Here is a 56,215-nt window from a genome sequence, read left to right as displayed (position 1 = left end):
GCGGCGGCCAGCGGCGGCGGCGGCCAGCGGCGGCGGCCAGCGGCGGCGGCGGCCAGCGGCGGCGGCGGCCAGCGGCGGCGGCCGCCAGAGGCGATGAACACACCGAAGGCCGCCTCCACCAACGCCGCCTCCTCCACCCGGCGTGGCCTCTACCTGACGCGGCCTCTGCCTGACGCGGTGCGCGTCCGAGTCCCGGCCCGACACGGCACCCGCCTCGCACCGTCCCACCGAAGCACCGCGTCAGCCCGACCGCGGCCCGGCAACGCGTTGCCCGCCCGAGGCCATCCAACGCAGCCGCTGCCCCCGAAAGCCGCCCCACGCAACCCCTTCCGCGCCCAACGCAGTCCTCCAAATGGCGTCCGCCCCCACCGCCGCCACCCCTCGCCTGACGCGCCCGCCCACCCGACGCCCTCCCCGCAACTCACCACGACCCGCTCGACGCGGTGCGTGCCGGGAGCAGCACGCACTGTTAACCCATCGGTCATATTTCCGGGAACGCTCCCAGGTTTCAAAACTGTGACCTGAGCCATGAACGACGAGGTCACCCGGTCGAGCGACGACGAAACCCGCTGGCACTGGCCGAAGTGTGTCTTGACACACGTTCGAAGCCGGGACGACACTCCTCGACGTCTGGGAGCGCTCCCAGAACCCGCCGCCGAGACCAGAGGAGTTCTCCCGTGCGACACCGTTGGATCAGCGTGCTGATCTGTGCCGCCGTGTCCGCCGCCGCCACGACAGCGTGCGGGACAGGTGGGGCCAGTCAGACCGCGGACGGCAAGACCGAGCTGACGATCGCCACGTTCAACGAGTTCGGCTATGAAGAGCTGTTCAAGGAGTACGAGGCGGCTCACCCGGACGTCAAGATCACGCAGCGCAAGACCGGTCAGGGCCAGCCCCACCACCAGAACCTGTTCACCAAGCTGGGCGCGGGTTCCGGCCTCGCGGACATCGAGGGCGTCGAAGAGGGTTACCTCAGCCAGGTGATGTCGAAGGCCTCCCAGTTCAACGATCTCAAGGAGATCGGCCCGAAGGTCGAGGACGGGCGCTGGCTGGACTGGAAGACCCAGGCGATGACCACCAAGGACGGCAAGCTCATCGGCTACGGCACCGACATCGGTCCGCTGGCCATGTGCTACCGCAAGGACCTGTTCCAGCAGGCCGGTCTGCCGTCCGACCCCGAGGGCGTCAAGGCGCTCTTCGCCACGTGGGACAGCTACTTCGCCGCCGGTGACCAGTTCGTCGCCAAGGTTCCGGGCGTCGCGTGGTTCGACAGCGCCGCGCAGGTCTACAACGCCATGCACAACCAGCTCGAGACCGGCTACTACGACAAGTCGGACAAGCTGGTCGTCGACACCAACGCCGACATCAAGTCCAACTGGACCGCGGTGACCGGCGCCGTCGCGAAGGGACAGTCGGCTCGCCTCGGTGCGTTCAGCAACGAGTGGAACACCGGCTTCAAGCTCGGCAAGTTCGCCACCAAGACCTGCCCGTCGTGGATGCTCGGCGTGGTCGAGACGCAGGCCGGCCCCGAGAACAAGGACAAGTGGGCGGTCACCGACGCGTTCCCGAACGGTGGCGGCAACTGGGGTGGCTCGTACCTGAGCGTGCCGAAGCAGAGCAAGAACGCGAAGAAGGCCGCCGAGCTCGCCGCCTGGCTGACCGCGCCGGAGCAGCAGATCAAGGCGTTCAAGGCCAAGGGCACCTTCCCCAGCCAGGTCAAGGCCCTCGAGGCGCCTGAGCTGCTGGAGCAGACCAACGCCTACTTCGGCAACGTCAAGGCCGGCGCGCTGTTCGCCACGCAGGCCAAGAAGATCAAGGCCGCTCAGTACAAGGGCCCGGCCGACGGCCAGATCCAGGAGACGGTCTTCAGCCCGGCACTGCAGTCGGTCGAGCAGGGCAAGAACGCTGACGAGGCGTGGACGACCGCCGTCGAAGGCGCCAAGAAGGCGGCCAAGTAGTGACCGCCACTCTCTCCAAGGTTGACCGCGGGCGAGTTCAGGAGACTCGCCCGCGGCCTCCGCGGCGGTACCGGCTGTCCAACCTGGACACCAAGGTGTCGCCGTACCTGTTCGTCGCACCGTTCTTCGTGCTCTTCGGGGCGATCGGCTTGTTCCCGCTGCTCTACACTGCCTACGTCTCCCTGTTCGACTGGGAGGTCGGTGCCGACGAGCCGCTGTTCATCGGTCTGGAGAACTACCGGACGCTGTTCGAGGACGACCAGTTCTGGAACGCGCTCTTCAACACCTTCAGCATCTTCCTGCTCTCGAGCGCGCCGCAGATCGTCGTCGCGGTGGTGATCGCGGCGCTGCTGAACGCGAACCTGCGGGCCCGCACCGGCTGGCGGATGGGCGTGCTGCTCCCCTACGTGGCGAGCCTCGTGGCGTTGACGATCATCTTCGGCAACCTGTTCGGACCGCAGTACGGCCTGGTGAACGACGTGCTCGGGCTCGTCGGCATCGACCCGATCGACTGGCAGGCCAGCACGTTCGGCAGTCACGTCGCCATCGCGTCGATGGTCAACTGGCGGTGGACCGGCTACAACGCGCTGATCATCCTCGCCGCGATGCAGGCGATCCCCCGTGACGTCTACGAGGCGGCACTGGTGGACGGCGCGAGCGCGCTGCGGCGGTTCTTCAGCATCACGCTCCCGATGCTGAAGCCGACGCTGATCTTCGTGGTCGTCACCTCGACCATCGGCGGCCTGCAGATCTTCACCGAGCCGAAGCTGTTCGAGCCGTCCGGCGGCAGCGGCGGCGGCACCGAGCACCAGTACCAGACCGTCGTGCTCTACCTGTACCAGTCGGCGTTCCAGGGCCTCGACCTGGGCTACGCCTCCGCGATCGCGTGGGTGCTGTTCATGGTCGTCATCGCAGTCGCCGCCCTCAACTTCTTCCTCACCAGGAGGGCCGTGCGATGACGAAACGACCGTCCTTCGCGATCTACGGAATCCTCGCCGCGTTCGTGCTCGGTTCCGCTTTTCCCTTCTACTGGTCGTTCCTGGTCGCGAGCCGCGACAACTCGGTGCTGACAGGCGACTTCACGCTGATCCCCGGCGGCAACTTCTTCTCCAACGCGGCACGCGTGTTCGACACCGTGCCGTTCTGGAAGGCGCTGGGCAACAGCTTCCTCGTGTCCGGCACCGTGACGTTCTCGGTGGTGCTGCTCTCGACACTGGCCGGGTTCGCCTTCGCCAAGCTGCGCTTCCGCGGCAGGGGCGTGCTGTTCCTGTTCGTGGTGGCGACGCTGGCGGTGCCGACCCAGCTCGGGATCATCCCGCTGTACATGGCGATGGCCGAGTTCGGCTGGGCCGGCGAGCTCGAAGCCGTGATCGTGCCGAACCTCGTCACCGCGTTCGGCGTGTTCTGGATGCGGCAGTACCTGCTCGACGCCATTCCCGACGAACTCGTCGAGGCCGCGCGGATGGACGGCTGCAGCCTGTGGCGTGCGTTCTGGCACGTCGCCCTGCCCGCCGCCCGGCCGGCCGCCGCGATGCTGGGCGTGTTCACGTTCATGCAGTCCTGGAACGACTTCCTGTGGCCGTTGGTCGTGCTCAACGCCGACAACCCGACGCTGCAGGTCGCGCTGGAGAAGCTGCAAAGCGGTTACTACGTCGACTACTCGCTCGTCCTCGCCGGAACCACGCTCGCGACGGTTCCGGTGCTCATCGTCTTCCTCGTGCTCGGGCGGCAGATCGTCGCCGGTGTGATGCAGGGCGCCGTCAAGGGGTGAAAATGGAGAACATTGTTTTCCCGCAGGGTTTTCTGTGGGGAGCCGCGACCGCCGCGTTCCAGGTGGAAGGTGCGACCGACGTGGACGGCCGCACAGACTCCATCTGGGACGAGTTCTGCCGTCAGCCCGGCAAGGTGGTGGGCGGCGACTGCGGTGAACCCGCCGCCGACCACTACCGGCGCTTCGAGCAGGACGTCGCCATGATGGCGGACCTGGGACTCAAGGCCTACCGGTTCTCGATCGCCTGGCCGCGCGTGCGGCCGGACGGGGGGAAGGTCAACCAGGCAGGGCTCGACTTCTACCAGAGGTTGATCGACTCGTTGCTGGCGCACGACATCGTGCCGTGGCCGACGCTGTACCACTGGGACCTCCCGCAGAAGCTGGAGGAGACCGGCGGCTGGGCGAACCGCGACACCGCCTTCCGGTTCGCCGACTACGCGGCCGCCACGGTCGAGGCCCTCGGTGACCGGGTCGGCACCTGGACCACGATGAACGAGCCGTGGTGCTCGGCGTTCCTCGGCTACGCGGGCGGGATCCACGCCCCCGGCCGCACCGAGCCGGCCGCCGCGGTCGCCGCCGTGCACCACCTGCTGCTCGCGCACGGGCTCGCGGCCGACACCATCCGCGCCGCCCAGCCGGACGCCAAGGTGGGCATCACGCTCAACATGTACCCGATCATCCCCGTGGACCCCGGCAACCCGGCGGACCTCGACGTCGCGCGCAGGCTCGACGGGCTGCAGCAGCGGATCTTCCTGGACCCGTTGCTGCGCGGCGAGTACCCGGCCGACATCCTCGCGGACCTCGAGCCGTTCGGGTTCAGCGAGCACATCAAGGACGGCGACCTCGGCGTCATCTCGGGGCCGATGGACATGCTGGGCGTGAACTACTACACCGAGCACTACGTCAGCTCCTCGCCCAACGGCGAGGCCGGTCCGTCGCCGTGGGTCGGCGTGCAGCACGCGTCGTTCCCGCCGCGGGACGCCCCCATGACCGACATGGGCTGGGAGGTCAGGCCGGACGGGCTCACCGCGGTGCTGATGCGGGTGCACCAAGACTACCCGCGGCTTCCGCTGTACATCACGGAGAACGGCGCCGCGTTCCGCGACGACTTCTCCGGCAACGGTGCGATCGACGACGTGGACCGCACCGGTTTCATCGCGTCCCACCTGCGCGCCGCCCACGCGGCGATCGAGGCGGGCGTCGACCTGCGCGGCTACTTCTGCTGGTCGCTGCTGGACAACTTCGAGTGGGCCGAGGGGTACGCGAAGCGGTTCGGCATCGTCCACGTCGACTACGACACGCAGATCCGCACGCCGAAGATGAGTGCGAGGTGGTACAGCAGGGTCGCTCGGGACAACGCGCTGGTCGCCGTCTCATGACGGAAGGCAGGACTCGGCGCCCCGGCCCGCGCATCGAGGAGGTCGCGCGCGTGGCCGGGGTGTCGAAGTCCACCGTCTCCAGGGTGATCAACGGCGAGAAGTACGTGAGCGAGCGTTCGCGCCAGGCGGTGCACCGCGCGATCGCGATGCTCGGGTACAGCCCCAACCACGCCGCGCGCACCCTCGCGGGCAGCAAGGCGAACGCGATCGCGCTGGTGATCTCCGAGCAGGGCAGCCGGGTCCTCGCCGACCCGTTCTTCGCCGGAGTGCTGCGCGGGGTGCACGCGGAGCTCGCGGGACGGCACGTCCAGCTCCTGCTGATGATGAACCAGCCGCTCGACGGTGAGGACCAGATCGCGTACCTCACCGGCGGGCACGTCGACGGTGCCCTCGTCGTGAGCCTGCACGGCGAGGACCCGTTGCCGAGGACGTTGCACGAGACGGGGCTGCCCATCGTGGTGGGCGGCCGCCCGCTCGCGGGCGGCTCCGTCCCGTTCGTCGACGCGGACAACTTCAACGGCGCGCTCGGCGCCGTCCGCTTCCTCATCTCCCTGGGCCGCGAGAAGATCGCCACGATCGCCGGGCCTGTCGACATGGCGGTGGGCATGGACCGCCTGAGCGGCTGGCGGTGCGGGCTCGCGGAGCACGGCATGGGCGTGGAGCTCGTGGTGCACAGCGACTTCACGCCCGACAGCGGGGCTCTCGCGATGGAGGAGCTGCTGCGCAGGGCACCCGATCTCGACGCGGTCTTCGTGGCGGCGGACATCATGGCGCTGGGCGCCTTGCGGGTGCTCCAGGCGCGCGGCTACCGCATCCCCGACGACGTGGCGGTGGTGGGGTTCGACGACTCCGTGCTCGCGTCGACGGCCGTCCCGCCGCTCACCACCGTGCGGCAGGACGTGGAGGGGTTCGGCCGGACCCTGACCTGGCGGCTGCTCGCCGAGCTGGCCGGCGAGGAGAAGCTGCCGCAGTCCATGCTGCTGCCCACGTCCCTGGTGCGCCGCTCCAGCGCGTGATCCTGCTTGCCCGCCAACGGTTCGATCGCCCTCCCGTCGAATCGACTCGAACCATTCGACGCGGAAGCAATTCCTCCCGGGCCTGAACCACGGTCAGGACCACGCCGTATTACGACATGCGAGTGGGAGAGAGCGGGGGTTGCGGATGCAGGTGGGCCGATTCTTCGACGAGTCACCGGACGAGGGTCCGGAGCTGCCGGACACGGCGGTGCTGCGCGTGCTGTGGATGACCGCGCAGGGGATGGTGTGGCCGTGGCTGCTGCAGAGCATGTGCCGGCGCGACGCCATCGAGCACGCCCTGCAGAGCGAGCTGATCTGGGCGCCGGTCGGCGACCACCTCGGCTACCACATCACGGACGCGGGGCGCCGGCGCATCATGGACTGGTACCAGGAGAACCGCCCCGGCACCCAGGACGACTCCGCGCACTGGCGCGCCGTCACGATGCGCTGATGTCCTTCGGTCGCGGTGCGGCCGAAGGACATCAGCGTCGTGTGGTCAGACGGTGGCGGCGGCCCGGGCGGCGAGGCCCTCGACCACACCGGACAGCTTCTCGGTGACCTCGGGGTCGTCGACCGGGTGGAGGTCGGCGAAGCGCACCACCGACGCGGGGATCGAGAGGGTCAGGTCCTCGGCGACCGCGCCACCGGCGATCTTGACGGCCTTGCGGGCCTCGTCCTGCGCCCACACGCCGCCGTACTGGCCGAACGCGGTGCCCACGACGGCGACCGGCTTGCCGGACAGGGCACCCGCGCCGTAGGGGCGGGACAGCCAGTCGATGGCGTTCTTCAGCACGGCGGGGATGGTGCCGTTGTACTCCGGCGACACCAGGAGCAGGGCGTCCGCCTCGGCGGCGGCCTCCCGCAGCCGGGTGGCGGAGGCGGGCACGGTGCCCTCGGCGTCGATGTCCTCGTTGTAGAACGGCACGGTGTCCAGGCCCTCGAACAGGCCGACCTCGACGTGCTCGGGCGCGATCTGGACCGCCGCCTCGGCGAGCCTGCGGTTGTGCGATCCCGAACGGAGGCTGCCGACGAGCGTGAGGATGCGGACGGCCATGACGTGACTCCCAGTGGTTCGGTGTGGTCGGGCGACTACCCACGCTAAACGGAACGCGGCCCGTTTATCTTCCGGATACGCTGCCCGAGGTGATCGACAGCACAGCCCTGCCCCTCGCCACCGCGGAGCCGCACCTGCGCGCGGACGCCGTGCGCAACCGGGCGTTGCTGCTGGAGGCCGCCGCCCGGCTGGCGGCACGGCGGGGTGCGGCGGCGATCACGATGGAGGCCGTCGCCGCCGAGGCCGGGGTCGGCAAGGGCACGGTGTCGCGGCGCTTCGGTGACCGCAACGGCCTGATCCAGGCCCTGCTGGACCGCTCGGAGAGCCTGTTCCAGGAGGCGTTCCTCACCGGAGGGCCACCGCTCGGGCCCGAGGCCGACCCGGCCACGAGGCTCAGGGCGTTCGGCCCGGCCCTGCTGCGCCACGAGCACGCCGACCTGGAGCTCTACCTGGCGGCCGAGCCGTCACCGGGCCGCCGGTTCGCGGTCCCCGCCCGGCAGCTGCGCCACCGGCACGTCGCCGTGCTGGTGCGCGCGCTCCTGCCCGGCGCCGACGCCGACCTGCTCGCCCACACCCTGCTGGCGTCGGTGGACGTCGTGCTGACCGACCACCTCGTGCGCGGCCGGGGCATGCCGCTGGCACGGGTGGAGGCCGCGTGGCTCGACCTGGTGGACCGGCTCCTGTCCTGAGCGCTACCGCTCCAGGCGGCTGGGATCCCCGACGTCGCTGCGGCGGACCAGCCAGGCCTCGGTGATGTGCGTGAACATGGCCTCGGCGGCACCGGCGGGGTCGTGTGCGGCGATCCGTTCGAAGACGAGGCGGTGGCCCGCGTTCGAGGCGGCGCACAGGGCGCGGTCGCTGCGGCCCGTGTAGCGAGCGGTGTTGATCACCTGGCTCTCCAGCGCGCGCACCACTCCCCTGGCGATGCGGTTGCCGGAGGCCCGCATGATCCGGTCGTGGAAGAGCCGGTCCTGCTCCCGGTAGGCGTCCGGGTCGCCGACCAGCCGGTCCATCAGTTCGACGAGGTCGCGCAACGCGGCGACGGTGGCCTCGTCGGCGGTGCGGGCGGCGGCCTGGGCCATGTCCGACTCGAGCAGGCGCCGGGTGACCACCAGGTCGTCGAGCACCGCGAGCGTCTCGTCCTCGGCGACGATCGCCCCCAGGACGAGTTCGTCGAGCACGTTCCACGCCGCCTGCGGGGTGACCTGGGTGCCCGCGCCCTGGCGAACCTGCACCAGACCCTTCTCCTGCAGCACTTTGACCGCTTCGCGGATGACGGTCCTGCTCACCGAGAACGCCTCGCACAGCGCGGGCTCGGGAGGCAGCGACGTCCCGGAGGGGTGGTCGCCGCGCACGATCCGGCTCACGAGCTCGGCGGTCACCGCGCTGGCCAGGCTCGCCGGCCTGCGGACCCAGCCCGGGGCGGCGGCGGGCGGTCTCGCGCCTGGTGCGGTCATCGTTCCTCCGGTCGCGTCCGTGCGGCGAGGGTACTGCAGAACGGGCGATTGACGTAATACGTCATACGACTTACGTTCACGGCACCCCGTCGGGAACGACGCAGCCCGGCGCCCTCTCGGGAAGAGAAGTGAGCCAGCGATGAAGCAGCGCACACTCTTGTCCGCCGCCCTGGTCGTGGGGCTGACGCTGACGGCAGGATGCGGCAGCGCGTCCGGACCGGACTCCACGACCGGCGGCTCCGGCGACAAGCTCGTGGTGTGGGACTGGAAGTCCGGTGACGCCAAGGCCGCCGCCTACGTGGAGAAGGCGAAGGCCGACTTCGCGAAGAAGCACCCCGGTGTGGCCGTCGAGTTCGTGGCGCAGCCGTTCGACCAGTACTACACCCTGCTCGGCGCGGCCATCCAGGCCGGCAAGGGTCCCGACGTCGTGCTCTTCAACGGCGGCGGGCAGATCCGCGACCGGGCCGGCGCGCTCGCCCCGCTCGACTCCTACGTCGCCGACGACCGGCAGCGGCTGGCCGGCTGGGACGCGTTCACCAAGGACGGCAAGGTCTACGCCGCGCCGGTGACCCTGCAGGGACATCCCGTCTACTACAACAAAGACCTTTACCAGAAGGCCGGCCTCGACCCGGACTCCCCGCCGAGGACGTGGGACGACTTCGTCAGGAACTGCGGCGTCATCACCCAGAAGACCGGCGCGAAGTGCCTGGCACAGGGCAACAAGGAGGGCTACGGCATCCAGTTCTTCCTGTCCGCCACGGGATCGGCGGTCCTGACGCCGCAGGAGTACGACGACTGGATCGCCGGGAAGCGGGACTGGTCCTTGGCGAACGTCAAGCGGATCTTCGAGCTGTGGAAGCAGACCGCCGACTCCGGGCTGAACACCGACGGCGCCAACTCCACGGCGATGTTCAACGACGCCTTCGCGCTCTTCAACTCCGGCAAGGCGGCCAACGTCATCGGCCTGATGTCGGACGTCGGGCACTGGAAGGACTTCGCCGAGTTCCTCACCCCGGAGAAGCTCGGCGTGATGCGGGCACCGGTGGTCAACCCCGCGGCGAAGCCGAGCCTGCCCTTCGACGGCGGCATCGGCTACGCGGTCGCGAAGTGGACCGAGGACCCGAAGCTGGCGGCGGACCTGGTGCGGTCACTGACCTCCGCCGACGCGCTGAAGGCGTTCTACGCCGACGGCGGCGCCATCGCGTCCGACTCGACGATCGACGTCTCCTCCGGCGGGCCCGCAGTCAAGGCGATCGTCACGGAGGTGAAGGAGGGCAAGCCCGCTCTGCACGTCGCCCTGTCGTCGAAGACCCTCGACCTGATGGGACGTCTTTCCCAGCAGCTGCTCAGCGGATCGGCCACAGTGGACGACGCGGTGGCGCAGCTGGCCGCCTCCGACAAGACCGGCTGACACCGTGGCGGCACCCACCCTCTCCCCAGTGAGCCCGGCTCCGGCGAGGCCCGCGCGGCCGCGCCGGTCCGGCTCGCGGGCCGAGCGCCTCGCTCCCCTGGTGCTCGTGGCGCCGGCCGTCCTGATCATCGTCGGGCTGCGCCTGTGGCCGCTGGTGCTGGGCGTCAACTTCTCCTTCACCGGAGACGGTGACCGCGACGGGGTCATGGTCGGCCTCGACAACTACGTGACCCTGTTCGCCGATCCCCTGTTTCGCACGGCCCTGCGCAACGTCGGGCTGCTCGTCCTGCTGCTCCCGGTGGCGGTGGCGATCCCGGGGCTCCTCGCCACGTTCATCTACCTGCGCGTGCCGGGACACCGCGTCTACCGCGGCGTCTACTTCTTCCCCGCGGTGCTCTCACCGGTGATCGTCGGCGCGATCTTCACCCTGCTGCTGGCGTTCGACGGACCGCTCAACGGGGTGCTCGGCGGCCTGGGGATCGGCCCGGTGGACTGGCTCGGCGATCCCGGCGTGGCGTTCTTCGTCGTCGTCGCGGTGCACGTCTGGGCGACGTTCGGCATGGCGCTGGTCGTCTTCCTGGCCGGGTTCGCCACGCTCGACCAGTCGCTGCTCGACGCCGCACGGGTGGACGGCGCGTCGTTCGCGCAGACCGTCCGGCACGTGATCGTCCCGAGCCTGCGGCGCACGATCCAGTTCGTCGTCGTCACCACCATGATCGGCATGCTGACCTCGATGTTCGGCCTGCTCTACGTGATGACGAGCGGAGGCCCGGAGGGGTCGACGTACCTGCCCGAGTACTACATCTGGATCCAGCAGGGGCGGTTGAACCAGCCCGCGCTCGCCTCCGCCGCCTCGACCGCGCTGTTCGGGATCATGCTCGTGGTGGGGCTGGCCCAGATCGCGATCCTGCGCCGCGCCGCGGGCGAGGAGGACTGATGCCCGGTACCCGGCCGGCCAGGTGGGTCGCCGCCGTCCCGATGGCGGCACTCGCCCTGGCCACGATCTACCCGCTGGTGTTCACCACCAACGTCGCCATGAAGACCCGCCGCGAGTACGTCCTCGACCGGTTCTCCCCGGCGGACTCGTTCAGCCTCGACAACGTCGTCAAGGCGTGGACGAGCGTCGGGATGTCCCGGTACTTCCTGAACTCCGTGGTCGTCGTGGCGTGCTCGGTCGCGCTGCTGCTGCTGATCGGCTCGATGGCCGGCTTCGCACTGGGACGACTGAGGTTCCGCGGTTCGTCCGCGCTCTTCCTGGGGATCCTCGCGGCGCTGTTCGTGCCGTTCCAGGTGATCATGGTGCCGCTGGCGCGGACGATGGCGGACACCGGTCTCATCGACACCTACCCCGGCCTGGTCCTCGCGTACGTGGCGCAGTTCCTGCCGTTCACGATCTTCCTGCTGACGAGCTACTACGCCACCGTGCCGGCGGAGATCGTCGACGCCGCGCGCATCGACGGGAACTCGGTGTACGGGGTCTACTGGCGGATCATGCTCCCGATCGGCGCGCCCGCGCTGTTGTCGGTCGGCGTGCTCAACGCCCTGTTCTGCTGGAACGACGTGCTCATCGCGTTGCTGATGATGCCGTCCGCGGAGCACCGCACTCTCATGGTCGGTGTCACATCGCTGCGCGGGCAGTACTCCGACGACATCCCCACGTTCGCCGCGGGCGTGCTGATCGCCGCGGTTCCCGTCCTCGTCGTCTACCTGTTCCTGCAACGCCAGATCGCCGACGGTGTCACCGCCGGGTCCACGAAGGGCTGACATGCGCATCACTGGCTACCGGACGCTCACCACGGTCCAGGACTGGGGGCGTCCGGTCGGCGACGCCAACGGCGTGGTCCCCGACGGCCTCGTCCGCGTCCCGATCGTCGTCGTGGAGACCGACGCGGGCCTCACCGGCGTCGGACTCGGCCCGCACGTGGAGATCGAGGCCGTCTTCGCCGCCGTCGAGGGCGAGGACCCGCGTGGCGTCACGGCCCTGTACGACCGGATGCTGCGGCGGGTGTTCAAGGCCGGCCACGCCGGTGCGGTGTTCGGCACCATCGGAGCCCTCGACAGCGCGCTCTGGGACATCAAGGCCCAGGCGGCGGGCGAGCCGCTGTGGCGGCTGCTAGGCGGCCGCGACCGCCGCGTGCCCGCCTACGCCTCGGCGCTGGACATCGCGCTGACCGACGACGAGCTCGTCGCGGTGTACCAGGCCTACGCCGACCGGGGGCTGCGCGCGGCGAAGATCAAGGGCGGCCTCGACGTGGACCGCGACCGGCGCCGGCTCGCCCTCGTCCGGGACGTCCTGACCGAGGCGGGCGGCGGTGCGCGGCCGAGCCTCATGCTCGACGTCAACGAGACCTGGACGCGCAAGCAGGCGGTCCGCTACGTCACCGAGCTCGAGAGGACGTTCGACCTCACGTGGGTCGAGGAGCCCGTCCGGCGCTGGGACGTGGAGGGCCACGCGGCGGTGGGCCGCGGGATCCGCGCCTCCGTCGCCACCGGCGAGAACCTCACCGGGCTCGAGCAGCACCGCCCGCTCATGGCGGCGGGCGCCGTCGACGTCGTGCAGACGGCCGGTGTCTGGGGCATCACCCACTTCCTCCGGGTCGCCACCCTCGCGCACGCCCACGACCTGCCCGTGAGCCCCATCGGCACCAGCCCGATCGGCCTGCTGCACGCCGCCACGTCGGTGCCCAACCACCTGGTCAGCGAACTGCAGGACCTGCGGCCCGCGGTGGGCGTCTCACTCGACCTGCACGTCGAGGACGGCGCCTACGTCCTCGGTGACAGCCCAGGACTGGGCGTGCGGCTCGACGAGGAGACCATCGCCGCGTCCAGTCACCTGCTCCCCCACCCGGCGGCCGGTGGCACGCACATCCGGCCCGAGCGGGCCGGTCGGCGCCTGCACGCGGTGGAGGCGGGCGAGGAGAGCGGCAGCCCCGTCCTCAACGCCGGGGTGTAGCGGATCGACGTTCTGTCCACAGTGGAGTCCCGCTGACCGTACCGGCACTTCGAGTCGAATCGACCGTCGAAAGTACGCCGGTGACCGAAAGGGGGCTTGTAGCCGTCGCCGAACTCGGCCTACGGTCGCCCTGGGAGCGCTCCCAGAGCGCCCGTCGACGAGGACGGAGAACCTCACAGCATGAGATCGCAACCCCCACGTCTCCTCGCCGCGACCCTGCTCGCGGTGCTGACGGCGAGCTCACTCCAGGCCGCGGGCGCCGCTGCGGCGGCGGACTACGAACGCGTGCTGAACGGCACGTTCGACAGCGGCGCCGCCGATCCTTGGTGGGCCGGCGCCGGAGTGACCAACCGGGTCACCGGCGGCGAGTTGTGCGCGGCGGTCACCGGCGGCACCACGAACCCGTGGGACGCCCTGATCGGCCAGAACGGAGTTCCGTTCGAGAGCGGCCAGTCCTACACCTTCTCGTTCGACGCCCACGCCACGACGGCGCAGCCGATCACGGCCGCCGCCGGTGAGAGCGTGAGCCCGTACCGCGGGATCGCGAGCCAGCAGTTCACGCTCTCCCCGGCGAAGCAGCGCTTCACCTTCACCTTCACGTCCACATTGGACTTCCCGGACGCGGGCAACGGCCAGGTCGCGTTCCAGCTGGGCGGCCAGCCCGCCGACAACACCATCTGCGTGGACAACGTCTCGGTGATCGGCGGCGTGAAGCCGCCCGGTGGTGTCAACCCCAACCCCACCAGGAAGGTCCAGGTCGACCTGGTCGGGTACGTGCCGGGCCTGCCCAAGCGGGCGACCCTCGTCTCCACGGCGACGACGCCGCAGACGTGGACGCTCAAGAACTCCGCGGGCGCGACGGTGGCCACCGGCCAGAGCACGCCCAAGGGCGCGGACGCCACGTCCGGCGACTCGGTGCACCAGATCGACTTCTCGTCGTTCGACACGGCCGGCACCGGCTACACGCTGTCCGTCGGCGAGGACAGCAGCTTCCCGTTCGACATCTCCGCGGACCCGATCAAGCGGCTGCGCTACGACTCGCTCGCGTTCTTCTACCACCAGCGCAGCGGAACGCCGATCGAGGCGCAGTACGTCGGGGACGAGTACTCGCGTCCCGCCGGGCACGTCAACGTCGCTCCCAACCAGGGTGACGACAACGTGCCGTGCCGCGCCGACCTGGCCTGCGGGTACACGCTCGACGTGCGCGGCGGCTGGTACGACGCGGGTGACCACGGCAAGTACGTGGTCAACGGCGGCATCGCGGCCTGGCAGCTGCTCAACTCCTACGAGCGGGCCACCCGCGTCGGTGACGCGACCGCGTTCCGCGACGGCACGCTCGCCATCCCGGAGAAGAGCAACGGCGTGCCGGACCTCCTCGACGAAGCGCGCTGGGAGGTGGACTTCCTGCTGAAGATGCAGGCACCGGACGGCATGGCGCACCACAAGATCCACGACGCGAACTGGACGGCCCTGCCGACCCGGCCCGAGCTGGACGACCAGCCGCGCCGGCTGTCCGCGACCAGCACCGCCGCGACGCTGAACCTGGCCGCGGTCGCCGCGCAGGCGTCCCGGCTGTGGAAGGGCATCGACGCCACGTACTCGGCGACGCTGCTCGCGGCCGCCCGCAAGGCGTACACGGCGGCCAAGGCGAACCCGGCCAAGATCGCCGACCCGAACGACGGCACCGGCGGTGGCGCCTACAGCGACAGCACCGTGAGCGACGAGTTCTACTGGGCCGCGTCGGAGCTGTACGCGACCACGGGCGACAGCGCCTACCGGACCGACGTCACCGCCTCGCCGCACTACAAGGCGGCAGGCCTGACCAGGGCCGGCTTCTACTGGGGCGGTACGGCGCCGCTGGGTGACATCACGCTCGCCCTGGCGCCCAACGGCCTGCCCGCGGCGGACGTCACGGCGATCAAGTCCGCGTTCGCCACGGTCGCGGACCAGCACCTGACCGCCATGGCGGGCATGGGCTACGCCGCGCCGTACGACAACAGCGTGGACGGGTACGTGTGGGGCTCGAACTCCGCGGTCCTGAACAACGCCCAGGTGCTCGCACTCGCCCACGACTTCACCGGTGCGGCCAAGTACCGCGACGGCGTGTTCGAGGCGCTGCACTACGTCCTCGGCCGCAACCCGCTGAGCACCTCGTACGTGGCGGGCTACGGCGAGCAGGCGATGCGCAACGCGCACCACCGGTTCTGGGCCAACCAGAACGACCCGACCCTGCCGATCGCGCCGCCCGGTTCGCTGTCCGGCGGCCCGAACAGCGCTCTGCAGGACCCGGTGGCGCAGCGCCTGCTCACCGGCTGCCCGCAGCAGAAGTGCTGGGTGGACGACATCGGTGCCTACTCGGTCAACGAGGTGGCGGTGAACTGGAACTCCGCGCTCGCCTGGGTCACGGGCTGGGCGGCGGAGAAGTCCGGGACCACGGCGCCGAAGCCGGACTGCGAGGTCGGCTTCACCGCCGGCCGGTGGACCGACGGCCTGTCGGCGCAGGTGAAGATCACCAACACCGGAACGACCGCGTGGACGTCGTGGAAGCTCGCGTTCGCGTTCCCCGGCACCCAGAAGGTCACCGCCGGGTGGTCGGCCACGTGGACCCAGACCGGGCGCGACGTGACGGCGGCCAGCATGCCGTGGAACGGCCAGGTCGAGCCGGGCAAGTCCGTCCACATCGGGTTCAACGGCTCCGGCACCGGAACCGATCCGACCGCCTTCACCGTCAACGGGAAGGCCTGCAAGATCGCCTGACCGCACCAGGGATGCGCCCGCTGTCACTTCGGTGGCGGCGGGCGCTCGGCGTTTGCGGACGGCCGCACCACCACCGGACCACGCCCGACCCGCGGTCGCAGGCGCGAGGCGCGAGCCGCAGGCGCCCAGGCATCGGTGACCTCTGTGAACATTTGTGGCCTCTGTGAGCGCTAACAGTCACTACCTGCTGTTATCCAGATGAAACTTGACGAGAAAGTTGTTAGCGATAACACTCGCCGCCTACAGCACTGTTGCCTGCCGGTGACATCGAGGAGAAGCAATGAGGCTTGCCAGGATCGCGGCCACCACCGCACTCGCCGTCACCCTCGCCGCCTGTGGTTCGGCGCAGAAGACGGTCGACCAGCAGACCACCTCCAGCGAGGGTGCGCTGGTGGGCGTCACCATGCCGACGCGGTCGTCCGAACGCTGGATCCACGACGGCGACAACATCAAGAAGGCCCTGGAGGGCAAGGGGTACAAGGTCGACCTCCAGTACGCGGAGAACGACATCCCCACCCAGGCCAACCAGATCGAGAACCAGATCACCAAGGGCGCCAAGCTCCTGATCGTCGCCTCGATCGACGGCACGGCGATCACGTCGCAGCTGCAGCAGGCCGCCGACGCCAAGATCCCGGTGATCGCCTACGACCGGCTGATCCGCAAGAGCCCGAACGTCGACTACTACGCGACGTTCGACAACTTCAAGGTCGGTGTGGAGCAGGCGAACTCGCTGCTGGCCGGCCTGAAGACGAAGGGCGAGGGCCCGTTCAACGTCGAGCTGTTCGCCGGGTCGCCGGACGACAACAACGCCACGTTCTTCTTCAACGGCGCCATGTCCGTGCTCCAGCCGCTCATCGACCAGGGCAAGCTCGTCGTGAAGTCGGGTCAGAAGGACTTCAAGACCGTCGCGATCCTGCGCTGGGACCCCGCGACCGCGCAGAAGCGCATGGAGGACCTGCTCACCTCGACCTACGGCGGTGCCAAGGTCGACGGCGTGCTGTCCCCCTACGACGGCATCTCGATCGGCATCCTCTCCGCGCTCAAGAGCGGCGGCTACGGGGCGGCCGGTCAGGCCTACCCGATCGTCACCGGTCAGGACGCCGAGGTCGCCTCGGTGAAGTCGATCATCGCCGGTGAGCAGTACTCCACGATCCACAAGGACACCCGCCTGCTCGCCGACGTCACGGTGAAGATGGCCGACGCGGTGCTCAAGGGCGGCAAGCCCGAGGTGAACAACACCAAGGACTACGACAACGGCAACAAGGTCGTGCCGTCGTTCCTGCTCCAGCCCGTCCCCGTGGACAAGGCGAACTACCAGAAAGAGCTGATCGACTCCGGTTACTACACCGCCGACCAGCTCAGGTAGGTCCCGTGTCCGACGACATCCTGGTGATGCGCGGCATCACCAAGAGGTTCGCGGGAGTCACCGCGCTGCACGAGGTCTCCCTGACCGTGCGGCGCGGTGAGATCCACGCGATCTGCGGTGAGAACGGCGCGGGCAAGTCCACGCTGATGAAGGTGCTGTCCGGGGTGCACCCGCACGGCACGTACGACGGCGACATCCTCTTCGAGGGTGAGCCGTGCGCGTTCGACGGCATTCGCGACAGCGAGCGCCGCGGCATCGTGATCATCCACCAGGAGCTGGCGCTGTGCGGCCAGCTCTCCGTGGCGGAGAACCTGTTCCTGGGCAACGAGAGGTCCCGGCGCGGGTTCATCGACTGGAACCGCACCAACCACGAGGCCCAGGCCCTGCTCGACCGCGTGGGACTGCGGGAGAACCCGACGACCCCGGTGAACGACCTCGGCGTCGGCAAGCAGCAGCTCGTCGAGATCGCCAAGGCGCTGTCCAAGGAGGTCAGCCTCCTGATCCTGGACGAGCCGACGGCCGCGCTGAACGACGACGACTCGCAGCACCTGCTGGACCTGCTCGACGGCCTGCGGAACGAAGGCATCACCTCGGTGATCATCTCCCACAAGCTGGGCGAGGTCATCAAGATCGCCGACACGGTGACGGTGCTGCGCGACGGCAAGACGATCGAGACGTTGCCCGCCGAGGGGCTCAGCGAGGAACGCATCATCTCCGGCATGGTCGGCCGCGACCTGGAACACCGGTTCCCGCCGCGCACGCCCGACATCGGCGAGGAGGTGCTGCGCATCGAGGACTGGACGGTGCACAGCCCCGCCCAGCCGGACCGGGTGGTCGTCGACAACGCCACGCTGTCGTTGCGGCGCGGGGAGATCGTCGGTCTCGCCGGCCTGATGGGCGCGGGCCGCACGGAGCTCGCGATGAGCGTCTTCGGCCGTTCCTACGGCGTCGGCATCTCCGGGCGCGTGGTCAAGGACGGCCAGGAGATCGACACGCGCACCGTGCGCGGCGCGATCCGGCACGGCCTCGCGTACGTGAGCGAGGACCGCAAGAAGTACGGGCTCAACCTGATCGAAGGCGTGCAGCGCAACGTCTCCGCCGCCGCGCTGGACAAGCTCGCGAACCGCGGCTGGGTGAACGAGAACGAGGAGTACACGGTCGCGGAGCGGTTCCGGAGGTCGATGGGCATCAGGACCGCCGCCGTGTCGACGCCGACCGGCACGCTGTCGGGTGGCAACCAGCAGAAGGTCGTGCTGGCGAAGTGGATGTTCACCGACCCGGACGTGCTGATCCTCGACGAACCGACGCGCGGCATCGACGTCGGCGCGAAGTACGAGATCTACTCGATCATCAACGACCTCGCCGCCCAGGGCCGCGCGGTGCTGGTGATCTCCTCGGAGCTGCCGGAGCTCCTCGGCCTGTGCGACCGCGTATATGCCCTGTCGGAAGGCCGCATCACCGGTGAGGTCAGCCGCGAAGAGGCAACGCAGGAACGCTTGATGCAGTACATGACGCGAGGACAGAGCTCATGACCACGAAGATCGCGCCCGCACCCGCCGCCGCCCCGCCCGCGCGGTCGCGGCGGTTCTCGATCAACCTGCGGCAGTCGGGCATCTACGTCGCGTTCGCGCTGATCGTCGTGCTGTTCGCGGTGCTGACCGACGGCGCCCTGCTGCAGCCGCAGAACATCTCGAACATCATCGTGCAGAACTCCTACGTGCTGATCCTCGCGATCGGCATGATCCTGGTGATCATCGGCGGGCACATCGACCTGTCGGTCGGCTCGACGGTGGCGCTGACCGGGGCGATCTGCGCGGTGCTCACCGTCCAATGGGGACTCCCGTGGCCGGTGGCGGTGCTGCTGACCCTGCTCTCGGGCGCGCTGATCGGCGCCGCGCAGGGGTACTGGATCGCGTACTTCGGCATTCCCGCGTTCATCGTCACGCTGGCCGGCATGCTGGTGTTCCGCGCGCTCACGCTGACGACGCTGGGCAACCAGGGCATCGGGCCGTTCCCCGACGAGATCCGGTCGCTGTCGAACGGGTTCACGGGCGGCTACCTCGGCAACATCGGTCTCGGGCCGCTCGGCGGCGCCGACCTGGTGAGCCTGCTCGCCGGTCTCACGTTCGTGGCCGGGTTCGCGTTGTCGCAGTGGCGCAAGCGCGCGGCGCGGCTCGGCTACGACCAGACGGTCGAACCGATGCCGGTGTTCGTCCTCAAGATCGTCGGTGTGGGCGTCGTCGTGATGGCGGTCGTGGTGCAGCTCGCCCGGTTCCGCAACCTGCCGTGGGTGCTGGTGCTGCTCGCGGCGCTCGCGCTCGGCTACTCGCTGATGGCCGGCAACTCCGTGTTCGGACGGCACATCTACTCGATCGGCGGCAACCTGCAGGCCGCCACGCTGTCCGGCGTGAAGGTCAAGGCCGTCACGTTCTGGGTGTTCGTCAACATGGGCGCGCTGGCCGCGCTGGCCGGCGTGATCTTCGCCGGCCGGCTCAACCAGGCGGGACCGACGGCGGGCATGTCGTTCGAGCTGGACGCCATCGCGGCCGCGTTCATCGGTGGCGCCGCGGTCCAGGGCGGTGTCGGCAAGGTCGTCGGCGCCATCACCGGCGGCCTGATCATGGGTGTGATCAACAACGGCATGTCGCTGATCGGCGCGCCCAGTGAACGCGTGATGCTCGTGAAGGGTCTCGTCCTGCTCGCGGCCGTCGCCTACGACGTGTGGACCAAGCGACGCGCCTGAAGTTCCTCCCCTCCCCGGAAGGCGAACAACAACGATGTTGTCCTCCCTGCGCCATTTCGGAGTCGTCGTGGCCGTGACGGCCGCCCTGCTCCCCGTCACGCCGGCCGCCGCCGAACCGCTCGTGCGGACGGCGGCGAACGCCTTGGAAGTCCCGAACATCGACGACGTCCGCGGACACCTGACCCTGCCCACCACGGGAACGAACGGCACGACCATCACGTGGAGGTCGTCCAACGGCGAGGTGATCACGCCGACCGGCGAGGTGAACCGACCACCGGCGGGCGGCAAGCCCACCAAGGTCGTGCTGACGGCGAAGGTGAGCCGCGGGCAGCAGAGCACCACCCGCGCGCTCACCGCCACCGTCGTCCCGTTGCCCGTCGAGGAACCTCTGGCGGGCTACGGCTTCTTCTACTTCACCGGCGAGGGAAGCCCGATCGGTGAGCAGATCTACGCCGCCGCCAGCAACGGGAACAACCCGCTGGACTTCTCCGAGGTCAACGGCGGCCAGCCGGTGCTGAAGTCCAGCCTCGGCGAGCTGGGCGTGCGCGACCCGTTCATCCTGCGCTCCCCCGAGGGCGACAAGTTCTTCCTGCTGGCCACCGACCTGAAGATCAACGGCGGGCGCGGCTGGGACGCGGCGCAGCGCAGCGGCAGCCGGTCGCTCATGGTGTGGGAGTCGACCGACCTGCGGAACTGGTCGCGCCAGCGCAGCGTCGAGGTCTCGCCGCCGACCGCGGGCAACACCTGGGCACCGGAGGCCTTCTGGGACGCCAAGCGCGGCAACTACGTCGTCTACTGGGCGTCGAAGCTCTACGCGGAGAACGATCCCGGCCACACGGGCGACAGCTACAACCGGATGATGTACGCGACCACGCGCGACTTCGTGACGTTCAGCCCGGCGAAGGTGTGGATCGACCCCGGCTACTCGGTCATCGACTCGACGGTCATCGAGCACGAAGGCACCTACTACCGCTACACCAAGGACGAGCGGAACAACTCGTCGTCCTCGCCGTGCAGCAAGTACATCACCGCGGAGAAGTCGGCGGACCTGCTGAACCCGAGGTACGACTTCGTCGCCGAGTGCATCGGCAAGGCCACCCCGACCAGCCCCGGCCTGAGCGCCGGTGAGGGCCCGACCGGGTTCAAGTCCAACACCGAGGACAAGTGGTACCTCTTCATCGACGAGTACGGCGGCCGCGGCTACGTGCCGTTCGAGACGACGGACCTCGCCTCGGGCAAGTGGACGATGTCCACGGGCGCGCGCCTGCCCGCGTCCCCGCGGCACGGCACCGTGCTGCCGGTGACCCAGGCCGAGCTGACCCGGCTCACCGCTCCCCCGGCGCCGGTGAAGGCCGATGCGAAGGGCCTCGTCGCGCACTGGCCGCTCACCGGTTCGGCCGCCGACGCCACCGGTCACGGCTACGACGGCGTGCTCGCGGGCAACGCCGCGTTCTCCGAAGGATCGCTGTCGCTGCGCGGCGGGCACGTCCAGCTGCCGAACAACATGCTGACCGGCGCCCAGGCCGCCACGATCTCCGCCGACGTGCTGGTGGACCCGGCGCAACAGACGCCGTACTTCCTGTACGGCTTCGGCAACACCGCGCCGAACGGCACCGGCGACGGCTACCTGTTCAGCACCGGTGACACCTACCGCGGCGCGATCGCCATCGGCAACTGGACGACCGAGCAGGGCGTGAACTCCGGCCGCGCTCTGCCCCGCGGTGTCTGGAAGAACGTGACGCTCACCGTCGGCGGGGGCGTGGAGGTGCTCTACCTGGACGGTGTCGAGGTGGCACGCAACACCGGCGTCACCGCCAAGCCGTCCGACCTCGGCGGCGGGATCACCGCGGCCAACTACCTCGGCCGGTCGGTCTACGCGGCGGACCGGACGCTGCTCGGCAGGATGAAGGACGTCCGCCTCTACAACCGGGCGCTCTCGGGCACCGAGGTGGCGGCGCTCCCGTTCAACGCCACCCTGATCCGGTCGGTCGCGCACGACTCGCTCAAGGCACCGGCCGTCATCGAACCGGGCAGCGTCGTGCTCCCCGTGCGACCGGGCACCGACCTGCGGCGGGTCCAGCTGGACTTCGGTCTCGCCCCCGGCGCCTCCATCACGCCCAGCGGGCCGGTCGACCTGCGCAAGCCGCGGCAGTTCACCGTCCGGTCGGGCCGCGAGAGTCGGGTGTGGACGGTCGAGGCCCACGAGATGCGCAGCCCCGTGCTGCCGGGCCTCAACGCCGACCCGAACATCGTCGCGTTCGGCGACACGTACTACATCTACGCGACCACGGACGGATTCGACGGCTGGAGCGGCACGAGGTTCTCCGCCTGGTCGTCGAAGAACCTCGTCGACTGGAAGGACGAGGGCGTCATCCTCGACCTCGGTCCGGGCGTGAGCTGGGCGGACCGCAACGCGTGGGCACCGGCGATCGTCGAACGCGACGGCAAGTACTACTTCTACTTCTGCGCCGAGGCCAAGATCGGCGTCGCCGTGAGCGACTCCCCGACCGGCCCGTTCGTCGACTCCGGGCAGCCCCTCGTCGCCCGCAACCCGACCGGCGGCGGCCAGGCCATCGACCCGGCCGTCTTCGTCGACCGCACCGGGCAGGCGTACCTCTACTGGGGCAACGGTGAGGCCTACGTCGTTCCGCTCAACAGTGACATGATCTCCTACGACCCGGCCAAGATCACCCGCCTCACCGGGCTGACGGACTTCCGGGAGGGCCTGTTCATGGTGGAGCGCAGGGGCACGTACTACCTGAGCTGGTCGATCGACGACACCCGCAGCGAGGACTACCGCGTCGCGTACGCGACGGCGCCCAGCCCCACCGGCCCGTTCACGAACCGCGGCCTGATCCTGAGCAAGGACCTGAGGCTCGGGATCAAGGGCACCGGCCACAGCTCGATGCTGCAGGTGCCGGGCACCGACGACTGGTACCTCGTGTACCACCGCTTCGCCATCCCCGGCGGGGACGGCACGCACCGCGAGACCACGATCGACAGGATGAGGTTCGGCCGCGACGGCTCCATCGTCCCGGTCGCACCGACGCTGGAGAGCGTCGCACCACAACGGATCCGGCCGCAGCACTGCCGGGCCCTGATCAACTGATACGAGGAGTTCGATGTCGCAGCGGGAACCCGAGCTACGCCGGGAACTGTTCGGACGTACCGGTGGCACCGACGTCCACCGGTACGTCCTGGCGTGGCCGGGTGGCCTCACCGTGCGGGTGCTGGACTACGGCGGTGTGATCCAGTCGCTGGAGGCACCGGACCGCCACGGCGTTCCCGCCAACGTCGTCCTCGGGTTCTCCTCGCTCGACGACTACGTCGCGAACAACCAGCCCGGCGCGGCCAGGGTGTTCTTCGGCGCCGTGATCGGCCGGTACGCCAACCGGATCGCCCGCGGCGCCTTCACCCTCGACGACGTCCAGCACCGGCTCCCGCTCAACAACGGGCCGAACAGCCTGCACGGCGGGCCGGCGGGCTTCGACACGCGGGTGTGGTCCGCGACCGAGCTGCACGAGACGGACAGCGTGGGCGTGCGGCTCGAACTGGTGAGCCCGCACGGGGACGGCGGCTTCCCCGGAACGGTGGAGGCGCAGGTGACGTACCGGCTGGACCGGCACAACCGCCTGAGCATCACCTACCGCGCGACGACGGACGCGCCCACCGTCCTCAACATGACCAACCACACCTACTGGAACCTGGCCGGGGAAGGCAGCGGCGACGTGCACCGCCAGTCGCTCATGCTCAACGCGAGCCGGTACTGCGCCGTCGACGAGACGCTGATCCCGGTGGGGGCGCCCGTGCCGGTCGAGGCGACGCCGTTCGACTTCCGGCTGCCGACCGCGATCGGCTCCCGCATCCGCGCGGCCCACCCCCAGCTGCGCATCGCGGGAGGCTACGACCACAACTGGGTGCTGGACTCGTCCGGCGCGACCTTCGCCGCGCAGGCCTGCGACCCCGCCTCCGGGCGCCTGCTGACCCTGTGGACCAGCGAGCCCGGCCTGCAGTTCTACTCGGGCAACTTCCTGACCGGGGACCTGGTCGGCACCAGCGGCCGCCCGTACGGACCCGGCACCGGCTTCGCCCTGGAGGCGCAGCACTTCCCGGACTCGCCGAACCGCCCGGACTTCCCCAGCACGGTGCTGCGGCCCGGCGACGTCTACCACCAGGAGACGGTCTTCCAACTGTCCACTGCGGACTGACTCAGGCAGCGTGACTGCACGTGGGACAGCTGCACTCGGCACACGTGCAGTTGGCGCACGAGTCGGCGCACCCGTCGCACGCGCACTGGGCGTGGTTGCAGGTCGGGCAGTCGCATTCCGAGCAGTCGCACTGCGCGCAGGAGTCCGTGCAGTGCGCGCACCTGCACTTGTCGCACTCGTCGTAGTGCACACCGCGATCCGTCACGTGTTCGCGGTGCAGGTGTCCGTCGTGCAGGTAGTCCACGTGGTCGCGGTGCACGAGGGCGTCGTGCCCGCACCCGGGACCGTGGGTGTGGCGGTGCAGTTCCGCGGGAGCGTGCTCGACAGTCGTCATAGGACAGATGCTCATATGCGCAGACGACCATGACAAACGCAGGAGCAGCTGATCACCCGTCTGGGTGACGGGACAGCGCGACGTGGTGCGTGCGGAAAAGCATTGCGCAGCAAGCACTTTCGATTCGACGGGCGATTCGACACCACGTGAACTTCCCGACGGGCTGTCTCGTTCAAGCGGTTGCCCACGCACCGCTCACGAAAGGGCACCTGTCGTGACAGCCGTGTTCGAGGAATCCGCCCTGTTCGGCCTGTCCCCCGCCGACCGCGAACTGTTCCAGGTGTTCGGCGCCGGTCCCGTCCGGACCCCTCCGTCCGACCACGTCCACCACGCCTTCGAGACGCACGCGACGCGTCACCCGCACCTGACCGCCGTGGAACACCTCGGCGAGTCCCTGACCTACGCGGAGCTCGACGCCAGAGCCACCCTGCTCGCCGAGCTGCTGGTCCGCGGCGGCGTCCGCCCCGGCGACCACGTGGGCCTGTTCCTGACGCGGTCGATCTCCATGGTGGTGGGCGTCCTGGCGGTGCTCAAGGCGGGGGCGGCCTACGTGCCGCAGGACGTGCGCATCACGCCCGAGGCCCACCTGCGGCACATCGTCCGGGCCGCGCACGTCGACGTCGTGCTCACGACGACCGCCGACGCACCGTCGCTGCCCCCGCACCTGGCCACGATCATCACGATCGACACCCTGCCCGACGCCGGCGCGTACTGCCGCACCTTCACGGCGGAGTCGGACATCGCCGCCGTCATCTTCACCTCCGGCACCACCGGGCGGCCCAACGGCGTGCGGGTCTCGCACGCCAACCTGTGCAACGTCCTGCTCACCGCGCCCGGCTCCCTGGGCGTCGGACCGGGGACCAGGGTGTCCCAGCTGCTCAACATCGCCTTCGACATGGCGATGTGGGAGATCCTCGGCACGCTCGCGAACGGCGGCACGCTCGTGATCCGGGGCGACGACCTCGCGCGGACGGCGAGCACGGTCGACGTCGTGATCGCCACGCCCAGCGTGCTGGCGACGCTGGATCCCGAAGCGTGCCGGCGGGTGCACACCGTCGCGGTCGCCGGCGAGCGCTGCCCGCAGGCCCTCGCCGACGTGTGGGCCCGCCGCGTGGCCTTCTACAACGCGTGCGGTCCCACCGAGGTCACCATCGTCAACACCGTGCACCGCTACGAACCGGGCGGCGGGCCGCTCACCATCGGCAGGCCGGTGCCGAACACGACCGTGTACGTGCTCGACGACGACCTGCTGCCGTGCCCCATCGGCGCTGTCGGTGAGATGTGGGCCGGTGGCGCCTGCGTGACGGCGGGGTACCTGGGCGACCTCGACCTCACGGCCGAGCGGTACCGCCCGGATCCGTTCCTCGGCGGCGACCACGTCATGTTCCGGACACGCGACCTCGGAAGGTGGACACGGGAAGGCCGGCTCGAGCACCGCGGCCGCACCGACGACCAGGTCAAGGTGCGCGGATTCCGCGTCGAGCTCGACGCGGTCACCGCGGCGCTGGAGCGCGCGGAGGACTGCGACCGCGCCACGACCGTGGTGCACGACGGGAAGCTCGTCGGGTTCATCAGCCCCGCCACTGCGGCGCCGGAGCGGGCGCGGCGGGCGGTCTCGCAACGGCTGCCGTACTACTGCGTGCCGACGTTGATCGTCCCCGTCGACGCGCTGCCGACGACCGATCGCGGCAAGATCGACCGGCGCGCGTTGCTGTCCCACGTGGACGGACTGCGGCGGGAGCCCGTGGCATGACGGTGCACGAGGTCGTCCTGCCACCGGCGGAGCGTTCGCTCCGCGCGGTCCTGCGCCGGCGCCCCTTCACCCACCACAACCGGCTCGCGGCGGCCGTCGTGCTCGCCAACCTGGTCTGCGCGGTCGCCGGGGACTGGCGGGGCGAGCGGGACGTGCTGACCGCGCTCGTGGTCGCCAACGTGACGCTCGCCGCGCTGGTCCGGCAGCAGCTGGTGATCAACCTGCTGTTCCGGCTGGCCACCAGCGCGCCGAAGCACTGGCCGCTGCGCGTGCGGTGGACGCTGGGCAAGGTCTACCACTTCGGCGGCCTGCACGTCGGTGCCGCCCTCTGCGCCGTGGCCTGGTTCCTGCCACTCGCCGTCACCGCGCGCGGCACGCTGCCGACCGCGCTGAGCTGGACGATCTTCGCCCTGCTCGGCGTGATGACGGTGCTCGCGCTCCCCCGGCTCCGCGCGCGCCACCACGACCTCTTCGAGCGGTCGCACCGGTTCGGCGGCTGGACGGTGCTCGTGCTGTTCGCGGTGCTGGCCGCGGTCTCGAACCCCGTGTTCCTCTGGCCGCTCGCCGTCGTGGCGGTCAGCGTCGCGCTGCCGTGGCTGCGGCTGCGGCGCGTGCCGGTGCGGATCGTCAGCCCGTCCCCGCACGTCGCGCTCGTGTCGTTCGACCACGGCGTCACCCCGTTCGCGGGTTCCTCGACAGCGGTGAGCCGCAGCCCGTTGCTCGAATGGCACTCGTTCGCGAACGTCCCCGCTCCGGGACGCTCCGGTTTCCGGCTCACCATCTCCCGCGCCGGTGACTGGACGGCGAAGCTCATCGCCGACCAGCCGAGCCACCTGTGGGTGAAGGGGATCCCGACCGCGGGCGTCGGCAACATCGACAAGCTGTTCCACCGCGTCGTGTGGGTGGCCACCGGCAGCGGCATCGGCCCCTGCCTGCCCCACCTGCTCGCCCGCACGGCACCCGCCGCGCTGGTGTGGTCGACCCGCGACCCGCGCCGCACCTACGGGGACGCGCTGGTCGACGAGATCCTCGGCGCGCAGCCCGGCGCCGTCGTCTGGGACACCGCCGGTCAGGGCAAGCCGGACCTCGTCGCCCTCGCGCACGACGCGTGCCGGCGCTTCGACGCGGAAGCGGTCATCTGCATCTCGAACGAACAGACCACCTGGCACGTCGTCGAAGAGCTGGAGGCCAGGGGAATCCCCGCCTACGGCGCGATCTGGGACTCGTGAGGAGACCACTGTGGACTACCAGAACCTCGTGCTCGACGAGCAGGGCGGCGTGCTGACGGTGACCGTGCACCGGCCGCACGCCCGCAACGCCCTGTCCCAGCGGACCCTCACCGAGCTGCGCCACCTGCTCTCGACCCTCTCGGGTCCTCGCGCGGTGCTGCTCACGGGATCCGAGGGACCCGCGTTCATCGCCGGCGCCGACATCCGCGAGATGGCCGCCATGACCGCCGAGGAGGGCGAGGCGTTCGGCGCGCTGGGCCAGGAGGTGACGTGCCTGCTGGAACGGCTCCCCGTCCCCGTCGTGGCCTGCGTCGACGGGTACGCGCTCGGCGGCGGCTGCGAGATGGCGCTGGCGTGCGACTTCGTCTACGCCACCCGCAAGGCCGTCTTCGGACAGCCGGAGGTGCTCCTGGGACTCATCCCCGGTTTCGGGGGCTGCGTCCGGTTGTTCCGGCGGGTCGGGGTGGCGCGGGCCCGCGAGATGATCTACTCCGGCCGGCGGGTGGACGCGGCGGAGGCGCACCGCACCGGGCTGGTGAACCAGGTCTTCGACACCCGCGAGGAGATGTTCACCGCCGCACGGCTGGTGCTCGCGGACATCGCCGCCAACTCCCCAGCCGCCGTCACCGCGTGCAAGGCGGTGATCAACGCCGCGGACGGCCTGCCCGTCGGCCCGGGGCTGCACGCCGAGCTGGAGGCGTTCCGGCACACCTTCACCACCGACGACATGCGTGAGGGCACAGCGGCGTTCCTGGGCAAGCGCTCCCCGGTGTTCCGCACGTAGGCGGGGTGCGCCATCAACGACGACCACATCGCCCTGTTGCGCGCGCTGCACGACGGTCACGCCGCCGCCCTGTGGCGGTACGCCCTGCGGCTGACCGGCGACGAGCAACTCGCCGAGGACATCGTCCAGGAGGCCCTGCTGCGCGCCTGGCGCCATCCCGAGGTCCTGGAGCAGGGTTCGTCGGCGTCCAAGGCGTGGCTCTACGCCGTGGCGCGCAACTGCGCCATCGACGAGAGGCGCAGCGCCCGCGCCCGGTGGGAGGTCGAGTCGGAGAGCCTGCCCGAGCGTTCGCGGGCCGACCACACCGACTCCACGCTCGACGCCTGGCTCGTCGCCGACGCGCTGTCCACGCTCAAGCCGGAGCACCGGCTGGTGATCGTGCGGGCCTACTACCGGGGTGAGTCCATCGCGGAGCTCGCCGAGGCGCTGGAGGTGCCGCAGGGCACCGTGAAGTCGCGGCTGCACTACGGCCTGCGGGCGCTGAGGCTCGCGCTGCAGGAGAACGGGGTCACGGGGCGGTGAGCACACCGGATCCGTTCCGGGAGTGGGACGGCGCCTACGTCCTGGGCTCGTTGTCGACCGCGGAGCGGCTCGCCTACGAGGAGCACCTCGCGCAGTGCGCCTCGTGCGAGCGCGAGGTCTGCGGGCTGGCGGGGATCACGGGCCTGCTGTCCCGTGTGCCGGAGGCGTGGGCCGTCCAGTCGCTGGGCACCGATCCGGAGGTGCCCGCCACCGTCCTGCCGCGGCTCGTCCGGGCCGTGCGGCGGCGACGGCGCGTGGTCACGGCGGCGACGGTTCTCGTCGCCGCCGTGACCGGTGCGGTGCTCGGTGTGCTGTTCTGCTGTTACCTCTGACCTGTCAGGGAGTGGACAGCTCGAAGCGCTGCACCCCGACCGAGCCGCCGAGCGCCTGCGTGGCGTGGTTGAAGATGCCGAACCGGTAGCCCATGAAGAACTGCCACTCGTTCTTCAGCGTGAAGCCGCTGCCCAGCGACGTGAAGTTCACACCGTCCGTGCTGTAGGAGAACCGGGCCTGCCTTCCGCTGCCCGGACGGATGTCGGCGTTGGCGCGCAACCAGATCCGGGTGCCGGTGAGGTTCGCGCTCGCGACCTCGGTGCCGGTTCCGGTCGTGTTCCAGCTGCTGTCCATGGTCAGGCCGTTGACCATCACCACGCGGTTGCGGCCGTTGTCGCGCTTGACCCCGATCCACGCCGAGGAGTCGCGCAGCATCGCCAGTCCGGTGCGGTCACCGTCGCGCATCGAGGCGAGGTCGAGCGTGACGGTGGCCGTGGACGTCGGCCCCTGTATTCGGTGGGTGAGGGTGTTGCGGGCGTTGTACAGGTCGTTGGTGACGGTCGCCGTGGACAGCCTGAGCCCGTTGTTGACGCTGTACTTCGTGGTGTCCGGGTTGTGGTTCCACTCCCACTGCGGCCCGAGTCTCGTGCCGTCGAAGGTGTCCACCCCGGTCATGGGTTTGACCTGGCGCGGTGGCGGGGGCAGGTTCGGCATCGGGTAGTTCGCGCCCCAGCCGCCGTTGACGGTGGTGATGCGCGGCCAGCCGTCGGAGGTCCAGGTGATCGGCGCGAGCACCGGCACCCGGCCGCCGGGGTAGGCGTCCACGAAGGCCATGTAGTACCAGTCGCCGTTCTGCGTCTGCACCATGCCGCCCTGGTGCGGGACTCCCCCGCCCGGGATCGGCGTGGGCATGTTCAGCAACACCTGCTGGACGGTGTACGGGCCCCACGGGCTCGACGACTTGAGCACGTACTGGCCGTTCGCCGGCCTGGTCAGCCAGATGTAGTAGCTGCCGTTGCGCTTGTAGAACCGCGCACCTTCCAGGGTGCCGATGTTGGACGGCGTCTGGAACACCTGTTGCGACCGCACCTCCGACTTCCCGTCCGGCGACAGCTGCGCGACGCTGATCGTGGTGTTGCCGTACGCCACGTACATCGTGTCGTTGTCGTCGACCAGCATTCCCGCGTCGTAGTAGCACTTGTTGATCGTCGACAGCTTCGACCACTGCCCGTCCACGGCCGGGGCGGTGTAGATGTGGGTCTGGGCGAAGTCGACGCACCCGCCCCAGTAGAAGGTGTTGTTGCTCTTGCGGTGGTTGAGGAACGACGCCCAGATGCCGCGCACGTACGCCCTGCTGCCGTTGAGGTCGTACTTGGCGCCGAAGTCCAGGCGTGGCACCGAGTGCCCGGCGAACTCCCAGTTCACGAGGTCGTAGGAACGCAGGATCGGCGCCCCCGGCGAGTAGTGCATGGTCGACGCCGAGTAGTAGTACGCGTCACCCACGCGGATGATGTCGATGTCCGCGAAGTCCTGCCACAGCACCGGGTTGCTGAACGAGGCCGGCCGGGGTGTCGTCGTGGTCGTCGTTGTCGTTGTCGTGGTGGTGGTGGTCGGGTCCGTGCCGCCGCCGTTGCAGGTGGTTCCGTTGAGGCGGAACGACACCGGGTCGGGGTTGGCGGCACCGGACGTACCGTTGAACCCGAACTCGACCTTGCCGCCCGTCGGCACGGACCCGTTGTAGGTGGCGTTGCGCGCGCTGACCTCGCCGCCGCTCTGCGTGATCACGGCGTTCCAGTGCTGCCCGACCTGCTGGCCGGAGGCGTACGCCCACTCGAGCGTCCAGCCGGTGATCGCGTCCCCGGTGTTGGTGATGGACACGGACGCGCCGAAGCCGCCCTGCCACTCGGAGGTCTTGGTGTAGGTGACCGAACAGCCGGGAGCGGCCTGGGCGGTCGTGCTCGCGGCGAGGCCCGCGGCCACGAGCGTGAGGGCGGACACCGCCGCCGCGACGGGAGCCCACCTCATGATCGTGACCACCTCTGGTTGGTCTGGCCGTTGCAGGTCCACAGCACCAGCTTCGAGCCGTTGCCGGTCGCGGCCCGTTCGACGTCGAGGCACAGGCCGGCGTTCGTGTTGCGGACCGTGCCGTCGGAGCCCAGCGTCCAGCGCTGGTTCGTCTGGCCGTTGCACTGCCAGACGATGACCCTCGTGCCGTTGGCGGTGCCCTGGTCGTACGCGTCGAGGCACTTGTCGCCGAACACGCGGATCTCGCCGTTCGCCCAGGACGTCCACCGCTGGGAGGCCGGCGTGAGGCAGTCCTGGATCACGACCGCGGCCCCGGCCGCCGTGGACTGGTTCTCGACGTCGAGGCAGCGGTTCGAGCCGGCTCCGCGCAACCGCGAGGTGGTGTTCTGCAGCGGACTGCCGCCGGTCACCCGGAACGCGGTCACGCCGTGCGCCGGAACGGAGGCGGAGATCGCGCCCGAGGTGCTGGACGTGCCGCCGGTCCAGAGGTCGGTCAGCGTGAAGCTCCCTCCGGACAGGCCGATCTGGGCGGCCGTGGTGGCGATGGTGGCGGTGCCGCCGCCGCGGTTGAACAAGCCGACGGCCACTGAGCCGTCCGAGAGCGGTTTGGCGAACACCTCGGTGGCGCCGTCGTCGCGCACCCGGCGCCCGCCCGCGCCGAGGCCGTCCTGGTTCACGGTGATCAGGCGCTGGTTGCGCAGGATCGCGCTGACGTCGGCGGACATGGTGCGGATGTCGTTGCCCGCCATGAGGGGCGCCGCCATCAGCGCCCACAGCGTGAAGTGCGACCGCGACTCGGTGAGCGTGAGACCGGGGCGTCCGACGACGAGCATGTCCGGGTCGTTCCAGTGGCCGGGACCGGACTGCACGGCGAGCGGGGCGGTGATGTCGACGACGTTGCCCACGCCCATCGGGTAGCTGTTGGTGTTGCCGTTCTGCCAGATGTCCAGCAGGTCCTCGGTGGTGCGCCACAGGTCGGCGACCTCGCTCCAGTCGTACCGGTCACCGGTGGGAGCGTGGAAGCTGTTGGAGTTGATGCTGTAGACGATCGGGCGGCCGGTGGCGCGCAGGGCGTCGCGCATGATCGTGAACCGGGCGATCTGCTCGTCGCGGGTGCCGGCACCCGAGCACCAGTCGTACTTCAGGTAGTCCACGCCCCAGGACGCGAAGATCCGCGCGTCCTGGACCTCGTGGCCCTTGCTGCCTGTCGAACCGGGGTGCGCGCCGGTGCCCTGCGCGCACGTCTTCTCGTTCGGCGCCTGGTAGATGCCGAACTTGAGGCCGCGGGCGTGGATGTAGTCGCCCAGCGCCTTCATCCCGCTCGGGAACTTCGACGGGTGCGCCCGCAGGTTGCCGGCGGAGTCGCGCTGCGGGTCGAACCAGCAGTCGTCCACGACGACGTACTGGTAGCCGGCGTCGCGCATGCCCGACGACACCATCGCGTCGGCGGCCTGGCGGACCTGGCCCTCGGTGATGCCGCAGCCGAAGCTGTTCCAGCTGTTCCAGCCGAGCGGTGGGGTGAGCGCCGGGCTGCCGGGAGCGGCGGGCGCGGCGGCGGGGTTCGCGGTGACGGTCGCCATCGCCGCCAGCAGGACGGCGGCGAGGTGGGTGAGTTTCCTGGACCAGGAGGGCATCGTTGCCCCTTTCTCGCAGGGGGACGCCGCCGGTGCGCGTGCCCGGCGGCGTCGGTCCTGCACTCAGCAGGTCGAGTTGGTCTGGGTCAGCAGGCCGAGCCGCCAGGGCAGCCGGTTGTACTCACCCCCGGCGTTGGGATCCATGCCCTGGTAGAGGTAGCTGAGCTTGCAGGGACTGATCTCCATCGTCTGGTCGACGTTCGTCCGCACCATCTCGCCGTGGCTGATGTCGCGCGTCCACTGTCCACCCGGGAACGTCACGTTGTTCGCGCGGGCGAACGGGTTCGACTCGCTGTCGGCCAGTGCGGTCCACGGTCCGGTGATGGAGGGCGCGGTCCAGGAGCGGAACCAGCGGCGGCCGTCGGAGCCGATCGCCTCGTGCACGAGGAACCACTGGTTCTTGCCGGCGATCTTGTAGACGTTGGACGCCTCGAACAACCGGTTGCGGTTGCTGTCCTGCATGGCGATCACCGTGTTGGTGAAGCCGTTCGGGAACTGCGCGAGGCTGGTCTCCGACCGGTAGAGGTGACCGTTGTCGTCGGAGGAGAACAGGTAGCACTTCGCGGTGTCGCACACCGTCCAGAAGTCGACCCAGTAGCCGTTGCCGATGTTGTCGCGGATGATCTGCGGCATCCCGCCGGCGTAGAAGTTCTTCGGCGTGGACCACGACGCCGGGTTGGAGATGTCCGTGGTCGTGGAGTACGACGCGTTGTCCCCGGTCTGGTAGACGAGGTACCAGAGGCGTTGCGGCGCGAAGTAGAACACCTGCGGTGCGGCCCGGTACCCGCCTCCGATGCCGGAGCGGTCGAGGTAGTAGTGCGGTGCGGCCGACGCCTGCGACCAGTCGCTGAAACTGGTGTACATCAGGTTGTAGCCGTTGGTGTACGTCGACGCGAACACGTGGTACTTGCCGTTGTGGTAGATGACGCTCGGGTCCTTCACCGCGACGTTCGGGTGCGTGGCGTCCGGCTTCGGGCTGATCAGCACGCCGCTGGAGTTCCAGCGGAAGCTCGACGGCAGGCTGCCCACGGGCGGGTTGCCCGTCGTCGTGGTGGTCGTGGTGGTCGTCGTGGTGGGGCCGACGTCACCGGTGCACAGGGTGCCGTTGAGCGTGAACGCCGTGGGGTTCGGGTTCGTCGACCCGGTGGAGGAACCGTTGAAACCGAACTCGACCCGGCCACCGGTCGGGATCGCCGCGTTGTACGAGACGTTGCGGGCGGTCACCTCGCTCCCCGACTGGGTCACGTCGGCGTTCCAGGCCTGCTTCACCTGCTGGCCCGCGGAGAAGCCCCAGGTGAGCGTCCAGCCGTTGACGGCGTCACCGAGGTTGGTGACGCTGACGTTCGCCGTGAAGCCACCGTCCCACTGCGACGGTGCGGAGTAGGTCACCGAGCAGCCCGGTGCGGCCGCGGCGGGAGGCACCGCCACCGCGGCCAGCGCGGACACCGCGATGAGCGGGACGGCGGCGACGGCCGTGAGCCGGGCTCGGCGTGATGTGAACAATCGTGCGAAGAACATGATCACCCTTCGTCGTCGGAGGGAGCGGAGGAGCTCAGATCACGTGCCGGCGCAGGTAGCGGTGCCGACCGCCGGCGCACCGGAACCGGACGCGAGGAAGCCGAACGTCACCGAGGCGCCGGGGCCGACCGAGCCGTTGTAGGGGGCGTTGGTGACCGTGACCGAGCCGCTGGCGACACCGCCCCAGATCTGGGACACGCTGTGCCCGTTGGGGAGCGTGAACCGGACCGTCCAGCCGGAGAGGGTGGACGCGGTGGGGTTGGCGACGGTGACCTCGGCCTGGAAACCACCGTTCCAGGTGCCCGTGACGCTCGACGTGGCCGTGCAGGTGCCGCCAGGCGCGGGAGGATCACCGATGCTGCCGGGAACCGACGACAGCGCGTTGAACCAGACCGCCGCCATCTTGCTGTAGCCGGCGGCGTTCGGGTGGATGCCGTCGGGGAGGTCGGCGATCGGCACCGCCGGGTACATGTCCACGACGTGCACCCGCTTGCCCGCCGCGGCTTTCGCCCGCAGCATCGGGACGATGGCGGCGTTGTAGCCGCGCACGGTGGAGTCGGCGAAGCGGATCGGGATGATGGTCGAGACGAACACCTCGGCGTTCGGCGCCTGAGCGGTGATCTTGTCCACCAGAGCGGACAGCCTTCGCGGTGCGCCGGCGGGATCGCTGCCGTACATGTCGTTGGTGCCGATGTGCAGCAGGATCGTGCGCGGGGTGTAGGTCCTCAGCCAGTTCACGACGCCCGCGTCGACCTGCGCGATGGTCCAGCCGGGGTGGCCCTCGTGGTTGCGGTCGGGCATGGAGCCCGGCCCGTCCGCGAGCGAGCCCACGAAGTCGACGGAGCGTCCGGCGGCACGCAGCTTGGTGCCGAGGTCGAGGCGGTAACCGCCGATGGAGCCGCCTTGCGTGATGGAGTCGCCCAGCGGCATCACCCGCACAGGGTCGGCGGAGGCGGCCGGATCATCCACAGTGGACTGTTCGGCGAGGGCGGGCGACGCGGCCAGCAGGGTGGCGATCAGCGCACCGCACAGCGCTTTGAGCGGGCTCGGCATGATGAGCCTTTCGACGAGCGGTCAGCGGCGGGGCGGCTTCCAGCAATGTAGAAGACCCCGTCGTGCGGGGTCAAAGCTAAAATGTGAGCGCTAACCTTTAGCAAAACGGTTTGTTCACCCTGGCAAGTCGCAAGCTGGCGCGATCCGCTGTTAACGCGAACAACCGCCGTTCGTCAGCGCGGGCGCGCGACCGAACCGCCCTCGCGCACCGGCATCGGCACCCGGCGGATCAGCGCGGGCCGGGCCCCGCGCCCACGCCGTCCCAGCATCTCCACCAGGACCTCGACCGCCTGCACGCCGAGCTCGTGGTGCGGCAGGGCGACGGTGGTCAGCCGGGGACGCATCCAGGAGGCGACCGGGTGGTCGTCGAACCCGAGCACGGAGACGTCACCCGGCACCGCGAGCCCGGCCTCGCCGAGCGCCTGGTACGCCCCGAACGCCAGGCGGTCGTCGAAGCACACCAGCGCCTTGGGCAGGTGGTGTCGCAGCAGGTCCCTGGTCGCGTCGTACCCGTCCTCCGGTGTCCACGTGGGACAGCGGTGTGCGCTCACCACCTCGACGCCCGCGGCCGCGAACACCTCGCGCATCCCGATGAGGCGCTGCACGGCCGCGATGCTGCGCGGCGGGACGTCGTAGGCACCCGGTCCCGCGCCGATCAGGTGAACGCCGTGGCGGTGCCCCGCCTCGACGAGGAGGCGTGCCGCCGAGCGCCCGCCCTGCACCTCGTCGGACACCACCGACGGAATGGCGGGACCGGCCTCGGCGGTGGCGTTGAGCAGCACGGTGGGCCCGTGGTACAGGCCTTCCGGCACCGTGATCGCCCTCGTGTGCGTCGTGGCGAAGACGATTCCGTCCGCGCGCCGGTCGCGCATCGCCTGGACCAGCGACCGCTCCAGCCCCGGGTCGCCGCCCGTCTCCCCGGCGAACAGCATGAACCCGTGCCGGTAGGCGGCCTCCACCGCGCCCTTCACGACCTCGCCCGCCAGTCCGGACGAGGTGACGGTGTCGAGCACGAACCCGATCGTCCGCGACGGTCCCGGACGGGGCCCGCTCACCAGGGAGGCGCGCCGGTAGCCGAGCTCCTGGGCCGTGGAACGGACCCTCCGCTCGGCGTCCTCGGAGATGCGCAGTTCGCGCGCACGTCCGGTCAGCACGAGCGACGCCGTCGTCACCGACACCCCGCTCGCCGCCGCGACGTCGGCCAGGGTCACGCGAGTTCGTCCCACCGCAGATCCGCCTCCCGTGCCGTACGGGCCCGACCGCGTTCCCGGTCGGATGTTCCACGAAATGGTTGTGGTCACACGCCTTGCGCCGAACGGTCCTGGCGGAGGGGACCGTCCGGCGACGAGCGCTCTACCGCTTCAGACGACCGGGGTCTCCCGCCTCACCGCGGCGCACGAGCCACGCCTCGGTGATGTGGGTGAACATGGCCTGTGCCGCACCGGCCTCGTCGCGAGCGGCGATGCGCTCGCAGATGCGGCGGTGCCCCCTGTTGGACGCCGTGCACATGTCCCGGCCGCTGCGCCCGTGGTAGCCGGCGGAGTTGAGGACCTGCCTCTCCAGCGACCGCACCACACCTCGGGCGATGCGGTTGCCCGAGGCCTGCATGATCGTGTCGTGGAACAGGCGGTCGTGCTCCTCGTAGGTGGGGGTGTCGCCGACGAGCTCGTCCATCCGGTCCACCAGGGCGCGCAACCGGTCCAGGGTGTCCTGACCGGCGGTGCGCGCAGCGACCTGGGCCATGTCCGACTCGAGCAACCTGCGCGTCACCACCACGTCGTCGAGGATCGCGAGGCTCTCGTCCTCGTCGACGGCGGCGGCGAGCACCAGCTCGTCGAGCATGTTCCACTGCGCCATCGGGGTGACCGTGGTGCCCGCTCCCTGGCGCACCCGCACCAAGCCCTTCTCCTGCAGGACCTTCACCGCCTCGCGGATCACCGTCCTGCTCACCGAGAAGGTCTCGCACAGGACGGGCTCGGGCGGGAGCACAGTTCCGGCGGCGTAGGTACCGCGCACGACGCGTTGCACGAGCTCGGCCGTGACCGCGGCGGCCAGGTTCGCCGGTCTCCGCGTCCATCCGGGGGTCGCGGCCGCATCCTGGTCCGGACGTGTCACCGACATCTCGCCTCCGTTGTGCCGCAACCTGTTGCCAGGACCCGACAGTATACGTAACACCATTGACGTCACACGTCATACGAGTTACGTTCGCGTTGTTCCTGAACCGGCCCGGACGCCCGCCCTCCGTCCGCGGAGACCCGTCCGCACGCCCCGTTCCAGGGTGCCGTCGCCGCGAAGTCCCAGCCGGTCCGCCTGCGCGGTCCCCGGCAGGCCCGACGAACCCCGAACGTCCACACAGGACATGAGCTGTCCCGTCCGCCGCAGCGGGAGAGGTGATCAGGCCACACCCACCAGGAGGTCACTTGTCCACGTCCTCGTTCCCCGCTGCGCGCGGGCGGATCGCGCTCGCCGCCACGGCGGCGGTGATCGCCGCGCTCGCCACCGCTCCCCCCGCCTCCGCGGCCACCACGACCCTCCACGCCTCGCCCTCGGGCAGCGGCACCGCCTGCTCCGCCGCGGCACCGTGCTCGTTGCCGGGAGCGCAGGCGGCGGTGAGGTCGCGCAACGCGTCGATGTCCGGTGACATCGTCGTGGAGCTGGCCGGCGGGACCTACCGGCTCACCGAGCCGTTCCGGCTCACCGCGGCGGACTCCGGCAACAACGGGTACCGCGTGCTGTGGCAGGCCGCCGCGTCGGCCCGTCCCGTCATCAGCGGCGCCAGGGCGGTCACCGGGTGGTCGCTGGCCGACGCCGGCCGGAACATCTGGCGGGCAGGCGTCGGCACCGGTGTCGAAAGCCGCCAGCTGTACGTCAACGGTGCGATCGCGACCCGCGCGCGGACCCAGGTGAACCGCGCCGACTTCACGTTCACCGACACCGGCATGCGCTTCTCGAACAGCGCGCTGAACTACCTGAACAACGTGGCGAACCAGAACCGCGTCGAGGTGGAGAGCGTCAACTCGTTCACCGACCGGTACTCGCCGGTGCAGAGCATCGCGGGGAACTTCCTCACGATGCAGCAACCCGCGTGGAACAACAACACCTTCGGCTACGACACGCTCAGCAAGCCGCACCGGGCCGGTCCGCTGTACTTGGCGAACGCGTACGAGTTCCTGGACGCACAGGGCGAGTGGTACCTCAACCCCGGCGCGGGAGCGCTCTACTACATCCCGCTGGCCGGGCAGAACATGAGCAACGTCAGCGTGGAGCTGCCGGTGCTGCAGTCACTGGTCAACGTCGGCGGCACCTACGACGCCCCGGCGCGCAACATCACGTTCAGCGGCATCACCTTCACCGGCACGTCGTGGCTCGGCCCGAGCAGCAACCAGGGGTTCGCCGACCAGCAGACCGGCGCCTACATGGCGGGCAACCAGAGCTGGCCCGCCGACCGGATCAACTCGTGCCAGCAGGGCTGCGCGCAGTTCGAGGCGGTGCGGCCGCACTGGTTCCAGATGCCCGCCGCGGTCCAGGTCTCGGCGGCCAGCGGCATCACCTTCACCGACTCGCAGTTCGTCAACCTCGGCCAGACCGCGATCGGCATCGGCAACGACGCCAACGCGCACGCCAGCGGCGTGGGACTGGGCGCGTCCGGCATCACGGTCACCAGGTCGGAGATCGCCCGCAACTCGGCGGGCGGAGTCGTGGTCGGCGGCGTGCGAGCCGACGCGCACCACCCGAGCGACCAGCGGATGGTCAACCGGGACATCACGGTCAGCCACAACCGCATCCACGACCTCGGCGTCGAGTACCGCGGCAACGTGTCGGTGCTCAACACCTACGTCAGCACGGCGACCGTGGCCCACAACGAGATCTACAACATGCCGTACTCCGGCCTGTCCCTCGGCTACGGCTGGGGAGCCAACGACGCGGGCGGCAGCAACCACTACGCGAACCGCGGTCTGTACAACTACCAGCCGCGGTACTCGACGCCCACCACCGCGTCCAACAACAAGCTCCTCAACAACTACGTCCACGACGTCATGCAGCAGATGACCGACGGCGGCTGCATCTACACGCTCGCCTGGAACCCGAACGCGGAGATCAGCGGCAACCACTGCCTGCGCACCAACGGGTGGTTCGGGCTCTACTTCGACGAGGGCTCCAAGTACTACCGCGCGACCGGCAACGTGTTCTCCTCCACCGGCACCTGGGCCACCGCCAACTACTGGGGCGGCGAGAACATGGGCAACTGGACACTCACCGGCAACTGGTCGACCAACAACAGCACCAACGTGACCAACGGCGACCGCGGCAACGTCGTCAACAACAACGTCGTCGTCTCGGGCGGCAACTGGCCGGCCGGAGCCCAGGCGGTCATGGCCAACGCTGGTCCGGGCGGCAGCAGCGGCGGCCGGGAGAACGTCACCGTCGTCGGCACCCAGTCGGGCCGTTGCCTCGACGTCGCCGGCACGTCCAACAACACCCAGGCGAGGCTTTGGGACTGCAACGGCGGCACGAACCAGCGCTGGAACCACACCTCCAGCAGGCAGCTCACCGTGCAGGGCAAGTGTCTCGACGCTTCCGGTGGTGGAACGGCCAACGGCACCGCCGCGATCCTGTGGGACTGCCACGGGGGCGTGAACCAGCAGTGGAACGTGAACGGTGACGGCACCATCACCGGCGCGCAGTCGGGGCTGTGCCTGGACGCCAGCGGCAACGGCACCGCGAACGGCACGCTGATCCACCTCTGGGCCTGCCACGGCGGGACGAACCAGCAGTGGAGCCTGCGGAGTTGACGAGGCGAGGTCCCCGCACCGGCTGGTGCGGGGACCCGTTCACCGCCTCAGGAGCAGGCGACGCCGTTCAGCACCGGTGACGAGAACGGCGGCGTGCCACCGCTGTAGTTCGCGTTGAACCCGATGCTCAGCTGGGCGCCGGCCCCGAGCGAGCCGTTCCAGGCGGTGTTCGCCACCCGGACCTCGTCACCGGAGTCGGTCCACGTCCCGTTCCAGCCCTGCGTGACGGACACGCCGGGAGCGGAGAACGAGAACGTCCAGCCGTTGATCGCCTGGCCGCGGTTCTCGATCACGATCTCACCGGTGTACCCGCCCTGCCACTGGCTGACCACGCGGTGGGTCGCCTTGCAGCCACCACCGGGATTGCCGCCGGTGGTGGTGGTCGTCGTGGTCGTCGTGGTGGTCGTGGTCGTGGTGATCGGACCGGCGGCCATCGCGAGCTCGTAGGCGCGCTGCGGCACGAACTGGCCGGCCGGCGCGATGCAGCCGTCGGACTCGCCCGGCAGCTTGACCCACAGGAACGCCTCGATCCTCGAGTCACCCGTGTTCGTCGTGCTGGGGGTGCCGATCGCGCGTCCCGCCGGGTCGCACCACTCGCTGCCGTTCGGACCGTTGCCGTTGCGGCTGGTGTCGACCACTGCCTTGAGGCGGCTGTCGCCGACGGCGTTGAGCACGTTCTTGGCGAAGTTCACCTCGTCGGAGGTGGAGCGGTAGTTCGACACGTTCGTCGCGATGCCGTCGGCGCTGTTGGAGACGTCCGCGCCGCGCAGCCGGTTCGCGGCCTCCGCCGGGCTCAGCCACGCGGAGTGGCCGATGTCGAAGTACACCTTCGCCTGCGAGGAGCCGGACTTGAGCTTCTTGCCGGCGTAGGCCATGGACGCCTTGGTCTGGTTCTGCTGGTCGGTGTTCTGGCAGGTGGACATCAGCGGCAGCACGTCCGGTTCGAGCACGATCGTCGCCGGGCGGCCGGCCAGGCCCGCGGCCACCTCGTCCACCCAGGCCCGGTAGGCCGCGTGGGAGGACGCACCGCCACCGCTGGGGCCGCCGCAGTCGCGGTTGGGGATGTTGTAGACCACCAGGATCGGGATCTTGCCGGCGGAGGCCGCCGCGCCGACGAACGAGCTGATCTCCGACCGCACCGTGGAGGTGTTGGTCGTGGTGTACCAGCGCGCCTGCGGAACCGACGCGATGCGGTCCCGGATGACCGCGGCTCGCGAGTCTCCCGGGTTCGCGGCGACCCACCTCGCGCTCGAGCTCGACGGGTCGACGTAGAACGCCGACTCGGCCGCGCTGACGGTCGCGCCGCCGCTGACCACCAGGGTGGTGACCCCGGCGACGAGCGCGGACGCGAGCAGGCACGCGCCGGCCGTCCGCCTCCTCGGTGCCGCAGTGTCTTCTCGGGACGGAACAGTTGCTGACATTCAGGTCCTCGCAGCGTCGTTGCCATGGGGATGGGCGCGATGCGTGAGAGCGCTCTCACAGACGACGCGCGGAGCGTGCCGCGCACAGCTGAGCACTCGGTCCACTTCGGACCGGCATCGCGGAAAAGCGAATACGAGTTCGGGTCAACGTAGCTGCGGAACACCGGTCCGTCAATGCTAAAAATGTTAGCGCTAACTTTAGCAAAATGAGGTTTCAATACCGTTCGACGATCGCGTTCAAACGTTTTGACGTTCGAACTGGGAGCGCTCCCCTACATTCGTACGCCGATCGAGTCAACTTGGTGTCGAATTCGACAACGCGTTCTTGTGAGCGTGAACAGCGAGCTGGAACACTCCTTGTCACTCAACGGGTTCCGGCACTGGCGCACCGGACCTCATGAGCTGCCCCTGCCCATCACACCCCGCAACGGGTGTTCCTGCGAAAGCGTGAATGATGAGACTGACATCGAAGTCAGTGGCCCTGATCCCGATCATTGCCACAGTCGTGACAGCGGCAATCGGCGCCACCCTGATCGCACCTCCCGCCGCGAGCGCGGCGACCACCCTCGGCGCGGCGGCCCAGCAGAGCGGTCGTTACTTCGGTACCGCGGTCGCCGCGGGCAGGCTGGGTGACTCGACCTACGTCGGGATCCTGAACCGCGAGTTCGACATGGTCACGGCCGAGAACGAGATGAAGATGGACGCCACTGAGCCGCAACAGGGGCGGTTCAGCTACGGCAACGCCGATCGCATCGTGAACCAGGCGCGCACCCAGGGCAAGCGGATCCGCGGGCACGCGCTGGCGTGGCACTCGCAGCAACCCGGCTGGATGCAGAGCATGTCCGGCTCCGCGCTGCGCAACGCGATGCTCAACCACGTCACGCAGGTCGCGACCTACTACCGCGGCAAGATCTACGCCTGGGACGTCGTCAACGAGGCCTTCGCCGACGGCAGCAGCGGCGGGCGTCGTGACTCCAACCTCCAGCGCACCGGCAACGACTGGATCGAGGCCGCCTTCCGCGCGGCACGGGCAGCCGACCCCGGCGCGAAGCTCTGCTACAACGACTACAACACCGACGACTGGTCGCACGCCAAGACGCAGGGCGTCTACCGGATGGTGCAGGACTTCAAGTCCCGCGGTGTGCCGATCGACTGCGTCGGCTTCCAGTCCCACTTCAACGCCCAGAGCCCGGTTCCCTCCAACTACCAGACCACCCTGCAGAACTTCGCCAACCTCGGCGTCGACGTGCAGATCACGGAACTGGACATCGAGGGCTCCGGCAGTTCCCAGGCGTCGAACTACGACCGCGTGACGCGGGCCTGCCTCGCCGTGGCGCGGTGCACCGGCATCACCGTGTGGGGCATCCGCGACACCGACTCCTGGCGCGCCTCCGGCACCCCGCTGCTGTTCGACGGCAACGGCAACAAGAAGGCCGCCTACACCTCGGTGCTCAACGCGCTCAACTCGGCTGATCCCGGCACGACGACGACCACCACCACGACCACGACCACGACGACCACGAGCAACGATCCGGGTCCGGGCGGCTGCACCGCGTCGGTGTCGCTGAACCAGTGGAACGGTGGCTTCGTCGCCACGATCAAGGTCACCGCCGGCTCCAGCGCCCTGAGCGGCTGGAGGGTCACCACCACGCTGTCGAACGGCACGGTCACCGGTTCCTGGAGTGCCAGCGGTAGTGGCACCAGCGGAACCATCAACTGGTCCAACGTGGACTACAACGGCAACGTACCCGCCGGGCAGTCCACCGAGTTCGGCTTCCAGGGCAGCGGAAGCGGAGCCGGGCTGAACCCGTCCTGCACCGCGAGCTGACTCCCGCACCACACGACCGGCCAGCTCCGGCGGACGGGTGTTCGCCCGTCCGCCGGAGCGCCCTGCCCTGGGAGACGACATTGGTCAAGACACGAAGGCTTTGGACGAGCATCGCCCTGGTGGTGGGCACGTTCCTGATGGTGGTGGTCGCGCCCGCGAGGGCGGACAACCCGATCGTGCAGCACATCTACACGGCCGACCCGGCGCCGCTGGTCCACAACGGACGGGTCTACCTCTACACCGGCCACGACGAGGACGGCTCTACCTGGTTCACCATGAAGGAGTGGCGGGTCTGGTCCTCCGCGGACATGGTGAACTGGACCGACCACGGCTCGCCCCTGAGCCTCGCCTCGTTCAGCTGGGCGAAACAGGACGCGTGGGCCGGCCAGGCCGTGGAACGCAACGGCAAGTTCTACTGGTACGTCCCCGTCGTCACCAAGACCACCGGACGCCCGGCCATCGGCGTGGCCGTCGCCGACAGCCCCACCGGCCCGTTCCGCGACGCACTCGGCCGCCCCCTGGTGGAGAACGGCGAGATCGACCCCACGGTCATGATCGACGACGACGGCCAGGCGTACCTGTACTGGGGCAACCCCAACCTGTCCTACGTCCGCCTCAACGCCGACATGACGTCCTACTCGGGCGGCATCACCAGGATCCCGCTCACCACGGCGGGCTTCGGCACCCGCACCGGCGACCCGAACCGGCCCACCCTCTACGAGGAGGGCCCCTGGATCTACAAGCGCAACGGCCTGTACTACAACGTCTTCGCCGCGAAGTGCTGTTCGGAGTTCATCGCCTACTCCACCTCCCCCGGCCCGACGGGACCGTGGACCTACCGCGGCACGGTGATGCCCACGCAGGGCAGCAGTTTCACCAACCACCCCGGCATCATCGACTTCAAGGGCAGCTCGTACTTCTTCTACCACAACGGTGCCCTGCCCGGCGGTGGCGGCTTCACCCGCTCCGTGGCCGTCGAGAAGTTCAGCTACAACGCCGACGGCACCATCCCGTCCCTCACCATGACGACGGCGGGACCACCGGCGGCCGACACGCTCAACCCCTACGCACGCCAGGAAGCCGAGACCATCGCGTGGGGCAACGGCATCGAGACCGAGGCCTCCAGCGAAGGCGGCATGAACGTCGGCTACATCAACAACGGTGACAACATCAAGGTGAAGAACGTCGCCTTCGGCAACGGCGCCTCGACGTTCACCGCCCGCGTCGCGTCCACCGTCGCGGGAAGCTCGGTCGAGGTGCGCAGCGGCAGCCCGACCGGCACCCTCGCCGGCCGCTGCACCGTGCCCAACACCGGCGGCTGGCAGAGCTGGACCACCGTCACCTGCCCGGTGAGCGGGCTGACCGGTACGCGCGACCTCTACCTGAGGTTCAGCGGCGGCAGCGGCTACCTGCTCAACATCAACTGGTGGCAGTTCGGCGGAGGGAGCGCGTCATGAGCAGCTCGAAGTCCCACGGCCGGACGAGCCTCGACGGGCTCAGCCTCGCCGGCGTCATCGCGGCGGTGCTGATGCTGATCGCCGCCGTCGCGCTCTCACTCGTGCCGCAGCAGGCACAGGCGGCGTCGCTGGTGCGGGTCACGAACTTCGGCACGAACCCGACCGGCCTGAACATGTACGTCTACGCACCCGACAGGCTCGCGGAACGCCCGGCCCTGCTCGTGATGGTGCACTACTGCACCGGTTCCGCGAGCGCGGTGCACAACGGCGGCGGACGCGACTACGTCACGGCCGCGGACCGCAACGGGTACGTGATCGTCTACCCGGAGGCCACGAGGGAGGGCCGCTGCTTCGACGTGTCCACCCAGAACGCGTTGCGCCGCAACGGAGGCAGCGACTCCACCGGGATCATGTCGATGGTGTCGTACGCGCGCCAGCGCTACAACGTGGACCCGGAGCGCATCGTCGTCTCGGGCATCTCGTCCGGCGCGATGATGACCAACGTGCTGGCCGCCCAGTACCCGGACGTGTTCAGCGCGGGCGCGGCCTTCGCCGGTGTCCCGGCGGGCTGCTTCGCGACGACGGACGGGTCGATGTGGAACAGCCAGTGCTCGGGCGGCACCCTGCTGAAGACCCCGCAGCAGTGGGGGGACCAGGCGAGGGCGATGTACCCCGGCTACACCGGGCGCTACCCGAGGATGCAGCTGTGGCACGGCACCGCCGACACGACGCTGGCGTACCCGAACTTCGGCGAGGCGCTCGACCAGTGGACGAACGTGCACGGCGTGAGCAGGACGCCGACGACCACCGACCAGCCGCAGCCGAACTGGACGCGCACCCGCTACGGCTCCGGCACGCCTGCCGTGGTCGAGGGGATCAGCGCCCAGGGCACCGGGCACGACGTTCCGACCGCGGGGATGGTCTCGCACGCCATCACGTTCCTCGGTCTCGATCGTCCACCGACGACCACCACCACGACCACCACAACGACGACGACCACCACCACCACGACACCGCCGCCGTCCCAGGGCTGCTCGGTGAAGGCCGTGGTCAACGCCTGGAACACCGGCCTGACCGAGACGATCACCATCACCAACACGTCCTCGACACCGGTGAACGGGTGGGCGCTGCAGTTCACGCTGCCCGGCGGGCAGACCGTCACGGGCGGCTGGAGCGCGACCTACTCCCCCACCACCGGCCAGGTGACCGCCCGCAACGTCGGCTACAACGCGCAGATCCAGCCCTCCGCCCAGGTGTCGATCGGGTTCCAGGCGACGCACACGGGCGACAGCTCACCCGCGGACGGGTTCACGCTCAACGGCGTGCGCTGTGCCGTGAGCTGACCGCGCACACCACTGGAGGACCGGCATGTCCGACCTGAACCGCCGGCAGCTCATCAAGCTCGGCGCGGGTGTAGCGCTGACGCAGGCGGGGTGGACCGCGAGCCCCGCCTCCGCGGACGTACGCGCACCCGGCGACCTCTCGCTGTGGTACGCCGGGCCTGCCGGGAACGACTGGCTGCGCGCTCTGCCGATCGGCAACGGCCGGCTGGGCGCGATGGTGTTCGGCAACACCGACACCGAACGCCTGCAGCTCAACGAGGACACGGTGTGGGCGGGCGGGCCGCACGACTACACCAACCCGCGGGGCGCCGGATCTCTCGCCGAGATCCGGCGGCTCGTGTTCGCCGGGCAGTGGACGCAGGCGCAGACGCTGATCGACCAGACCATGCTCGGCAGTCCCGCCGGGCAGCTGGCCTACCAGCCGGTCGGCGACCTGCGCCTCACGTTCCCCTCCGCGACCGCGTCGTCCTACCAGCGGTCGCTCGACCTCACCACGGCCACGACGGTCGTGACCTACACGGCGAACAACGTCCGCCACCAGCGCGAGGTGTTCGCCAGCGCGCCGGACCAGGTGATCGTGATGCGCCTGACGGCGCAGACGCCGGGCGCGATCTCGTTCACCGCGTCGTTCAGCTCACCGCAGCGCACCACCACGTCCACAGTGGACGGCATGACGATCGGGCTGGACGGCGTCTCCGGTGCCCAGCGCGGCATCGCGGGCACCGTCCGGTTCCTCGCGCTCGCCAGGGCGGTGGCCGAGGGCGGCACCGTCAGCAGCTCCGGCGGGACGTTGCGCGTCTCCGGCGCGAACGCGGTGACGCTGCTGATCTCCATCGGCAGCAGCTACGTCGACTTCCGCACGGTCAACGGCGACTACCAGAACAACGCCCGCGCCCGCCTGAACGCGGCCCAGGGCGTCGCGTTCGACACGCTCCGGGCCCGGCACGTCGCCGACTACCAGGCCTTGTTCGGGCGCGTGTCGCTCGACCTCGGCCGCACGGCGGCGGCGGACCAGCCGACCGACGTCCGGATCACCCGGCACGCGGGCACGAGCGACCCGCAGTTCGCGGTGCTGCTCTTCCAGTACGGACGCTACCTGCTGATCTCGTCGTCGCGCTCCGGCACGCAACCGGCGAACCTGCAGGGCATCTGGAACGACCAGATGGCCCCGTCGTGGGACTCGAAGTACACCATCAACGCGAATCTGCCGATGAACTACTGGCCGGCGGACACCACCAACCTCGGCGAGTGCCTCCAGCCGGTGTTCCGCATGGTCGAGGACCTGACCGTCACCGGAGCCCGCACGGCGCAGCTGCAGTACAACGCCCGCGGCTGGGTCACCCACCACAACACGGACGCCTGGCGCGGTTCGTCGGTCGTCGACTTCGCCGCGGCGGGCATGTGGCAGACCGGCGGGGCGTGGCTGTCGACGCTGATCTGGGACCACTACCTGTTCACCGGCGACGTCGGCTTCCTGCGCACGTACTACCCGGCCCTCAAGGGGTGTGCGCAGTTCTTCCTGGACACGCTCGTCACCGAGCCGAGCCTCGGCGTCCTCGTCACCAACCCGTCGAACTCGCCGGAACTCAACCACCACACGAACGCCAGCGTCTGCGCCGGGCCGACGATGGACATGCAGATCCTGCGCGACCTGTTCGACGGCTGCGCGGGCGCCTCCGAGGTGCTCGGCGTCGACGCCGACTTCCGCGCCCAGGTGCGCACCGCGCGGCAGCGGCTCGCCCCGACGAGGATCGGCTCGCGGGGCAACGTGATGGAGTGGCTGTACGACTGGACCGAGACCGAGCGCAACCACCGGCACGTCTCGCACCTCTACGGCCTGCACCCGAGCAACCAGATCACCAAGCGCGGCACCCCCCAGCTGCACGCCGCGGCCCTGCGCACCCTGGAGCTGCGGGGTGACGCGGGCACCGGGTGGTCGCTGGCCTGGAAGATCAATTTCTGGGCCCGGCTGGAGGAGGGCGCCAGGGCGCACGACCTGCTCCGGTCGCTGGTGACGACCGAGCGCCTCGCGCCCAACATGTTCGACCTGCACCCGCCGTTCCAGATCGACGGCAACTTCGGCGCGACCTCCGGTGTCGCGGAGATGCTGCTGCACAGCCACACCGGGGAGCTGCACGTGCTGCCCGCGCTGCCACCGGCCTGGTCCGCGGGCAGCTTCGCGGGCCTGCGCGGGCGTGGTGGGTACACCGTCGGTGCGACCTGGGGGGCCGACGGCTCCACCACCCTGACCGTGACGCCGGACCGCGACGGCACCGCGCGGATCCGCAACCGGGTGTTCGCCGGCACGTTCGAGCTGCGCGACACGACGAGCGGCGCGGTGGTCGAGCCCACCAAGCCGGAGTCCGACGTCGTCACGTTCCCCGTCCAGCGCGGACACACCTATCGCGTGATCGGTCAGGCCTCCGGTCCCGGTGTGCGGCCCGGTGTCCACTACCGGCTCGTCGCACGGCACAGCGGGAAGTGCGTCGACGTCAGCGGCGCGTCCACGGCGGCGGGGGCGTTGCTGCAGCAGTGGTCCGCGACCAGTGGGCTGAACCAGCAGTTCGACTTCCTCGACTCCGGCGGCGGCCACTACCGCGTGCGGGCACGGCACAGCGGCCTGGTGCTCCAGGTCGCGAGCTCCAGCAGCGGAGCCGACATCACCCAGCAGCCCGACTCCGGCGCGACGAGCCAGCAGTGGCGGGTGGTCGACCACGGCGGTGGCGTGATCAGCCTCGTCAACCGCCAGAGCGGGCTCGCCGCGGACGTCTGGGAGGCCTCGGCCGCCGACGGCGCCCGGCTCTCCCAGTGGAGTCCGACCGGCTCCAACAACCAGCGGTTCCAACTCCAGCAAGCCTGACGAGCGAAGGGACGACGATGTTCCACCTGCACAAGGGGTCCTGCCATGTCCCGGCATAGGTCCGTGTTCGCGGCGGCCGTCGCGAGCGCCGTGGTCTTCCTGGGCGCGGCGGGGATCGCGCTGGGCGGCCAGGTCGCCGGGGAGATCGGCACGGCGGCGGCGACGGCCGGGTGCGGCAAGCCACCGGCGCTGACGAGCGGCCAGCACACGATCAGCAGCGGTGGCCAGAACCGCTCGTACATCCTGCGGCTGCCGCCCAACTACGACAACAACCGCCAGTACCGGCTGTTCGTGGGCTTCCACTGGAGGGGAGGCACCGCGAACGACGTCGACTCCGGCGGCGGTGACGGCTACAACTGGTCCTACTACGGGTTGCGGCGTCTCTCCGACGCCGCGAACAACGGCACGATCTTCGTGGCGCCGCAGGGCAACGGCAACGGCTGGGCCAACCCGGGCGGCCAGGACCTGAGGTTCGTCGACGACCTGGTCAGGCTCCTCGACTCGGGGCTGTGCATCGACACGACCCAGCGGTTCGCCGGCGGCTTCAGCTACGGCGGCGGCATGTCGTACGCGGTGGCCTGTGCCCGCGCGAACGTCTTCCGCGCGGTGATCGCCTACTCGGGCGCGCAGCTCAGCGGGTGCGACGGCGGCACCCAGCCGATCGGTTACATGGGCATCCACGGCATCAGCGACAACGTGCTCGGCATCGGCCTGGGCCGCGGACTGCGCGACACGTTCGTGCGCAACAACGGCTGCACGCCGCAGAACGCTCCCGAACCGCGGGCGGGCAGCCGGACGCACATCGTCACGAACTACAGCGGCTGCCGGGCGGGCTATCCCGTGGTGTGGGCCGCGTTCGACGGCGGTCACACGCCGGGTCCGATCGACTCGGGTGGCGACGGCTGGCGGACCTGGACGTCCGGTGAGGTGTGGAAGTTCATCACCCAGTTCCCGGGCGGCGGTGGCCCGACGAGCACCACGACCACCACGACGACGACCACGACCACGACGCCTCCCGGTGACGCGGCCTGCCGCGTGAGCAACGTGATCAGCGCCTGGAACAACGGGCTGACGTCGAACATCACCATCACGAACACCGGTTCCTCGCCGGTCAGCGGGTGGTCGCTGGTCTTCACCCTGCCCGGCGGGCAGACGATCACCTCCGGCTGGAGCGCCACCTACTCCCCCACGTCCGGGCAGGTGACCGCGAGAAACGTCCAGTACAACGGCGACATCGCGCCGAACGCGTCGATCACCGTCGGTTTCCAGGCCACGCACACCGGAAACGACTCGGCGCCGGCCTCCTACAGCCTCAACGGCAACACGTGCTCAGTCGCCTGACCGCCACTACAGGGAGCGCGAACACACCCATGCACCAGCACAAGAAGTGGTGGCTCACCGCGGTGGCCATCGCCGCACTGGTCCTGTCCGGCGCCGGCACCGGTGCCGCCGATCCCGCGGCACCTCTCGCCGCGACGCCCGGCTGCGGCAAGGCGCCGACCCTGCGCAGCGGCACGCACACGATCCAGAGCGGGGGCAAGACCCGGTCGTTCGTCCTGAGCGTCCCGGACAACTACGACAACACCCGGCAGCACCGGCTGGTCTTCGGCTTCCACTGGTGGGGCGGCACGATGAACGACGTCGCCTCCGGCGGGAGCGACGGCGACGTCTACGCCCACTACGGCCTGCGGCGGCTGGCGAACAACACGGCGATCTTCGTGGCGCCGCAGGGCATCGGCAACGGCTGGGCCAACTCCGGCGGCGAGGACGTCACGTTCGTCGACGACATGCTCCGCCGGATCGAGAACGACCTCTGCGTCGACACGACGCAGCGCTTCGCCCTCGGCTTCAGCTACGGCGGCGCGATGAGCATCTCGCTCGCCTGCTCCCGCCCGACGGTCTTCCGGGCGATCGCCGCCATCGCGAGCCCCGGTGAGATCAGCGGGTGCGCGGGCGGCACGGCACCCGTCGCGTTCATGGGGATCCACGGCATCGGCGACAACATCGGCTCCGGCCGGGGCCAGCGGGACAGGTGGGTGCGCAACAACGGCTGCCAGCCCCAGAACGCACCGGAACCGGCGGCCGGCAGCCGCACGCACATCACCACCACCTACGCGGGCTGCCGGGCCGGGTACCCGGTGGTCTGGGCCCCCTTCGACGGAGGCCACCAGCAGGGACCGGTGGACGGGTGCGCCGGCTGCGAGAGCGGAGCGCGCAGCTGGGTGAAGACCGAGGTCTGGAAGTTCTTCACCGGCGACACCACTCCCACCCCGACCACGTTCAGGCTGCGCGGCGAGGCCTCGGGCCGCTGCCTGGACGTGAGCGGCGCCAGCACGGCCAACGGCGCGCCGATGGTCGTGTGGGACTGCCACAGCAACGCCAACCAGCAGTTCACCCGCGAGGGACAGACGCTGCGGGTCCTGGGCAAGTGCCTGGACGCCCCCGCCAACGCCGCGGCGGGCACCCCGGTGCGGCTCTGGGACTGCCAGGGCGGCGCGAACCAGCAGTGGAACGTCAACGCGGGCGGCACGATCGGCAACGCCCAGACCGGGCTGTGCCTGGACGTCAACGGCGCCGGCACCGCCAACGGGACGGCCGCGATCGTGTGGACCTGCCACGGAGGTGCGAACCAGCGCTGGGCGCAGGTGTAGGCCGGGTCCCGCGGGGTCGTTCCGGCTCGCGGGCGGGAGGCCACCGGAGGTGCCGCCTGGACGGCCTCATACGGGCGTGTCTGGTCGTTTCGGCGGTGCCGCCTGGGGTTCTTCCGTGACCGGTTGGGACGGGAATGCGGGACGTTGTGCGGCTGAACGGAGGGCTCCCACCGGCCTCGGGTCGGTGGGAGCCCTCTCACCTTGCCCGGTAACGAGGTCCGGCGGCCTCGGTGATGTCGCGGTCCGATCCCCCGCGACCGATGCGACGACGCCAGGCGTCCAGCCAGCGCCGTGGAGCGCCCGCAGACCAGAGACCGGCGAACACCCACTCGCCTTGCCACCGCCAGCACCCCGATCACGTCCGCCCGTCCGGCAGCACCCACCCACCGGTCACGCCCGGTCAGTCCGAAGCCGCCAGCCCTTCCGCCAGCACCGCGATCGCGTCCGGCCCGGTCCGGCAGCACCCACCCACCAGCCGCGCGCCACCGCCGACCCACTCCCCGGCCTGCGCGGCGAACCCGCCCCCTTCGCCCGACCAGGACCGCGCCGCCGCGTCCCACTGCTCACCGCTGTTCGGGTACACCACGACCGGCAGCCCGCTCACCCGGCGGGCCACGGCGACCGCGTCCGCGACGTCCTGCGGGGCGCAGCAGTTCACGCCGACGGCGATGACCTCGTCCACGCCGGCCGCGACCGCGAACGCCTCCTCCAGCGGCTGGCCCGCGCAGGTCCTGTCGCCGCGCACGGTGTAGGAGAGCCAGACCGGCACCCCGCTGCCGCGCACCACCTCCAGCACGGCCTCGGCCTCGTCCACGTCGGGGACCGTCTCGACCGCGAGCACGTCCGGCGCGGCCTCGCAGAGCGTCTCGATGCGAGGTGCGTGGAAGCGGACCAGTTCCTGCCGGCTCAGGCCGTAGCGGCCCCGGTACTCCGAGCCGTCCGCGAGGACGGCGCCGTACGGCCCTACCGACGCCGCGACCCAGCGCGGTCCGTCCACTTCGGACGCGGCGGAGCGGGCCAGCTCGACGCTGGAGCGCAGCAGGCGTGCCGTCTCGGTCTCGCTGATGCCGCGGCGGGCGAAGCCCTCGAAGCTCGCCTGGTAGCTCGCGGTGATGGCGACCTCGGCGCCCGCACGGTAGAAGGCGAGATGCGCGGCGCGCACGGCGTCCGGGTCGGTGAGCAGCAGCCGGGCCGACCAGAGCTCGTCGGACAGGTCGTGCCCCGCGAGCTCCAGGGCCGTCGACATCCCGCCGTCGAGCACGACCGCCCTGCGTGCCAAAACGTCTGCCAGTTCCACCCCGGCGAGTCTACGGCCACGGGGAGAAAGGGGAGGGGTGCGCGACGGCCGCTCCGCCGTGGTGTCGCGCACCCCTCCAGGACGATCTTCGGGGACCTCCGCGCGTGCGCGCCGCATTTCCGCACGCGCTGAGGCCTTCCCAGCGACCGTCCGTCACGTACCGATCCGCCGGTGGCGGACCGGTCAGCCCGTCGCGCCGCGGTGCACGGCGTGGTCCGGTGTGCTCGCCCGCCGGGAGAGCCTGGGGGGCAACAGCATCAGCGGTGGCGGCTGCTTGCCCTCCAGCTTGGCGACGAGCAGGTCGACCGCGTGCCTGCCGAGCTCCTCAGCGGGCAGGCGAACCGAGGTGAGCAGGGGGGACGTCTGCTCAGCCAGTTCGTCCGGGCAGATCGCGACCACGGCGACGTCACCGGGAACCTGCCTGCCCGCCGCGCGCAGGCACGAGGTGATCCAGCCGAGTGCCGCCTCGTTGTGCACGACCAGCGCGGTCATCGACGGGTGCGCCCGGATCAGCGCCTTGGTCGCCCTGAGCACCGAGTCGTGGTCGCCCTCGACGGCGAGTGCCGTCGCGGCCACTCCCCTGCGCATGGCGGCCGCGCTGAACCCGTTCATGGTGCGGTGGGCGAAACCGGTGCTGCGGCGGTAGACCGCGCTCGGCGCGCCGAGGAAACCGATGGAGCGGTGGCCGAGGTCGGCGAGGTGGTCGACGCACTTCGCGCCCGCCGCCTCGAAGTCCAGGTCCACGCACGTGAGTCCCCTGGCGGCCGCCGGGTGTCCGATGAGGACGGACGGTTTGGACAGCTGCCGGAGCAACGGCACGCGGTCGTCGTCCATCTCCACGTCCATCACCAGGAAACCGTCGACCTGCGCGCTGTTCGCGGCACGGCGCAGTCCCGCCGCGCCGTCGTCCGCGGTCATCAGCAGGAGGTCCATGTCGTACCTGCGCGCTGTCGTCACCGCCGCCGTGACGAAGCGCATCACCGCCGGCAGGTGCGTGCCCGCCCGCAGCGGCAGCACCAGCCCGATCACGTTCGTCCTGCCGGTGGACAGCGCGCGGTCGGAGGCGTGGGGCTGGTAGCCCAGTTCCCTGATGCTGTCGCGGACCCTCGTCTTCGTGTCCGCGGAGATCGATCTCTTGCCCGTGAGCACGTAGGAGACTGTGCTCGGGGCGACCCCCGCATGCCGCGCGACATCCGCGATGGTGACCACACAGCCTCCTTTCACACTTTCACTCACTGAGTGTGTCGACACCATAGGGAGCACCTTCTGATGACATCAAGAGCGATGTGCGCGTTAACATTGCGCGTCAACGGTGGTCCAGACGAATTCTGCACCGTCTGGAAAGTTGCCGGACAGAACTCCGTATCAATTAAGAGGAGCGTGCCCACACGTCCGGAACTCCAGACGCGGGGCCGACCGCATGGGCACGCTCACATGCTCAGATTCAGAGCGCCGGGTAGGCGTTCCGCATGAGCTCCTGGAACTGCGCGGAGAACCACTTGCCGGACAACGGGGCCTTCGGCAGCGCACCGGACAGGTTGTTGCCGTTGCGCACGTTGCCGGTGTAGGCCGGGTCGCACATCTTGTCCGCGCCCTTGCCCTCGTTGTTCGGGATCTCCTCGCTCGCGCCGTCGGACTCGCCCGGGGGCTTCATCCACACGTACGCGTCGATGCCCGACTCCGGCGCCGCCTTGGGCCGCTCACCCAGACCGGCACCCGACTGGTTGCACCAGTTGCCGAGGTGGATGCGGCGGTCCAGCCTGCCGCCGTTGACGTAGGCGTCCACACCCGTCGTCGGGCCGGGGCCCGTCGGACGGGCGCTGCCGCCCCAGCCGTTGCGGCTGGTGTCGATCAGCATGCCGACGTTGGCGTCGAAGCCCGCCTGCACCGCCCGCTGCCGGAACGCCTGGGCGTAGGACAGCTCGTCGACGTAGCGGTTCCAGTCCACCCACTTCGACTGGCGCACGGACGTGCCGTTCACCGAGTCCTCGATCTTGAAGTAGGGCTCCTTCAACGCGCCGTAGTTCGCGGTGTTGGCGATGAAGCCCTGCACGTTCGCCTTCGTGCTACCGGAGGCGTTCGCCGCCTGGAACAGCAGTTCGGCGGTGGCGCCGAAGTTGTCGTCCCAGCCGATCCAGCCGTGGTGGCCGATGTCGAGGTAGTTGTAGACGTTCGGGACGGCACCCAGCTTCGCGAGCGCGTAGCCGACACCGGTGACGTAGTTCCCGTTCGCCTTCATCACGTCGCACGCCGGCACGGCGGTGGGCCGCGGGGTCACGTTGGTGATCAGGTTCGGCAGGGAGTCGATCTCGACCGTGGTGACGATCCGCAGGTCCTTGTACGCGGGCCTGGCGAGGATCGACGCGATCGGGTCGATGTACTCGGTCTTGTAGCGGTCGATCTCGGTCGGCTTGAGCTCACCGTTGGAAGCGAGCGCCGAACAGTCACGGCCGGGCAGGTTGTAGATCACCAGCTGGATGACGAGTGGTGAGCCCGCCGCCTGGCGCACCGCCTCGTCCAGGTGTCCGACCAGGCCGCGGGAGTCCGCGGTGCCCGTGATGGCCGCGATGCGGTCCATCCACACGCCGGTGGGCTGGTTCGCGATCCGGCTGCCACCCGGCTCGGCGTTCGCCTTGGCCGCCCAGTCCGGGTTGACGTACTGCTTCGCGCCGACGTACGGGTTGTCGACCTTGCCGGGGCCAGGTCCGTTGGACGTGGTCGTGGTCGTGGTCGTAGTGGTGGTGGTCGTCGTCGTGCTGGTCACCGGCGATCCGGTGCACACCGTGCCGTTCAGGGTGAACGTCGTCGGGTTCACGTCACCGTTGGCGGCGTTGGAGCCGTTGAAGCCGATGTCGATCGACGCGTTGGTGCCCAGGTTCCCGTTCCACGGCATGCTCGCCGCCGTCACGTCCGCGCCGGACTGCGTCCAGGTCGCGCTCCACCCCTGCGCCACGCGCTGGTTGCCGGGCAACGCGAACTTCAGCGTCCAGCCACCCGTCACCGCGTCACCCAGGTTGGTGATCTTCACCGAGGCGCCGAACCCTCCGCCGCCCCAGCTGTTCGCCGTGTAGTCGACACGGCATCCTGGCGCGGCGCCCGCGGGTGGCGCGCTGAGCGCCACCGCGACCGTCGCCGCGGTGGTGGCGACCACGACTCCCGTCGCGGCCCACCGCCTCTGTCCGTAGAGCTTCATTGCTCCGGATCTCCTGTCTCTCAATGGTGTTTGATCTCAACGAGCGAACACGCGGTGGGCGTGCACTCGAGTCTTTTGAGGCCGAGGTACTCCATCCCGATCGAGCCGGTGAGCGCGAAGCCGTCCCCGAAGGCGAGGTCCGGGTCGCCCCGGACCTCGCCGTTCGCGAGCGCC

Annotated in this window: 43 protein-coding genes; 30 read left to right on the top strand and 13 right to left on the bottom strand. The window is 69.9% G+C overall.

Annotated features, from left to right (window positions below):
* The first annotated feature begins 677 nt into the window (after positions 1–677).
* From ORI60_RS44350 to ORI60_RS44325, 6 genes are all read left to right on the top strand, one after another.
* Complete coding sequence (locus ORI60_RS44350) at positions 678–1,958, top strand: ABC transporter substrate-binding protein (protein WP_416234598.1); 1,281 nt, start codon at positions 678–680, stop codon at positions 1,956–1,958.
* The gene (locus tag ORI60_RS44345; RefSeq protein WP_266043999.1) at positions 1,958–2,917 is read left to right on the top strand and encodes a carbohydrate ABC transporter permease; all 960 of its coding nucleotides are present in this window, start codon (positions 1,958–1,960) and stop codon (positions 2,915–2,917) included. Before ORI60_RS44350 ends, ORI60_RS44345 begins: the two co-directional genes overlap by 1 nt.
* Entirely contained in the window at positions 2,914–3,729 is an 816-nt protein-coding gene (locus tag ORI60_RS44340; RefSeq protein WP_266043998.1) for a carbohydrate ABC transporter permease, read from the top strand. The genes ORI60_RS44345 and ORI60_RS44340 overlap by 4 nt, the downstream gene beginning before the upstream one ends.
* A gap of 2 nt (positions 3,730–3,731) precedes the next feature.
* The gene (locus tag ORI60_RS44335) at positions 3,732–5,108 is read left to right on the top strand and encodes a GH1 family beta-glucosidase (RefSeq protein WP_266043997.1); all 1,377 of its coding nucleotides are present in this window, start codon (positions 3,732–3,734) and stop codon (positions 5,106–5,108) included.
* Positions 5,105–6,124 (top strand): LacI family DNA-binding transcriptional regulator, encoded by a 1,020-nt coding sequence (locus ORI60_RS44330; RefSeq protein ID WP_266043996.1) that lies wholly within the window; start codon positions 5,105–5,107, stop codon positions 6,122–6,124. Before ORI60_RS44335 ends, ORI60_RS44330 begins: the two co-directional genes overlap by 4 nt.
* Positions 6,125–6,269: 145 nt before the next feature.
* Positions 6,270–6,575, top strand: coding sequence for a hypothetical protein (locus ORI60_RS44325; RefSeq protein WP_266043995.1), 306 nt, complete (start codon positions 6,270–6,272; stop codon positions 6,573–6,575).
* Positions 6,576–6,620: 45 nt separating this feature from the next.
* Here the strand turns inward: ORI60_RS44325 and ORI60_RS44320 are convergent, their stop codons facing one another.
* Complete coding sequence (locus ORI60_RS44320) at positions 6,621–7,178, bottom strand: NAD(P)H-dependent oxidoreductase (protein ID WP_266043994.1); 558 nt, start codon at positions 7,176–7,178, stop codon at positions 6,621–6,623.
* Positions 7,179–7,267: 89 nt separating this feature from the next.
* On the opposite strand from ORI60_RS44320, the gene ORI60_RS44315 reads away from it, so the two are divergent.
* Positions 7,268–7,867, top strand: coding sequence for a TetR/AcrR family transcriptional regulator (locus ORI60_RS44315; RefSeq protein WP_266043993.1), 600 nt, complete (start codon positions 7,268–7,270; stop codon positions 7,865–7,867).
* Between the two features lie 3 nt (positions 7,868–7,870).
* On the opposite strand, the gene ORI60_RS44310 is transcribed toward ORI60_RS44315, so the two are convergent.
* The gene (locus ORI60_RS44310) at positions 7,871–8,635 is read right to left on the bottom strand and encodes a FadR/GntR family transcriptional regulator (protein WP_266043992.1); all 765 of its coding nucleotides are present in this window, start codon (positions 8,633–8,635) and stop codon (positions 7,871–7,873) included.
* Between the two features lie 139 nt (positions 8,636–8,774).
* Between ORI60_RS44310 and ORI60_RS44305 the strand changes: the two genes are divergently transcribed.
* From ORI60_RS44305 to ORI60_RS44230, 16 genes are all read left to right on the top strand, one after another.
* The gene (locus ORI60_RS44305; protein ID WP_266043991.1) at positions 8,775–10,046 is read left to right on the top strand and encodes an ABC transporter substrate-binding protein; all 1,272 of its coding nucleotides are present in this window, start codon (positions 8,775–8,777) and stop codon (positions 10,044–10,046) included.
* A 28-nt stretch (positions 10,047–10,074) separates the two neighbouring features.
* Complete coding sequence (locus ORI60_RS44300; RefSeq protein WP_266043990.1) at positions 10,075–10,983, top strand: carbohydrate ABC transporter permease; 909 nt, start codon at positions 10,075–10,077, stop codon at positions 10,981–10,983.
* Positions 10,983–11,810 (top strand): carbohydrate ABC transporter permease, encoded by an 828-nt coding sequence (locus tag ORI60_RS44295; RefSeq protein ID WP_266043989.1) that lies wholly within the window; start codon positions 10,983–10,985, stop codon positions 11,808–11,810. Before ORI60_RS44300 ends, ORI60_RS44295 begins: the two co-directional genes overlap by 1 nt.
* Position 11,811: 1 nt before the next feature.
* A complete protein-coding gene (locus ORI60_RS44290; protein WP_266043988.1) occupies positions 11,812–12,999 on the top strand; it encodes a mandelate racemase/muconate lactonizing enzyme family protein in 1,188 nt (395 codons plus the stop codon).
* Positions 13,000–13,179: 180 nt separating this feature from the next.
* Positions 13,180–15,756 (top strand): glycoside hydrolase family 9 protein, encoded by a 2,577-nt coding sequence (locus ORI60_RS44285; RefSeq protein ID WP_266043987.1) that lies wholly within the window; start codon positions 13,180–13,182, stop codon positions 15,754–15,756.
* 280 nt (positions 15,757–16,036) lie between these two features.
* Positions 16,037–17,122, top strand: a complete 1,086-nt coding sequence (gene chvE, locus ORI60_RS44280) for a multiple monosaccharide ABC transporter substrate-binding protein (RefSeq protein WP_266043986.1) — start codon at positions 16,037–16,039, stop codon at positions 17,120–17,122.
* Between the two features lie 26 nt (positions 17,123–17,148).
* Entirely contained in the window at positions 17,149–18,654 is a 1,506-nt protein-coding gene (mmsA, locus tag ORI60_RS44275; RefSeq protein ID WP_323056010.1) for a multiple monosaccharide ABC transporter ATP-binding protein, read from the top strand.
* Entirely contained in the window at positions 18,651–19,865 is a 1,215-nt protein-coding gene (mmsB, locus tag ORI60_RS44270; protein ID WP_266043984.1) for a multiple monosaccharide ABC transporter permease, read from the top strand. Before mmsA ends, mmsB begins: the two co-directional genes overlap by 4 nt.
* A gap of 34 nt (positions 19,866–19,899) precedes the next feature.
* Positions 19,900–22,974, top strand: coding sequence for a family 43 glycosylhydrolase (locus ORI60_RS44265; RefSeq protein ID WP_266043983.1), 3,075 nt, complete (start codon positions 19,900–19,902; stop codon positions 22,972–22,974).
* Positions 22,975–22,987: 13 nt separating this feature from the next.
* Entirely contained in the window at positions 22,988–24,073 is a 1,086-nt protein-coding gene (locus ORI60_RS44260) for an aldose epimerase family protein (RefSeq protein WP_266043982.1), read from the top strand.
* 20 nt (positions 24,074–24,093) lie between these two features.
* Positions 24,094–24,258 (top strand): hypothetical protein, encoded by a 165-nt coding sequence (locus ORI60_RS44855; RefSeq protein WP_416234597.1) that lies wholly within the window; start codon positions 24,094–24,096, stop codon positions 24,256–24,258.
* A gap of 372 nt (positions 24,259–24,630) precedes the next feature.
* Positions 24,631–26,160: an amino acid adenylation domain-containing protein gene (locus ORI60_RS44250; RefSeq protein WP_266043980.1), complete on the top strand. Its 1,530-nt coding sequence runs from the start codon at positions 24,631–24,633 to the stop codon at positions 26,158–26,160.
* Positions 26,157–27,389 (top strand): hypothetical protein, encoded by a 1,233-nt coding sequence (locus ORI60_RS44245; RefSeq protein WP_266043979.1) that lies wholly within the window; start codon positions 26,157–26,159, stop codon positions 27,387–27,389. Before ORI60_RS44250 ends, ORI60_RS44245 begins: the two co-directional genes overlap by 4 nt.
* 10 nt (positions 27,390–27,399) lie before the next feature.
* The gene (locus ORI60_RS44240) at positions 27,400–28,173 is read left to right on the top strand and encodes an enoyl-CoA hydratase/isomerase family protein (RefSeq protein ID WP_266043978.1); all 774 of its coding nucleotides are present in this window, start codon (positions 27,400–27,402) and stop codon (positions 28,171–28,173) included.
* Between the two features lie 12 nt (positions 28,174–28,185).
* Positions 28,186–28,695: a sigma-70 family RNA polymerase sigma factor gene (locus tag ORI60_RS44235; RefSeq protein ID WP_266044000.1), complete on the top strand. Its 510-nt coding sequence runs from the start codon at positions 28,186–28,188 to the stop codon at positions 28,693–28,695.
* Positions 28,692–29,027, top strand: coding sequence for an anti-sigma factor family protein (locus ORI60_RS44230; protein ID WP_266043977.1), 336 nt, complete (start codon positions 28,692–28,694; stop codon positions 29,025–29,027). The genes ORI60_RS44235 and ORI60_RS44230 overlap by 4 nt, the downstream gene beginning before the upstream one ends.
* 4 nt (positions 29,028–29,031) lie before the next feature.
* Here the strand turns inward: ORI60_RS44230 and ORI60_RS44225 are convergent, their stop codons facing one another.
* The 7 genes from ORI60_RS44225 to ORI60_RS44195 form a co-directional block, all read right to left on the bottom strand.
* Positions 29,032–30,993: a family 43 glycosylhydrolase gene (locus ORI60_RS44225; protein WP_266043976.1), complete on the bottom strand. Its 1,962-nt coding sequence runs from the start codon at positions 30,991–30,993 to the stop codon at positions 29,032–29,034.
* Complete coding sequence (locus ORI60_RS44220; RefSeq protein ID WP_266043975.1) at positions 30,990–32,627, bottom strand: glycoside hydrolase family 27 protein; 1,638 nt, start codon at positions 32,625–32,627, stop codon at positions 30,990–30,992. The genes ORI60_RS44225 and ORI60_RS44220 overlap by 4 nt, the downstream gene beginning before the upstream one ends.
* A gap of 63 nt (positions 32,628–32,690) precedes the next feature.
* A complete protein-coding gene (locus ORI60_RS44215) occupies positions 32,691–34,145 on the bottom strand; it encodes a non-reducing end alpha-L-arabinofuranosidase family hydrolase (RefSeq protein ID WP_266043974.1) in 1,455 nt (484 codons plus the stop codon).
* A 39-nt stretch (positions 34,146–34,184) separates the two neighbouring features.
* Positions 34,185–35,198: a GDSL-type esterase/lipase family protein gene (locus ORI60_RS44210; protein ID WP_266043973.1), complete on the bottom strand. Its 1,014-nt coding sequence runs from the start codon at positions 35,196–35,198 to the stop codon at positions 34,185–34,187.
* 173 nt (positions 35,199–35,371) lie between these two features.
* Positions 35,372–36,409, bottom strand: a complete 1,038-nt coding sequence (locus ORI60_RS44205; protein ID WP_266043972.1) for a LacI family DNA-binding transcriptional regulator — start codon at positions 36,407–36,409, stop codon at positions 35,372–35,374.
* Positions 36,410–36,551: 142 nt separating this feature from the next.
* Positions 36,552–37,319 carry a FadR/GntR family transcriptional regulator gene (locus ORI60_RS44200; protein WP_266043971.1) on the bottom strand — a complete coding sequence of 256 codons (768 nt, stop codon included), beginning with the start codon at positions 37,317–37,319 and terminating at the stop codon, positions 36,552–36,554.
* A 295-nt stretch (positions 37,320–37,614) separates the two neighbouring features.
* Positions 37,615–37,842, bottom strand: a complete 228-nt coding sequence (locus ORI60_RS44195; RefSeq protein WP_266043970.1) for a hypothetical protein — start codon at positions 37,840–37,842, stop codon at positions 37,615–37,617.
* Here ORI60_RS44195 and ORI60_RS44190 point away from each other — a divergent pair.
* A complete protein-coding gene (locus ORI60_RS44190; RefSeq protein WP_266043969.1) occupies positions 37,829–39,991 on the top strand; it encodes an RICIN domain-containing protein in 2,163 nt (720 codons plus the stop codon). The genes ORI60_RS44195 and ORI60_RS44190 overlap by 14 nt on opposite strands.
* Before the next feature lie 47 nt (positions 39,992–40,038).
* On the opposite strand, the gene ORI60_RS44185 is transcribed toward ORI60_RS44190, so the two are convergent.
* Positions 40,039–41,412: a glycoside hydrolase family 6 protein gene (locus tag ORI60_RS44185; RefSeq protein WP_266043968.1), complete on the bottom strand. Its 1,374-nt coding sequence runs from the start codon at positions 41,410–41,412 to the stop codon at positions 40,039–40,041.
* Positions 41,413–41,866: 454 nt separating this feature from the next.
* On the opposite strand from ORI60_RS44185, the gene ORI60_RS44180 reads away from it, so the two are divergent.
* The 6 genes from ORI60_RS44180 (at position 41,867) to ORI60_RS44155 (ending at position 51,551) form a co-directional block, all read left to right on the top strand.
* Positions 41,867–43,240: an endo-1,4-beta-xylanase gene (locus ORI60_RS44180; RefSeq protein WP_266043967.1), complete on the top strand. Its 1,374-nt coding sequence runs from the start codon at positions 41,867–41,869 to the stop codon at positions 43,238–43,240.
* Positions 43,241–43,320: 80 nt separating this feature from the next.
* The gene (locus tag ORI60_RS44175; protein ID WP_266043966.1) at positions 43,321–44,697 is read left to right on the top strand and encodes a glycoside hydrolase family 43 protein; all 1,377 of its coding nucleotides are present in this window, start codon (positions 43,321–43,323) and stop codon (positions 44,695–44,697) included.
* Complete coding sequence (locus tag ORI60_RS44170; RefSeq protein WP_266043965.1) at positions 44,694–46,040, top strand: PHB depolymerase family esterase; 1,347 nt, start codon at positions 44,694–44,696, stop codon at positions 46,038–46,040. Before ORI60_RS44175 ends, ORI60_RS44170 begins: the two co-directional genes overlap by 4 nt.
* A gap of 25 nt (positions 46,041–46,065) precedes the next feature.
* Positions 46,066–48,900 carry a glycosyl hydrolase family 95 catalytic domain-containing protein gene (locus tag ORI60_RS44165; RefSeq protein ID WP_266043964.1) on the top strand — a complete coding sequence of 945 codons (2,835 nt, stop codon included), beginning with the start codon at positions 46,066–46,068 and terminating at the stop codon, positions 48,898–48,900.
* Positions 48,901–48,945: 45 nt separating this feature from the next.
* Positions 48,946–50,241 (top strand): cellulose binding domain-containing protein, encoded by a 1,296-nt coding sequence (locus ORI60_RS44160; protein WP_266043963.1) that lies wholly within the window; start codon positions 48,946–48,948, stop codon positions 50,239–50,241.
* 29 nt (positions 50,242–50,270) lie between these two features.
* Entirely contained in the window at positions 50,271–51,551 is a 1,281-nt protein-coding gene (locus ORI60_RS44155; RefSeq protein ID WP_266043962.1) for an RICIN domain-containing protein, read from the top strand.
* 400 nt (positions 51,552–51,951) lie between these two features.
* Here ORI60_RS44155 and mmuM read toward each other — a convergent pair whose 3' ends face one another.
* From mmuM to ORI60_RS44140, 3 genes are all read right to left on the bottom strand, one after another.
* Positions 51,952–52,848: a homocysteine S-methyltransferase gene (gene mmuM / locus ORI60_RS44150; RefSeq protein WP_266043961.1), complete on the bottom strand. Its 897-nt coding sequence runs from the start codon at positions 52,846–52,848 to the stop codon at positions 51,952–51,954.
* A gap of 183 nt (positions 52,849–53,031) precedes the next feature.
* Complete coding sequence (locus ORI60_RS44145; protein ID WP_266043960.1) at positions 53,032–54,057, bottom strand: LacI family DNA-binding transcriptional regulator; 1,026 nt, start codon at positions 54,055–54,057, stop codon at positions 53,032–53,034.
* A 235-nt stretch (positions 54,058–54,292) separates the two neighbouring features.
* A complete protein-coding gene (locus ORI60_RS44140) occupies positions 54,293–56,041 on the bottom strand; it encodes a glycoside hydrolase family 6 protein (RefSeq protein WP_323056009.1) in 1,749 nt (582 codons plus the stop codon).
* Positions 56,042–56,215: the final 174 nt, after the last annotated feature.

The organism is Lentzea sp. NEAU-D7 (assembly GCF_026242055.1).
Taxonomy (GTDB): Bacteria; Actinomycetota; Actinomycetes; order Mycobacteriales; family Pseudonocardiaceae; genus Lentzea.
Note: the sequence above shows the minus strand (reverse complement) of the source record. Positions and strands in the feature narration are given on the sequence as shown.

Coding starts and splice junctions, on each gene's coding strand:
- ORI60_RS44340 (WP_266043998.1), top strand. CDS start 2,914: ATGACGAAACGACCGTCCTTCGCGATCTACGGAATCCTCGCCGCGTTC.
- ORI60_RS44335 (WP_266043997.1), top strand. CDS start 3,732: ATGGAGAACATTGTTTTCCCGCAGGGTTTTCTGTGGGGAGCCGCGACC.
- ORI60_RS44330 (WP_266043996.1), top strand. CDS start 5,105: ATGACGGAAGGCAGGACTCGGCGCCCCGGCCCGCGCATCGAGGAGGTC.
- ORI60_RS44325 (WP_266043995.1), top strand. CDS start 6,270: ATGCAGGTGGGCCGATTCTTCGACGAGTCACCGGACGAGGGTCCGGAG.
- ORI60_RS44320 (WP_266043994.1), bottom strand. CDS start 7,178: ATGGCCGTCCGCATCCTCACGCTCGTCGGCAGCCTCCGTTCGGGATCG.
- ORI60_RS44310 (WP_266043992.1), bottom strand. CDS start 8,635: ATGACCGCACCAGGCGCGAGACCGCCCGCCGCCGCCCCGGGCTGGGTC.
- ORI60_RS44305 (WP_266043991.1), top strand. CDS start 8,775: ATGAAGCAGCGCACACTCTTGTCCGCCGCCCTGGTCGTGGGGCTGACG.
- ORI60_RS44295 (WP_266043989.1), top strand. CDS start 10,983: ATGCCCGGTACCCGGCCGGCCAGGTGGGTCGCCGCCGTCCCGATGGCG.
- ORI60_RS44290 (WP_266043988.1), top strand. CDS start 11,812: ATGCGCATCACTGGCTACCGGACGCTCACCACGGTCCAGGACTGGGGG.
- ORI60_RS44285 (WP_266043987.1), top strand. CDS start 13,180: ATGAGATCGCAACCCCCACGTCTCCTCGCCGCGACCCTGCTCGCGGTG.
- chvE (WP_266043986.1), top strand. CDS start 16,037: ATGAGGCTTGCCAGGATCGCGGCCACCACCGCACTCGCCGTCACCCTC.
- mmsA (WP_323056010.1), top strand. CDS start 17,149: ATGCGCGGCATCACCAAGAGGTTCGCGGGAGTCACCGCGCTGCACGAG.
- mmsB (WP_266043984.1), top strand. CDS start 18,651: ATGACCACGAAGATCGCGCCCGCACCCGCCGCCGCCCCGCCCGCGCGG.
- ORI60_RS44265 (WP_266043983.1), top strand. CDS start 19,900: ATGTTGTCCTCCCTGCGCCATTTCGGAGTCGTCGTGGCCGTGACGGCC.
- ORI60_RS44260 (WP_266043982.1), top strand. CDS start 22,988: ATGTCGCAGCGGGAACCCGAGCTACGCCGGGAACTGTTCGGACGTACC.
- ORI60_RS44245 (WP_266043979.1), top strand. CDS start 26,157: ATGACGGTGCACGAGGTCGTCCTGCCACCGGCGGAGCGTTCGCTCCGC.
- ORI60_RS44225 (WP_266043976.1), bottom strand. CDS start 30,993: ATGAGGTGGGCTCCCGTCGCGGCGGCGGTGTCCGCCCTCACGCTCGTG.
- ORI60_RS44220 (WP_266043975.1), bottom strand. CDS start 32,627: ATGCCCTCCTGGTCCAGGAAACTCACCCACCTCGCCGCCGTCCTGCTG.
- ORI60_RS44215 (WP_266043974.1), bottom strand. CDS start 34,145: ATGTTCTTCGCACGATTGTTCACATCACGCCGAGCCCGGCTCACGGCC.
- ORI60_RS44210 (WP_266043973.1), bottom strand. CDS start 35,198: ATGCCGAGCCCGCTCAAAGCGCTGTGCGGTGCGCTGATCGCCACCCTG.
- ORI60_RS44200 (WP_266043971.1), bottom strand. CDS start 37,319: ATGTCGGTGACACGTCCGGACCAGGATGCGGCCGCGACCCCCGGATGG.
- ORI60_RS44190 (WP_266043969.1), top strand. CDS start 37,829: ATGTCCGGTGACATCGTCGTGGAGCTGGCCGGCGGGACCTACCGGCTC.
- ORI60_RS44195 (WP_266043970.1), bottom strand. CDS start 37,842: ATGTCACCGGACATCGACGCGTTGCGCGACCTCACCGCCGCCTGCGCT.
- ORI60_RS44185 (WP_266043968.1), bottom strand. CDS start 41,412: ATGTCAGCAACTGTTCCGTCCCGAGAAGACACTGCGGCACCGAGGAGG.
- ORI60_RS44180 (WP_266043967.1), top strand. CDS start 41,867: ATGAGACTGACATCGAAGTCAGTGGCCCTGATCCCGATCATTGCCACA.
- ORI60_RS44170 (WP_266043965.1), top strand. CDS start 44,694: ATGAGCAGCTCGAAGTCCCACGGCCGGACGAGCCTCGACGGGCTCAGC.
- ORI60_RS44165 (WP_266043964.1), top strand. CDS start 46,066: ATGTCCGACCTGAACCGCCGGCAGCTCATCAAGCTCGGCGCGGGTGTA.
- ORI60_RS44160 (WP_266043963.1), top strand. CDS start 48,946: ATGTCCCGGCATAGGTCCGTGTTCGCGGCGGCCGTCGCGAGCGCCGTG.
- ORI60_RS44155 (WP_266043962.1), top strand. CDS start 50,271: ATGCACCAGCACAAGAAGTGGTGGCTCACCGCGGTGGCCATCGCCGCA.
- ORI60_RS44140 (WP_323056009.1), bottom strand. CDS start 56,041: ATGAAGCTCTACGGACAGAGGCGGTGGGCCGCGACGGGAGTCGTGGTC.